This is a genomic window from Pseudomonas sp. BN102 (genome assembly GCF_029871245.1).
In the GTDB taxonomy this organism is placed as follows: domain Bacteria; phylum Pseudomonadota; class Gammaproteobacteria; order Pseudomonadales; family Pseudomonadaceae; genus Metapseudomonas.
The window spans coordinates 89,257-145,122 of record NZ_SSON01000073.1 but is presented as its reverse complement, the minus strand read 5'-3'; the positions used below and the strand labels follow the sequence as shown (position 1 = coordinate 145,122).

The following is a 55,866-nucleotide window of genomic DNA, read 5'->3' as shown; positions in this document are numbered from 1 at the left end:
CGCCTCACCGGCTGCCCCCTGCGCTGTCAGTACTGCGACACCGCCTACGCTTTCAGCGGTGGCGAGGTCATGTCGCTCGACGCCATCCTCGAACGCGTTGCCGGCTACAAGCCGCGCTACATCTGCGTCACCGGCGGTGAGCCGCTGGCCCAGCCTAATTGCATCCCGCTGCTGCAGCGCCTGTGCGATGCCGGCTACGAGGTTTCCATCGAAACCAGCGGTGCGCTGGATGTTTCCGCGGTCGATCCGCGGGTGAGCAAGGTCGTCGACCTGAAGACACCGGGCTCCGCCGAGGTCGGCCGCAACCGCTACGAGAACATCGCCCACCTGACGACCAACGATCAGGTGAAGTTCGTCATTTGCTCCCGCGAGGACTATGACTGGGCGGTGTCCAAGCTGATCGAGTACCGGCTCGAGCGGCGGGCTGGCGAGGTGCTGTTCTCCCCCAGCCACAAGCAGGTGAGCGCCCGCGAGCTGGCGGACTGGATAGTCGCCGACAACCTGCCCGTGCGCTTGCAGTTGCAGCTGCACAAGATTCTCTGGAACGACGAGCCGGGTCACTGATCCGGCCTGATTGCGCACCTTGCCTGACTGCACGCCGGAACGTGGGGCAGGCTGATATCGAGGGATATCCCATGAGCGAGAAGAAAGCGGTCATCCTGTTGTCCGGTGGCCTGGATTCGGCCACCGTGGTCGCACTGGCCCGCGCGGGGGGCTACGCCTGCTACAGCATGAGTTTCGATTACGGCCAGCGCCATCGTGCCGAGCTGAACGCGGCTGAGCGCGTCGCCCGCCAGCTGGGCGTGGTGGAGCACAAGGTGATTGGGCTCAATCTCAACGGCATTGGCGGCTCCGCCCTGACCGACCCCTCCATCGACGTGCCCGAGAACCCTACCGAGGGCATCCCGGTCACCTATGTGCCGGCGCGCAACACCGTGTTCCTGTCCCTCGCCCTCGGCTGGGCCGAGGTACTTGGCGCGCGGGATATCTTCATTGGCGTCAACGCGGTGGACTACTCCGGCTACCCGGACTGCCGCCCCGAGTTCGTCGAGGCGTTCGAGCGCATGGCCAACCTGGCCACCAAGGCTGGCGTGGAAGGGCAGGGCTTCCGTATCCGGGCGCCGCTGCAGAACTTGAGCAAGGCCGAGATAGTTCAGGCCGGCATACGCCATGGCGTCGATTACGGGCTGACGGTGTCCTGCTACCAGGCCGACGACGATGGCCGCGCCTGTGGCAAATGCGACAGCTGCCGCCTGCGTGCTGCGGGCTTCGTTGCGGCTGGTGTGAAGGATCCCACGCGTTATCAGTAATTTTTTTTCGAAGGGGTGTTGAATTCCTGAATAAAATCAGTATCATGCGCCTCGCGTTGGGTCGTTAGCTCAGTCGGTAGAGCAGTTGGCTTTTAACCAATTGGTCGTAGGTTCGAATCCTACACGACCCACCACCTTTCAAAGCCCGCCTTTCCAGGCGGGCTTTTTCATTTCCGCACCATTCTTCTTCTCCCTCAAACTAGCGAAGTCGTTCCGACGCGATGTCATCAATCGCAACGGCGAGCCGTACTCGGCAACCCGCTCGGCTGAAGCGACGACGCCAGGCGCCACACACCCGACTAGCCTGCCCTTCGTTCCGCCGATTCTCTCCCAACCCCTCGCCCGCAAGCGGGAGAGGGGCCGGTCACTTTTCAGTGGAAGAGGAACACCATCTGCGGCGGTTCGTGCATCAGGAAGTCTCGGTGGGAGATGTTCCAGGCGTAAGCGCCGGCGAGGGTGAACACCAGCAGGTCACCGATGGCGAGTTCTGCGACGGGCTGCTGGCGGGCCAGGACGTCCTTCGGCGTGCATAGCTGGCCGACGAGAGTCACGGTCTGCTCTCGCAGGTGTGGCGCCTGGTTGCCGCGCAACACGACGAAGGGGTGGTCGTGACCCTGGGCGGCCGGAGTGCGGAAGTGGTGCGTGCCGCCCCGGGCCACGGCGAAGTACTGGCCATGATTACGCTTGATGTCGAGCACTTGCATCACGTAGTAGCCGCAGGCGGCGCTGATGAAACGACCGATCTCGAAGCGGATGCGGGTATCGGCCATGCCTTCCTCGGCTATTACCTCGGCCAGGCCCCGGCAGAAGCCGGGCCAGTCGAAGGAATGCGCAGGGTCCTGGTAGTTGACGCCCATGCCGCCGCCCACGTTCAACAGGGGCAGGTTCAGGCCCTGCTCGCGGCTGATGCGGCGGAAGGTCCGGCAGTAGGCGCGGATCAGCTGCAGGTGGGCGGGCACGTCGAGCTGATGGGAGAGTAGGTGGAAGTGCAATCCCTTGAGCTCCAGTGCGGGCTCTTGGCGCAGCAGCCCCAGGGCTTCGTCCAGCGCGTCTTCATCGAGGCCGAAGGGGGTGGGCTTGCCCCCCATGACCAGGCGGCTGTCAGGCGCTTCGGCCAGCTTGAGGTTGAGCCGCAGCAACACCGGGGCGCGGTGGCCCCGTACAGAGGCGAGCCGTGCCAGGCGACGCAACTCGTGCACGCTTTCCACGTGAAAGGCATCGATGCGGCAGTCCAGTGCGGCCTCCAGTTCGCTGTCGAGCTTGCCGGGGCCGCCGAAGATCAGCGGCTGATCCGGGCAGTGCTCATGGAGCCAGGCCAGCTCGCCGCCAGAAGCTGCCTCGAAACCATCCACGAGCGGCGCCAGGGTGTGCAGGATGGGCACTTCCGGGTTGGCCTTCGCGGCGTAGAAGAGTTCGCAGCCAGCGGGCAGCGCGGTGCGCATGGCGCGGACGTGGCGCTCCAGTGCCGGCAGGTCGTACAGGTAGGCGCATAGTGGGTCGCGACTTTTGCCGCGCAGGTCGTCGATGGCACGGGTAATGCGCTCGGGGAGGCTCATGGGCGGGCACCGAAGAAGGGGTTGGGCAGGTTGGTGTAGCCGGCGTCACGGTCGGCACGCTGCATCAGGCGGGTCATGAAGTTTTCCTTGCTGGGCAGGGCGGCACCGGCGCACAGGTCGCGCAATTGGTCCGGGTGGCCGAGCTGCTCGCAGTGGTGCTCCAATTTTTGGCCGACACGCGTCCACAGGCGCTTCTCCAGTGCGGCCTGGCCATCGGCGAGGTGGAAAATTGCTTCGCCCAGGTTGTTCACCAGGGCGCAGTAGGCGAACCGCTTCCAGGCCTTGTCCGCGCTGTAGTAGAGGGATGCGCGGGTACGTTCGTCGAGGTGTGCCAGTCGTGCCTGCGGCCAATGCTCGGGGACCAGCTTGGTGCCTTCCAGGTCGCGGACCCAGACGCGACTCGGTAGGCCGTTGTCGTCGAAACCGAGCACCGTGTTCTGCAGGTGCGGCTCCAATACCACGCCATGGCGGAACAGGCAGTGCAGCACGCCACCGAGTAGCAGGTCCGCATAGCGCTCCAGCCAGTGCAGGGCCGCCGCGGCGTGGGACAGGCCGAGGCGCTCGGCGCACTGGCGTACACGCTGGCGGCACACGCTATGGCCGTGCAGGTCCCAGGTGAACAGCGCCATGGCCACCTGCGGCTGGAACGCGGCGCGGCTGACCGCGTCCAGGTTGCGGCGGTAGAGCATGCCGAAGCATTCGGTCACTTCGCGAGCTTCTTCAAGTTCGCCCAGGGCGCTGAGGTCCAGGGTGCTGGCGGCGGGCTCAGGCATCAGCTCGAAGCCCGGCCGAGCCTCGGCCAGTTCGTCCATGATCGGCGTCAGCAGGCGGGTGAGGGCGACCGCGCTGTCCAGCTCGTACCAGGCGTTCTTGCGCACGCAGTTGGTCAGCCGCACGTGCACGGAGAACTTGAGGAAATAGTCCAGGTCCGGGTGGTACAGGGTTCGGACCGACGAGGTGGGGTAAAGTGCCAGCCCCTGGGCGCCGAGGTACTCCATCAGCCCCCGCGCCTGTGCCCGCTGCACCAGCGGGTTGGCGAGGATGCGCTGCACCTCCCAGGGATGGCAGGGGTAAAGGTCGTCGCGGCCGCTGAGCTGCCGCAGGGTGCTGCGCGGGTCGCTGCCCTGGTGGCGCACCAGGGCCGGGTCGACACGGAACCAGTGCAGAGCGAAGCAGGCGCCCACTTCCGGGGAGCAGGCCAGCAAGGCGTCGAGGGAGACGCCCTCGCGGCTCTTGGGCGTCGGGTGCAGCGCATGGCCCCAGACCTGGTGCTGTTCCGAGCGCAGCAGGCTGTCCTCCGGCTGCTGGTTGGCGGGTACGGCGTAGCGCAGGAAGGTGCGGGTGATGTGCAGGCTGTTGCCGATCTGCTGCACCAGCTCGCCATGGCGCTCGGCGCTGGTCAGCGGGGCGAGCAGCAGACGCGCCAGCTCCAGGGCGCCGAGGGGATGCCAGCCCTGGCCGTGGCCCTTGAAGTAGGGCGCGCTGATGAAGCGGCAGCGGCCGAGGAGGCTCGTGCGGTCGGCCAACAGGGCCAGGCGCCCCTTCGGAAGACGGATGCACACGCGCTGGCCGGCGATCTGGCGCAGGCTCATGGGCAGGTCGTGATCCGGGGCATCGAGGCTGGCCTCGCCACGGGGCAGGGCGTACTCGCGCAGGTAGCAGTTGATCAGGCATTCGATGGCGTGGCGCTGGGCGTCGCCCTCGAGTGTACTTTCGTGGAGGGAAGCCAGTTCGTTCGCAAGGTTCATGCAGTTATCTCCCGCGTGGCGGTGAGCAAGGGACGCGCCAGCACCAGCGCCGCGAGGGCGGCCAGGCAGGCGACCAGGAAGGGGGAAGCGATGCCGCAGCTCTGGCTGACCAGGCCTGCGGTGACGCCGGCGGCGGCACCGGCCCATTTGCCGCTGGAGTCGTACCAGCCGAACAGGCGGCCGGCGCTGCCCTGGCGGCTGCGCTGGCTGAGGCAGCGGTGCAGGCCGATGAAGCCGAGCAGCATGCCGGCGCCGCTGAGCAGGCGCAGTGCGAACAGCGGCTCGGGCTGGGTGCTCCAGAATTGCAGGGCATTGGCCAGGGCCAGCAGGCCGAGGCCTGGCAGCAGCAGGTTGGCGGCCTGGCGCTGGGCCCAGGGCAGGGCCAGCAGGTAGACCAGGTGCGGCAGGCTGTAGAGCAGGCCGATGAGGGCGTCGTTGCCCAGCCCCAGGGCTTCGCCGTAGGGGACGAAGTAGGGGAAGGTCACCACCATGGCGAAGCTGAACAGGAACTGCACGGCGAGCAGGCGCGGCAGGTCCTCCGGCAACTGGCCGGGGCTCCCGCCGACGGCGCGGGGGCTGGTCTCGCGCCGGGGCGAATCGGTCGGCAGCGGCAGGATCAGCACGAAGGCCAGCAGCGGCAGCCAGGCCAGCGTCCGGTAGAGCTCCAGCCCCATGCCGCTGGCTGTGAGCAGGCCGAGCAGGATCGGCCCGCTGATCATGGCCAACCGCGCCGAATACTGCGTCCAGTTCAATGCCCGGGAGAGGCTGCCGTCCTTGAGCTGGGTGGCCAGGTAGGCATTGGAGGCCGCCATGGCGCCGCCGAAGGTGCCCTGGATCACCAGGGCCAGCACGAACACCGTGAGGTTGGGGCTGAAGCCGGCCAGCAGGAATCCGGCGCAGAGCCCGGCATGGGCGCGCAGCAACGACAGGCGACAGCCATGACGGTCCGCCAGTTGGCCCCAGAGCGGCGCCGCCAGGGCGGTGCACAGGGTCGGCAGGATGAACAGCACGCCGATGCTCCAGGCCGGCGCACCCGGCGCCAGGTCGGCGAGGATGCGCGGCAGGTACAGTGGAATGCCCAGGGCGGTGAAAGCCGAGAGGTAATGGCCGAGTAACACGCTGGCGATCAGTCGGCGCGGCATGGTTGTGCCTCCAGCAGGAAGTTTGCCGCGCTGTAGCCGTAGAACTTGTTGATGTCCTGCGCCCCGGACTGCGCCTTGCTGAACAGGCTGCCGGCGCTGAGCAGGTACTTCACTGGCAGGGTCGGGCTGTCCAGCAGGAAGCGCCGGGCCTCGAGGCAGTCCAGTCCTTCGCGCTCGAGCTGTTCGATGCAGTCCATCAGGCGTTGGCGCAGGGTGGCGTAGAGCATTTCGCGCGGCGCCAGGCCAGCGTCGGCAATCGCCTCCAGCGGGGCGACCAGGTTCAGTTGCAGGGTGATGGTGCAGAACATTTCCGCCAGGGGCTGACTGTTCGTCACGCGGATGCGCTCGTCGCGCAGCGCGGCAGGTAGGCTGGCGAGGTCGGGGCAGGCTTGGGCGAAGCGCTCGGGCCAGAGGCGCGCGGCGTCGTTGTCTTTCATCAGCAGGCGCATGGGCTGGCCGCTCTGCAGGATCAGCACGGCGTTCTGCTGGTTGGCTTCCAGGGCGATGCCATAGCGCAGCCACAGTCGCAGGTGCACCTGCAGCAGCAGGTCGAGGTAGTCGTCCAGCCAGGCCAGCAGTTCGCCGGCGTGGAAGCGCTTCACCAGTGCTTCGACGAACAGCTGGCCATCGGGCAGCGGACTGGCCAGGGCGGCGACCGGCACCAGGGTGGCCTCGGCCAGTTCGGCCGGATAGCGGCGGGCGATATAGGCCAGGTGCTTGTGGTCGCCGGCGTGCCCGCCGTGCTGCTCATCGACGTGCAGGTAACGCTGGCCCAAGGCCTGGTCGCGCGCGGCAAGGGCTTGCAGGGTGGTCTGAAACCAGTGGCCGTCATAGAGCGTGCTGGGTTTGATCAGCCGCAGATTACGAGCGCCGAGGGTGCTGACCAGCAGTGGCAGCTTGATGTGGCAGTGCGGGTGTTCCACGCACACCAGGGTGCGCACGGAGAGCGTCGGTTCCACCAGCAGGGCGCTGCGCGGGGCCTTGATGCTGCCTGTGGGCAGGCCGTACTGCTCTAGCATCGGCCAGGTCAGCGGATGCACCGGCAGCAGGACGTGACTGGCGACCAGGCCCTCGTCCAGGCCGAGTTCGCCGAAGCTCGGCCAGTGGGCCGGTGACGAGCTGCTGAGGCAGAGCTCGCTTTTCGGAACGGCCAACCAGTTGAGGGCGAAGCGCGGCGCGAACTCCGGCGCGTAGCCCTGCAGCGCCGCCTGGTCGAAGCCGCTCTTGGCGCGGGCGGTGGGGTAGAAGGGGTGGTCGAGGTAGCTGGCGATTCGGTCGATACCGAGCAACCGCTGGCCCCAGGACACTTCATCGAGGATCTTGGCCAGGCGGCCCGCCTGGGACTGGTAGGCCTCGCGGCAGAGACCGCGGTGCAGCGCGGCGCAGTCGGCCTCGTCGCGGTAGCTGGCGAAGAGCGTCAGGCTCTCGGCGTCCAGGCCTTGGCCAAGGTGCTCGAGCCAGCGGTCAAAGCCCTGCTCGACGCGGACCGCGTCCTGGTGGCACCAGAGCCAAGCGTCGGTCCTGGCGCTCCAGGCTTGCAGCGGACCGCCCCGGCGCAATGGCAGCCAGAGCTCGCCGCTGCCCAGGTGTGCGACGCAGAGCCAGTCCTGCGCCGGGGCATCCGGCCATTGGCCGGCCAGCTCCGCCGGCAGGCTGCGCACCTGGCCCTGGCTGACGAGGCCGCGGATGTCTTCGCGCAGGCAGCAGTCGATGATGCGCAGGGCGATCGCCGCCTTATCGGCGCTGCTGGCGGCGCGGCTCATGCCAGCACCCAGCGCAGGTCGGCCAGTGCGGCGGCCAGGCGTGCGTCCAGGCTGGCGGCGTTGGGGGCGATCAGCCGCAGCACGCCGAGGTAATCCTTGTTGGAGTGGCTGAGACGGATCTCGTCGCCGGACTGGTGCAGGGCCCGGTAGTCGCTCCAGTGACCCTCGTGCTCGTGATGGAAGCTGCCGGAGGCTTCGACGAGGTGCCCGGCCCGTTCGGCGACCAGGTAATGCACCAGGGCTTCGGCGGCGCCGCTTTCGGCGTCCGCCATTGGCTCGCCCAGGTGCAGGGCGAGGATGCGGTCGAACCAGCCTTGCGGCAGCAGGCGGTCGAGGAGGAACTCGCGGCCGTCACCGATGCTGCGGTAGTTGATTTCCACCAGCACCGGGCCTTGCGCGGTGAGGATGAATTCGCTGTGGCAAACGCCGAAGTTGATGCCGAAGGCCGCCACCTGGGCCATGGCTGCGGCGCGATGCTCGCGGCAGAGCGGGCCGTTCCAGCGAGCGGCCAGTTCCACGAAATGCGGGGGCGGCGAGAGGGTCACGTCGAAACCGCCGATGGCTTGCAGGCGCTGGCCGTCGCCCAGGGTTTCGAGGGTGAACAGCGGGCCTTCCAGATAGGCCTCCAGCAGCAGGGCGCGGCCGGGGTTGTGCTGCCAGAACTGTGCGCAATAGGCGTTCAGTTCGTCGGCACTGTGGCACAGGCGCACGTCGAGGCTGGCAACGCCCTCTCGGGGCTTGGCTACCAGCGGGAAGGGTGCATCGGCGGGCACCGCGCCGTCTGTCGTGAGAACGTGGAACCACGGCCCGGGGAGGCCGAGCCGCTGCAGGCGCTTGCGCATTTCCGCCTTGTTCTTGGCGGCGTAGCACAGGTGCCAGTCCTTGCCGGGGCAGCCGAAGGTTTCCGCCACCAGGGCGGCAGCAGTCTGCAAGTGATCGCTGTTGGAGAACACGGCCGCTGGGCGCAGGCCGTGGGCGTTGATCAGTTCGACCACCGCCAGCGGGTTGAACACGTCGCACTCCAGAATCTCCAGGCCATCGGCGCAATGGCCCTTTGCGGCGAGTTCACGCCTGTGTGCCTGGGCGTGGTCGCTGACCAGCACCACCGGCAGGCCGCGTTTGCGCGCGGCGGGAAGAAAGCCCTCGGTGATGGCGGGGTGGGCGATGTGGGTGAGAATCACGAGCGGTTGTTGCATGAAAAGCCTCCTGCGGGGCGGCAGTCGTCCCTCCGAACGAGCGGACGACAGGTTTGAAAACCCACCGGCGTCCCGTTGTGCGGGGTCGCAGGCGGACTAGATATGTGCGATGGCGCGGGTCAGAAGCGGTAGTTGACGCCCAGGGAGTGGTCTTCTTCCGCGGCCTGTGCGGTGCTCAGGGCGAGCAGGCTGAGGAGCCGGGCGAGCAGATGGCTGGCTGTTGTCATCGGGGCTACTTCAGTGGGCGCCTTGCAGTTGGGTAAGGCGGGCTTTCAGGGCGTTCTGCAACAGGCCGCGGTCCTCGCCGGCCAGGTAGAGGCGAATGCCCAGTGCCTGCCAGTGCTGCTGTTGCTCGGGGGTTCGCGGGTTGGCGCAGAAGGGAATGCCCGCTGCTTCACAGTCCCGCGCCATCTCCTGCAGGGCAACCCAGACCCTCGGGTGCAGCGGGTCGGGCCCCACATGAAGGTCGAGGGCGAGGTCGAGGGCGCCTTCCAGCACCATGCCAATGCCGGGAAGCTTGAGGATGTCGGGCAGGGCCCTGAGTCCGGCGGCGCTTTCGATCATCGGCACGATGGGGCGGGCCTGGTTGGCCAGATCGATGTACTGCGGCAGCGGCAGGCGGCCGAAGCCGGTGATGCGGCCGCCAGTGATGCCGCGCCGGCCTAGCGGCGGGAACAGCGCCGCTTCCACGGCCCGGGCCACCTCTTCGGCGCTTTCCACCCGCGGCAGGACGATGGCTTCGGCGCCGGCATCCAGCGCCCGCCCGATCAGCTTGGCGTCGACTTCCGGAACTCGCAGCCAGGGCGAGATGCCGGCCGACTCGCAAGCGCGCAGGCAATGCATCAGTTCGTCGCCGGAACGCAGCAGGTGCTCCATGTCGAGGATGACGAAGTGATAGCCGGCCGCGGCGATCATCTCGCAGAGAAGAGGGGAGGGAACCGAGTTGAGCAGGCCGTACGCGCTCTCGCCGTTCCTAATCCGGGTGATGACAGGTGATGTCCGAATCATTCGCTTCAATCCGTATGAAAAGCGTTGGCGAATGATAATGATTGTCAATCGAATGTAAACGGCTTTTTATGGAACGTGAGTCTCGAAAAGGGTCTACGGAGCGGGGTACTCGATGCTGACAACAGGGAAGGGGATGGACTGAGGCGCGGACGAACGGCGGTCGCCAAGGTTGTCCCGGTTCCGCCAAATCTGCGGTATTATCCGCGGCCCCCTTTCCCGCGGCTGCCCTTGGCTGCAGGGGAGCGGGTGTATAATTGACTCCGCGCCACCGCGCACGCAGGTCCAGTCCTATGTCACACCTCTCCGAACGCTTTCTGGTCCAGGCCCACCTTGCCGCCAAGCAGCCCAAGCAGCTGACGGCCGAAGAGGAGGCACACTATCGTGCCGCGATTGCCGCCGAGCTCAAGGCCCGGGACGCCGTGCTGGTGGCGCATTACTACTGCGATCCGGTGATCCAGGCGCTAGCCGAGGAAACCGGCGGCTGCGTCTCCGATTCCCTGGAAATGGCCCGTTTCGGCAACCAGCACGCGGCGCAGACCGTCGTGGTGGCTGGTGTGCGCTTCATGGGCGAGACCGCGAAGATCCTCAATCCGGAAAAGCGCGTGCTGATGCCGACCCTCGAGGCGACCTGTTCCCTTGACCTGGGGTGCCCGGTGGACGAGTTCTCGGCCTTCTGCGACCAGCATCCCGAGCGCACGGTGGTGGTCTACGCCAACACCTCCGCTGCAGTGAAGGCCCGTGCCGACTGGGTGGTGACCTCCAGCTGCGCCCTGGAAATCGTCGAGAGCCTGATGGACAACGGCGAGACGATCATCTGGGCGCCGGACCAGCACCTGGGCCGCTACATCCAGCGTGAAACCGGTGCCGATATGCTGCTCTGGGATGGTGCCTGCATCGTCCACGAGGAGTTCAAGGCCAAGCAGCTGGAAGACATGAAGGCGCTCTATCCGGACGCCGCCGTGCTGGTCCACCCGGAATCCCCCGAGGCGGTGATCGAACTGGCCGACGCGGTGGGCTCCACCAGCCAACTGATCAAGGCGGCGCAGACCCTGCCGAACAAGACCTTCATCGTCGCCACCGACCGCGGCATCTTCTACAAGATGCAGCAGCTGTGCCCGGACAAGCAGTTCATCGAGGCCCCCACCGCCGGCAATGGCGCGGCGTGCCGCAGCTGCGCCCATTGCCCCTGGATGGCCATGAATACCCTGGAGCGCACCCTGCAATGCCTGCGTGAGGGCACCAACGAGATATTCGTCGACCCGGCATTGATCCCGAAGGCGATCAAGCCGCTCAAGCGCATGCTCGACTTCACCCAGGCTGCGCGCCTGAAGCAGGCCGGCAACGCCTGATTCCCATCAGATAGCGAAAAGCCCGGACTAATCCGGGCTTTTCCGTTTCCGTAGGCGTGAATTCATTCGCGATGCCAGGCGGCCTGTTCGGAGCAGGCCCTAGCCCGTCTCGCGGCGGGAGAGGGGCTATCGGCCTCAGCGCATCATCTGCTTGACGATCCTCTCCTGCTCGATCACTTCCTGTTGACGCGCATCGATGCGTGCGGCCAGCGGGAAGTTGCCGCTGGCGCGACGCTTGGCGAAGTCCAGTTGCTCGATTGCCTGGGGGAAGTCGCCCACCAGGGCGAAGTACTCGGCTCGGGCCTGGTGCAGGCCGATGGTATTGCCGGCCAGGCCGCGCACTTCGGCCACCTGGTACCAGATGTCCGGGTCGTCAGACCGGGTCTTGAGCAGGTTGTCGAGGACCTTCTCGGCTTCTTTCGGCTTGTTCTGCTTGAGCAGGAGGTCGCTGCGGGCCTGCTTCAGCGGGTAGCTGTTCGGGTACTGGCCGAGCAATCGGTCGACCCGCTGCTGGGCGTCGGCCAGGCGGTTGGCCGTGATGTCCAGGTCCACCTGGGCCAGGTTGTAGACGATCTCGTTGGGTGCCTTGGCCAGCAGGGGGGCGAGGTTCTCCCGCGCCTGGTTCAGCTGGCCGCCCTTGATCAGGGCAATGGCCAGGCCGTAGCGGGCTGCGTCCAGTTTCGGCTCTTCGTCGAGCATGGCGCGGAAGCGCTTGGTGGCGATGCCCGGGGTTTCCTCGAACATGAGCTGCACGCGGGCGCGCATCAACTGGTAGCGCAGGCTGTTCTCGATGCCGCCAGCGGGCAACTGCTCGGCGCGGTTGCGGGTGTCGGCGATACGGGATTCGGTCACCGGGTGGGTCAGGAGGAATTCCGGTGGCTTGGCATCGTAGCGGTACTGGCGCATCAATCGCTCGAACATACGCGGCATGGCGCGCGGGTCGTAGCCGGCTTTTTCCAGGTTGAGGATGCCGATGCGGTCGGCTTCCTGTTCGTTCTGCCGGGAGAAGCGGCGCTGTTCCTGGATGGCCGCTGCCTGGGTGGACATGATAGCCGCCATGCCGGCATCACCGGCGCCGGCCGCCGCCGCGACTATGCCGGCGAGCATCGCCGCCATCACCGGAATCTGCATGCGTTGCTGGGCCTCGACGCCGCGGGCGAAGTGGCGCTGCGACAAGTGCGCCAGTTCGTGGGCCAGCACCGAGGCGTACTCGGCTTCGTTCGGGGCATAGAGGAAGAGGCCGCCGTTGACGCCGATGATTCCGCCGGGGGCGGCGAAGGCGTTGAGTTGCGGGCTGTTGAGCAGCACGAATTCCAGGCGGCGGTCTTGCAGTTGGCTGGTTTCGGCCAGACGGTAGACACTGGTCTCGACATAGTCTTTCAGCTGCGGGTCACTGAGTTGCGGAACCTGGCCGCGCAACAGGCTCAGCCAGGCGCGTCCGAGCTGGTGTTCCTGTTCCGGTGAAACGACGGAAGAGCTGGAATCCCCCAGCGACGGCAGGTCGTCGGCCATGACGGGTGAAGCGAGAAAACAGGCAAGCGTCAGCAGAGTGGGGCGCAGAAGATTCATGCACTGGGCTCGTTGGCGGCAAAGGCCTAACTGTAGCCTCCTGGGCTGCCGGCTGGCCAGGGTTGCGCTGCCTTGGGTATCCTAACCGCCCGCTCAAGTTTCAACGTCCGCGACCTTCCCGAGCGACCCGCGAGGCGCCTTTCCCGGAGAACCACCATGACTGACACCGCGAGTCGACCCGAGGCCTTCGACGCCGAGCTGGATGCCAGCGGCCTGAACTGCCCCTTGCCGCTGCTCAAGGCCAAGCTCGAGCTCAATCGCCTGCCCAGTGGCGCGGTGCTCAAGGTGATCGCCACCGACGCTGGCTCCCAGCGCGATTTCCGCGCTTTCGCGCAGCTGGCCGGGCACCAGTTGCTGCGGGAAGAGGTCGAAGACGGCGTGTACCGCTACTGGCTGCGCAAGGCTTGACCCCCCGGGCCCGGACGCCCGGGCCATTCAAGGATTTCCAATGCTCAAGGTGCTTCGCGACTGGGTTCAGCGCTATTTCTCCGATGAAGAGGCCGTGGTGCTCGCCGTGGTCCTGGTACTCGGCTTCACCGCCGTCCTCACCCTCGGCAACATGCTCGCGCCGGTGCTTGCCGGGCTGGTACTGGCCTTCCTCATGCAGGGGCTGGTGAATCTGCTGGAGCGCCTGCGGCTGCCCCAGACCCTGGCGGTATGGATAGTCTTCGCGCTGTTCATCGGCGTCCTGGCGCTGATCATGGGTGTGCTGGTGCCGCTGCTCTGGCAGCAGCTCAGCACTCTGTTCCAGGAGCTGCCGGGGATGCTCGGCGAATGGCAATCGCTATTGCTGCTGCTGCCCGAGCGCTATCCGCACCTGGTGACCGATGAGCAGGTGCTCAAGGCCATCGAAGTCACCCGCAGCGAAGTGGGCAAGTTCGGCCAATGGGCGCTGACCTTCTCGCTGTCGAGCCTGCCGCTGCTGGTCAACATCATGATCTACCTGGTGCTGGTGCCCATCCTGGTGTTCTTCTTCCTGAAGGACCGCGAGCTGATCGGGCGCTGGCTCGTCGGCTACCTGCCCAGCGAGCGCGGCCTGATGACCCAGGTCTGGGACGAGATGAACACCCAGATCGCCAACTACATCCGCGGCAAGGTGATCGAGATCGTCATCTGCGGCGGCGTCACCTACGTCGCCTTCGTCTCCCTGGGCCTCAACTACGCGGCCCTGCTGGCCTTGCTAGTGGGGCTCTCGGTGATCGTTCCCTACATCGGCGCGGTGGTGGTGACAGTGCCGGTGGCGCTGATCGCGTTGTTCCAGTGGGGCTGGAGCGACCAGTTCATCTACCTGATGGTGGTCTACACCGTGATCCAGACCCTGGACGGCAATGTGCTGGTGCCGCTGCTGTTCTCCGAGGCGGTGAACCTGCACCCGGTGGCGATTATCTGCGCCGTGCTACTGTTCGGCGGGCTCTGGGGCTTCTGGGGTGTGTTCTTCGCCATCCCGCTGGCCACGCTGTTCAAGGCCGTGCTCGACGCCTGGCCGCGAGCCGGACCAGTTCTGCGGGACGCGTAGGCAGACCATGAAAAAGCCCGGAATATTCCGGGCTTTTTCATTGCGGTGGGCTTCAGCCCTTGTTCAGCGCCTGGGCCGCGGCCAGCACGGTATCCACATGGCCCGGCACCTTCACGCCGCGCCATTCCTGGCGCAGCACGCCGCCCTTGTCGATCAGGAAGGTGCTGCGGTCCACGCCCAGGTATTCCTTGCCGTAGAGCTTTTTCAGCTTGATCACGTCGAACAGCTGGCAGAGCGACTCATCCTTGTCGGAGATCAGCTCGAAGGGGAATTCCTGCTTGCACTTGAAGTTCTCGTGGGACTTCAGGCCGTCGCGGGATGCGCCGAACACCACCGTGTTGGCCGCCAGGAAGGCCGCGTGCTGGTCGCGGAAGCCCTGGCCTTCGGTGGTGCACCCGGGGGTGCTGTCCTTGGGATAGAAGTAGATCACCACTTGCTTGCCTTTGAGCGCCGACAGGCTGACCTCCTGGCAGCTGGTGGCCTGGGCGGTAAAGTCGGGGACGGGGTTGTCCAGGGATACGGCCATGTCTGCTTGCTCCTTAGGGGTGCTGTGGGCGCCAGGGTTCGATCAGCGCGTCCAGGTTCAGGGCATCGGCGAAGTCCAGGAACTGGTCGCGCAGCCAGCTGATCTGGGTGCCGGCCGGCAGGGTCACGGTGATGGTGGCGTTGAGCATGGTGCTGCCGGTCTGCGGTGCCTGGTAGGTGTCGCAGGTGAGATTCTCCAGCTCGATGCGATGATCGATGAAGAACTGGCACAGCTCGTTGAGGATGTCCGGGCGGTACACCGCGCTGACGTAGGCCACGTAGGGCAGGGCCTGGGGGCGGATATCCAGGGCGCTGCTGCGGGTCACGTTGGCGGTGAAGGCATGGCGCTTGGACAGCGCCGTCAGGCCTGCTTCCAGCCGCGCCAGGCCGTCCCAGCTGCCGGAGATCTGCAGCACCAGGGCGCAGAATTCGCCATGGCGGGTCAGCCGGCTGCTGACCACTGCACAGCGGTTTTCCTGGCTGGCTCGGCACAGCACGTTGGTCAGCTCCATCGGGTTACGGCCCAGGGCACTGATCAGAAGGAATTGTTCGCGGGGCGGGGTGGTGGACATGCAGCGTTCCTAAAACGAGGGGAGGGCGGCCGGGCCGCGCTGTTCAAACAGGGAAGGTTAGCGAAAAGCGCAGCCGAGGGAAATGCCGGAGCCGCCTGACGGCCTCGCGTTCACCTTGTGCAAGGCCAGTGCCGACAGTACCATTACGGCTCTCTTTTTCCGGCAGGAGCGGTTGCATGATTGCGGGCAGTATGGTGGCACTGGTTACGCCCATGGATGCACAGGGTCAACTGGACTGGGATAGCCTGGCCAAACTCGTGGACTTCCATCTTCAAGAGGGCACCAACGCCATAGTCGCCGTCGGCACCACGGGTGAGTCCGCCACGCTGGACGTCGGCGAGCACGTCGAAGTGATCCGCCGCGTGGTGGACCAGGTCAATGGCCGCATCCCGGTCATCGCCGGCACCGGTGGCAACTCCACTCGCGAGTCGGTCGAGCTCACCGCCGCCGCCAAGAAAGTCGGCGCCGATGCCTGCCTGCTGGTGACCCCCTACTACAACAAGCCGACCCAGGAAGGCCTGTACCAGCATTTCCGCCACATCGCCGAGAACGTGGCCATCCCGCAGATCCTCTACAACGTACCGGGCCGCACCGTCTGCGACATGCTCCCGGAAACCGTCGAACGCCTGTCCAAGATCAGCAACATCATCGGCATCAAGGAAGCCACTGGCGACCTGCAGCGCGGTCAGGAAGTGCTGGATCGCGTCAGCAAGGACTTCCTCGTGTACTCCGGTGACGACGCCACCGCCGTCGAGCTGATGCTGATGGGCGGCAAGGGCAACATCTCGGTGACCGCCAACGTCGCACCGCGCGCCATGGCCGACCTCTGCGCCGCCGCCATGCGTGGTGAGGCCGAAGCTGCCCGCGCCATCAACGACAAGCTGATGCCGCTGCACAAGGCCCTGTTCATCGAGTCCAACCCGATTCCGGTGAAGTTCGCACTGCACGAAATGGGATTGATCCCCGATGGTATCCGCCTGCCGCTGACCTGGCTCAGCCCGCGCTGCCATGAACCGCTGCGTCAGGCAATGCGCCAGTCCGGCCTGCTCGCTTAACCCAAGGAAGCATTACGCATGAAGCGACTGGCCGGACTTTCCGCTCTCGCCCTGATCATTTCCAGCACCAGCGGTTGCGGCTGGCTCTGGGGTCAAGATGGCTACTTCCGCGACCGTGGCAGCGACTACCTGGAAGCTCGCCAGACCGCGCCCATGCAACTTCCCCCGGCTGTCGACGCCAAGCGCCTCGACCCGCTGCTGCCGGTACCGATGAACGTGGCCGACAGCCGCGCCGAAGGTGAATTCGAAGTGCCCCGTCCGCAGGCCCTCCAGGCCAAGGGCGAGGTCAGCGACTACAGCCTGCAGAAGAGCGGCGACTCCCGTTGGGTGGTCGCCCAGCGCGTGCCCGCCGAAGTCTGGCCGGTGGCTCGCCAGTTCTTCGAGGACGGTGGCTTCCGCATCGCCGACGAGCGCCCGCAGACCGGTGAATTCAGCACCGACTGGCAGCGCCTCGACCAGCTCTCCGGTCCCCTGGCCCGCCGCCTGGGCAGCCGCGTCAGCGGCGTCGAGCCGGACAGCGAGGTTCGTGCCCGGGTGCGTATCGAGCCGGGTGTGCAGCGCAATACCAGCGAAATCTTCGTCCTGACCACCACCCGCCCGGCCGGCAGCACCGCCGACACCGGCTGGCCGAGCCGTTCCGACAGCCCGAGCCTGGAGGCCGCCCTGGTCGACGAAATGCTCGCCAGCCTGGCCCGCAGCGCCGAACAGGGCGGTTCCGTGTCCCTGCTCGCCGCCCGCGACTTCGACGCACCGAACCGCGTAACCCTCTCCGAGGATGGCAACGGCAACCCCATGCTCAGCCTTGGTGCCGACTTCGATCGCTCCTGGTCCAGCGTCGGCCGCGCCCTGGAAGCCGGCGACGTGCGCGTCGACGACATCAACCGCAGCCTGGGCGTCTACTACATCAACCTCGCCGAAGGCGCGGTGAAGAAGGATGAGAAACCCGGCTTCTTCAGCAGCCTGTGGGGCAGCGACCCCAGCGAAGAAGAGATCGAGGCCCGCGCCGAGCGCTACCAGGTTCGCCTGACCCGCGTCGGCGACAGCGTGCAGGTCACCGTGGAGAAGGACATCAACACCGTGGCCCCCGCCGATGTGGCGCGCCGCGTGCTGACCCTGATCCAGGAAAACCTCGGCTAAGCGTGGCTGGCCGCTCCATTCAGCGGCAGGCCGTGGAAACAACAAGGCGAAACCCTCGGGTTTCGCCTGTTTCGTTTGATAAAGGCGGAAAAACGACATGAGCACACCCACCAGCCTCAGCCTGAAGAAAATCTACTCGGGCAAGGTCCGCGACCTTTACGAAATCGATGCCAAGCGCATGCTGATGGTCGCCACCGACCGCCTCTCCGCGTTCGACGTGATCCTCGACCAGCCGATCCCGGAAAAGGGCAAGATCCTCACCGCCATCTCCAATTTCTGGTTCGACAAGCTCTCGGGCCTGGTGCCCAACCACTTCACCGGCGACAAGGTGGAAGACGTGGTGCCGGCGGCCGAACTGCCCCTGGTGGAAGGTCGCGCAGTGGTGGCCAAGCGCCTCAAGCCGGTGGCCGTCGAAGCCATCGTGCGTGGCTACATCGTCGGTTCCGGCTGGAAGGAGTACCAGAAGACCGGCACCGTCTGCGGCATCCAGCTGCCGACCGGCCTGAAGGAAGCGTCCAAGCTGCCGCAACCCATCTTCACCCCCTCGACCAAGGCCGCCGTCGGCGACCACGACGAGAACATCTCCTTCGAACAGTGCGAAGCCATCATCGGCAAGGAACTGGCCGCCAAGGTCCGTGACACCGCTATCGCTCTCTACAGCACCGCCGTCGAATACGCCGCCACCCGCGGCATCATCATCGCCGACACCAAGTTCGAATTCGGCCTCGACGAAGACGGCACCCTGACCCTGATGGACGAAGTGCTGACCCCTGATTCCAGCCGCTTCTGGCCGGTTGAAAGCTATGTCGAAGGCAAGAACCCGCCGAGCTTCGACAAGCAGTTCGTCCGCGACTGGCTGGAATCCACCGGCTGGAACAAGGAACCGCCAGCCCCGGCCGTGCCCGCCGAAGTCGCCCAGAAGACCGCGGACAAGTACCGCGAAGCCCTGACCAAGCTGACTTCCTGATTCGTTTTCCGTCCCTCTCCCTCCGGGAGAGGGACGGGGGTGAAGGGGCATCCCATCGCTGGGACTCCGCCATCCTCGCAACCATCTGAAACCACGCGAAAAAAACTCGCCACGGGCTTCGCCAATGGCCGATGAACTGGTATGATGCGCGCCGTTCGGGAAGATGCCGGAGTGGCCGAACGGGACGGATTCGAAATCCGTTGTGTCAGCAATGGCACCTAGGGTTCAAATCCCTATCTTCCCGCCATATCTAGAAAGCCCCCGCAAATCAGTGGTTTGCGGGGGTTTTTGTTTGTGCGTTGTACGTAACTATTGTACGTAACTATTGTACGTAACTATTGTACGTAACTATTGTACGTAACTACGCCCCGCCTACCGCATCTGTGCCCTGTGGACGTTCCTGTAGGCGCCTTCGGGTCAACCCCATCCTTCCGGCCCTAGCTGCCACAAATAAAAAAGCCACCGCGTTTACGTATGCCCGATGGGGAAAGAGCTGCGATGGCTTGTTGTCCCGTAAGGGGACACTTCCAGAATACGCCCTGTGTACCAGGGCAAGCGCGCGGGTGACAGATGGCAGGAGGAAAAGAGGCCGTCACGGCCTGCGAGCATACGCATGGGGGGAATTGCCGTGACGACCTTAAGATAAACGCCCCCGCGACGGTGGGGGTGATTGTGAATAGTAGATGACAGTGGGAAGGATTCCAGTACGATCGTTCCAAACGTGAACGCCTACCGTCGCCAACAGGCCTTCTGACACACTGCCAGAAGTAAACCAGCATGCAGGACGCCGCAGCATGAAAGCCCCTTCCGATATCAAGATACTGAGTAAAATTTACAAGCTGTATTACGAAGAATATAAAAAACTATTCCACGGAAGTAGAAAACGGAAGAAAAACTAAAATCTTCGTGCCAATTGACTGCCAGATGATTGCGAACGAACTCGACACTGACGGGGACATAATCTTCGGGCGTCTCTACTACCACATGGAACAAAAGTACGGCTACCGCCGAGACGATGGGTCCAGAGTTGCGTTCTTCCTGCTACAGGCGGGGAACGACCACAAATGCGTTAACTTCCCGCTCCTTGCATCCGTACTCGCCGGCATGCAAGAGGAGGACAGCAAGTTTAAAGTCTCCACATGGCTTTCTACCGTAGCAATCGTTGTGGCTGTAGGGACTGCAATAGCTCAGGTTTTACAGTCATAAAACCCTTCTTCCAATTGTAAATTTCCAAATTTCCGCTCAAATTTTCGACCACATTTTTTAGCGTTTGGAATTCCCGCCAAAAAATATCAAGGCTCTCTCTTAGGGGCTTAACAAGCCGCACAGGGGGCCAACGAAACGCGATTATTTACCAAAATATCGACAGCCATTCTCGCCGCCTGAAACGGCCCACAACACGCAGAACGTTTCCCCTGCTCAGAAAAAGGGGGCAGATTTATTTAATTGCTCTAATCCTGATCGCTCAGCCGGTCTTTGAGTAGAGAAAATAAATCTGTCCCCTTATTACTTTTTTGGGAAGGCCCGGAATTGCGAGCTGTTCGCTTAAAAGGCAGATTCACTGCCCTGCATCCAGACGGGGATATTCCTCATTGCATTTAGCACACGCCACACATCAATGTGATCTTCACGCTCAATGTAGAAGACCAGGTAGGGATAGCGCTTCAACGTCCAGGAGCGCAGTCCCGGCAGATCGAGCTCATGGGCGTACCGCGATGAGTCCGATTCGGGATGCCGGCTGATGTGTTTATAGGCCCGCTCCAGGGCAGCGATAAAGCCGAGTGCGGCCTGCTCGGCTTCTTCGCTCAGGTAGTAGCTGATGGCATCGTCGATATTCTGATTGGCCAGTGCCCGGGGAATGATGGGTTTGGCCTTCATGCCTTGGCGTTCCGTACCCGGTTGCGCAGTGCCTCGAAGTAATTGTCATCGGCCGGGGCGGCAGGGGTAGAGGCGGCGCCTTCCAGCAGCAGGTTGCGCAGGTGCTGTCGGTCCTGGTCCTTGCGGATCAGTTCGCGGACATACTCGCTACTGGTGCCATAGCCACGCTGGCTGACTTGCTCATCCACAAAGCTCTTGAGGGTATCGGGCAAGGAGATGTTCATGGTGCTCATGGGAACCACCTTTTGGCAAAATTTGCCAAGCCATGTTAGCACCTGGTTCCGGCGGCAGGTGTCGAAGAAGTGTCGAAATCACAGGCACGCACTGTCGAAAATCGACACGAGCGAACGGCTGGAAGTCCTGAATTGAGCGGGTTTTCGACGCAACGAGCCACCCGTCAGTAGGATTCAAATCCCAAGCTTCCCGCCATATTAAACGCCTAAGCCCCTGAAACTCCTGGAGTTTCTAGGGCTTTTGCTTTCTAGGGGCGGCCAAGTGTCGAAAGTCAGCGGCAGGCCGAACCGCACTGCATTCTGCAATTGTTCGGGCACCAGGAGCGCATAGCGCCTGGTCATGGGCAGCGGGGAATGCCCCGGAATCCGCTGCAAGGTCAGGATCTTGCCGCCGTTCAGCACGAACCGGCTGGCGAAGGTCGCTGATCGGCAGGGGAAATACTCTGCAAAACCTGTTCTGTTGAATGTTCTGCCGGCGCTTTATAAGTTGCGCGGCGTGAAGCCGGGCCCCTCTGGCGACCATTGGTCGTGATGTCGGAGTCACAGTCTGTACAACTTCGACTGTAAGGAGGGGCTTCATGAGCGCCCTAGAACCGTTCCTCTTCGCCGACTTCCTCGGCACGGCCACCTGGTTGTGGCTGGTTTTCATCGCTGTAGTAGCTTCCCTGCTGGCCTTCGATCTCGGTGTGCTGCATCGCGAAAACCGAGAAATCGGCGTACGCGAGAGCCTGCTGCTATCCGCTGGCTACATTAGTGCCGGCCTGTTGTTCGGCTTGTGGGTGTTCTTCCAGAAAGGCGGCGACGCCAGCATGGATTACCTCACCGGCTTTCTCATCGAGAAATCGTTGTCGATGGACAACGTGTTCCTCATGGCGATGATTTTCAGCTTCCTGGCCATCCCGCGTCAGTACCAGCACAAGGTGCTGTTCTGGGGGATCATGGGCGTGATCGTGCTGCGCGCGATCATGATCGGCCTGGGGGCCGCGCTGATCCATGAATTCAGCTGGATCCTCTATGTGTTCGGCGTGTTCCTCGCCATCACCGGGGTGAAGATGCTCTTCTCCAAGGTGGATGAGCATCCGAACCTGGACGACAACCTGCTGGTGAAATTCCTGCGCAAGCACCTTCGGGTTACTGATCGCCTGCATGAACAGCGATTCTTCGTCCGTCAGGCGGATGCTTCGGGCAAGAGCCTGCTGTGGGTGACGCCGCTGTTCCTTGCGCTGATCCTCATCGAGTGTGCCGATCTGGTGTTCGCCATCGACAGCGTGCCGGCGATCTTCGCCATCACCCAGGACCCGTTCATCGTCTACACCTCGAACATCTTCGCCATCCTCGGCCTGCGTGCCCTGTACTTTGCCCTGGCGGCGATGATCCACCGCTTTGCCTACCTGAAGTACGCCCTGGCCCAGGTGCTGGTGTTCATCGGCGCGAAGATCTTCCTGGTCGGCATCATCGGCAAGATTCCTGCGGCGATTTCCCTGAGCGTGACCCTGGGCTTGCTGATAGGCGGCGTGCTGGTGTCGATGTACAAGACCCGCGGCCAGCCGTTGGCGGCGGATGGGAAGGACCTTGCGACCTGACTCGCGAGTCGGTGGGAGGGGCCGAGAGGCGGCCCTTTCCGCGATGCGCGATGACTGAGCCCCTGAACTCGCGGAGTTTCAGGGGCTTTCGCTTTTCCGGGCCGGCCAATCGTCGAACCCGGCAATAGGGCGAGGCTGATCCGCAGGGCCCGAAAGCGCCAGCATGGGCGCATACTGGCAAGAATCGAGGATCTTTCCTGGCGAGGGCCTTCGATGTCTCATCCGCCTCCGGAAACCCGCAGCGTTCCTGGCTTCGATGAGGACGCGGAAAAACTGCTCGGCGTCGTCCAGCGCACCGTGGCCGAGTTGCGTCCACAAGCGGCGCCGGGATTGCGCGTCAGCTTGCACAGCGTGCTGGACCGCGACCTGGGAGTGGACAGTCTGGCCCGGGTCGAACTCTGGTCGCGGATCGAACACGAGTTCGGCGTGCGTCTGCCGCAAGAACTGTTCGCTTCGGCCAGCACGCCCGCCGATGTGCTGCAGGTGCTGCGCGGCCGTTCCGCGGGCCGGTCTGTCCGGCCTGCCTCCGCAGTAGTTCCCGACTCGCCCGACAGCGTCGAGTGGCAGGCCCCGGATACCGCACGCACCCTGGTCGACGTATTGAACTGGCATGCGCAGCATCAGCCAGGGCATACCCATGTGCGGCTGCTGGGTGACGATGACCGACCCGAGGACATCAGCTACGGCGACTTGCAGCACGAAGCCCTGCGTGTGGCAGCGGGGCTGCAACGTGGTGGCTTGCGCGCCGGAGAAACCGTGGCGCTGATGTTGCCGACCGGTCGCGACTTTCTGCGGGGCTTCTTCGGGATCCTGCTGGCCGGCGGCATCCCGGTGCCGATCTACCCGCCGCTGCGCTTGTCGCAGATCGAGGATCACCTGCGGCGCCAGGCCGGAATCCTGCGCAATGCCGAGGCCAGGGTCCTGATCACGGTGACGGAGGCGAAGCTGCTCGCCCAGTTGCTCCGGTCCCAGGTCCCGAGCCTTGCGAGTGTCGCCAGCGTGGCCGAGTTGGGTGGCGAGGAAGAGGAATGCATGACGCCGCCGCGGCAGCCGGAGGATATCGCGTTCCTGCAGTACACCTCAGGCAGCACCGGCCAGCCCAAGGGGGTGATGGTGAGCCACGCCAACCTGCTGGCCAACCTGCGTGCCATGGGGACCTCGCTCCGGGTGGGGCCACGGGATGTGTTCATCAGCTGGTTGCCCATGTACCACGACATGGGGCTGATCGGCGCCTGGCTGGGCAGCCTGTATTACGGCTTCAGCCTGGTATTGATGTCGCCGTTGGCCTTCCTGGCCAGGCCGGCACGCTGGTTGTGGGAGATCCACCGCTTCCACGGCACCCTGTCGGCGGCCCCCAATTTCGCTTACGAGCTGTGCCTGGGCAAGATCACCGACGCCGAGCTGGAAGGGCTTGACCTGAGCAGTTGGCGCCTGGCGCTCAATGGCGCCGAGCCGGTAAACCCGGGCACCCTGCAGCGCTTCGCCGAGCGTTTTGCCCACTACGGCCTGGAGCCCGGTGCGCTGGCACCGGTCTACGGCCTGGCCGAGGGAACCCTGGGCGTAGCCTTCCCGCCATTGGGGCGCGGACCGCAGGTCGATCGGGTGCAGCGCGAGGCCTTCCAGGTCCAGGGCCAGGCTCTTCCCGCCAAGGCCGACGACGGCGCCACCCTGAGCTTCGTCTCCTGCGGCCGGCCGTTGCCGGGCCACCAGCTGCGCGTAGTCGATGGCAATGGCATCGAGCTGCCCGAGCGCCGGGAAGGACGCCTGCAATTCAGCGGGCCGTCCACCAGCGCCGGTTACTACCGCGCCCCGGAGGAGACCCGCCGAGTGCTGCGCGACGGCTGGATGGACTCCCTCGACCTGGCCTACATGGCCGATGGCGAGCTCTACCTTACCGGCCGGTCCAAGGACCTGATCATCCGCGCTGGACGCAATATCTACCCCTACGATGTCGAAGCGGCGGTCGGCAGCCTCGCGGGCCTGCGCAAGGGCTGCATTGCGGTATTCGGAAGCCCGGACCCGGCCACGGGCACCGATCGCCTGGTGGTGATGGCGGAAAGTGCCGAGAAGGACCCGGCTGCATGTCAGAAGCTGCGTCAGACCATCAATCGAGTGGTGGTCGACCTGGCCGGCGTGCCGCCCGACGACATCGTCCTGGCACCGCCCCGTAGCGTGCTCAAGACCTCCAGCGGCAAGATCCGCCGGGCCGCCTGCCGTGAGCTTTACCTGCGAGACGAAGTGGGACGGCCTGGGCTTGCCCCGTGGCGCCAGGTACTGCGCTTGCTGGTGCAGGCCATCTTTGGCTATTTCGCGCACGCTTGGCGATCCGGCCGCCGCCTGCCCTACGCCGTCTATATCTGGCTGCTGTTCTGGGTGGTCGCGCCACTGACCTGGTTGGGCGTGGCGATCCTGCCGAGCCAGCGCTGGTGCCGTGTCTTCACCCGGCTGGCTGCGCGCCTGTTTGTTCGCCTGGCTTGGGTGCCGTTCAGCGTCGAGGGAGTGGAGCATATGCCAAAGGCCGGGCCGAGCGTGCTGGCCGCCAATCATTCCAGCTACCTTGACGGCGTCATCCTTTGCGCGGCGCTACCGCCGCAGTTCGCCTTCGTCGCCAAGCGCGAGCTGGCCAGCCAGTGGATAGCCGGCCTGTTCCTGCGCAAGCTCGGCGCGCGGTTCGTCGAGCGCTTCGACCTGCAACGCAGCGTCGCGGACAGTGAGGCCCTGGCCGAGGCGCTGGGGGCTGGCCAGGCCCTGGTGTTCTTCCCGGAAGGGACCTTCAGTCGCGCGCAGGGCCTGCGCTCCTTCCATATGGGTGCCTTCGTGCTCGCCGCGAACGCCGGTGTTCCCCTGGTGCCGGTCGCCATCCGCGGCACGCGCACGGTACTGCGCGACGGCCAGTGGTTCCCGCTACGGGAAGCGATCCACGTCAGCCTGTGCGCGCCATTGCTGGCTCAAGGACCTGGCTGGTCGGAGGCTATCAGCCTGCGGGATGCGGCGAGGGCGGAATTGCTGGAGCACCTGGATGAGTCGGAACGCGCCCTGAGTTGCTCGTGAGCAGGGCAGGGCGGGACCGTTTCATTTCATGGGGTGGGATCGGCAACCGGCTCGATCAATTGCGGATCGTCGTTCTGCGGGCTGTTGACCCGTAGAGATACGGCGTGGCCGACGAAATCCTGCCGGGCGTTGGTCATGGCTGCCTGCACCTGCTCGCCCGGGGTGCTGGGGGTCAGCCACAGTTCGAACTGCTCGGGGGCCAGGATTACCGGCATGCGGTCGTGGATGGTCTGGATGGCGGGGGCGGCATCCTTCGTGAGCAATGCACAGGAGGTGATCTGCTGCCCGTCGGGGCTCTGCCAGGTTGTCCACAACCCCGCAATCGCCAGCACAGCATTGCTCCGGTCGTGAAGGTAGTAGGGCTGGTGGACCTTGCGGCCGCTGGTGCTGCGGATCTCCTGGTGCTGGTTCCACTCATACCAGCCCAAGGCTGGCATCAGGCAGCGATGGGTTCGCAGGCTCTGCCGCCACATGGGCTTGCTGGCGGCTTCTTCGCTGCGGGCGTTGAAGGACATGGCCGGTGGCTTGGCATCCTGCCACCAGGGCGGAATCAATCCCCAGCGGGCCGGAACCACTTCCAGCTCTCCTGCTTCGTCCAGGCGCAGCAGGGGCACGATGCTGGTCGGGGCCACATTGAAGCTCTGGATCCAGCGGCCGGAGTTCCGGGCGCCTATGTGCCAGTAGTCTTCGATGGCGCGATCCGCGGGGCTGACGTAACGACCGCACATGGCTGGGTCCTCTGGGGGATGCCATTCAGCATAGGTAGTGAATCCATTGGGGCGCGTAGGTTGGTGCTGAGCGGAACGAAGCCCAACAGTTGGAAGCTCGGTGCCCTTGTTCGTTGGGCTTCGCAGGCTCAGCACCAACCTACCTGCCTCCGCTCTGCGCCCCGCCACTGCCTGATGGCCTCTTGCCTCCACGATCACCGGCGAAAATGTTCAAAAAAAGCGACCAAGTGCACATTTCGGCGCGAAAACAAAAAGAACCGAACGACGAACCGACCAGTCTCTTTCCCTAGGCCCGTCCCGAGGATGCCGTACCGGACAATGGCGCAATGCCATAGCAGGCCTGCCTACAACCACTTCACAAGGATTGAAGTCATGACTCACAAGAAAAGTGTCAGACGTGTTGTTGGTTCTCTTGTTCTAGCCGCTTCCACTTCCACACTCGCCGCCCCGACCGCTGAAGGCGACGCCTTCGGCGAGTTCTGGAGTCCGGGCAAACCCAACCCTTCCATCTGTAAGTCGCCGGTCCTGGTCGGCACACCGCTGGGTCTGCCGCGCTGTCTGGAGGCAAGCAATGTGCTGGCCCGCCTGCAGGAGCTGCAGGACATCGCGACCCTCAACGACGGCAATCGCGCCGCCGGCCTACCGGGCTACAACGCCTCCATCGACTACGTGAAACAGACCCTGGAGCGCGCCGGCTACCAGGTGCAGGTGCAGCCGTTCCCCTTCACCGCCTTCTTCCCCAAGGGGCCGGGCACCCTGCAGGCGCTGGCGCCGCAGCCGGTCAGCTATGTCTGGGAGGAGGATTTCAACTACCTGTCGCAGACCGATCCGGGTGATGTCAGCGCCCCGGTGGTGGCGGTGGACCTGGCCCTGGGGGCCGGCAACACCTCTACCAGTGGCTGCGAGGCGGAAGACTTCGCCAGCTTCCCCAGTGGCTCGATCGCCCTTATCCAGCGCGGTAGCTGCACCTTCGAGGTGAAGGCGGAGAACGCCGCGGCCGCCGGTGCGGCTGGCGTGATCATCTTCAACCAGGGCAACACCGAGGACCGCAAGGGGCTGGAGAACGTCACCCTGGGCGAGACCTACGAGGGCGGCATCCCGGTACAGTTCGCCACCTATGACAATGGTGTGGCCTGGTCGCAGACCGCCGGCCTGCAGCTGCGCATGGTGGTGGACGTGATCCGCGAGAAGACCGAGACCTTCAACCTGGTGGCCGAGACCCGTCGCGGCAATCCGAACAACGTGGTCATGGCTGGCGCGCACCTGGACTCGGTGTTCGAGGGGGCCGGCATCAACGACAACGGCTCGGGCAGCGCGGCCCTGCTGGAGATGGCCGTGCTGCTGCGCAAGGCGCACCCGCAGAACAAGGTGCGGTTCGCCTGGTGGGGCGCCGAGGAGTCCGGGCTGGTGGGCTCGACCTTCTACGTCAACAGCCTGAGCGACGAGGAGAAGCAGAAGATCAAGGCCTACCTCAACTTCGACATGATCGGCTCGCCGAACTTCGCCAACTTCATCTATGACGGCGACGGTTCGTCCTTCGGCCTGCAGGGCCCGCCCGGCTCGGCGGCCATCGAGGGTCTGTTCGAGGCCTACTTCAAGCTGCGCGGTGAAGGCTTCGAGGGCACCGAGATCGACTTCCGCTCCGACTACGCGCAGTTCTTCGAAGTCGGCATCGCCTTCGGCGGCCTGTTCACCGGCGCCGAGGACATCAAGAGCGAGGAGCAGGCGCAGAAGTACGGCGGAGCCGCCGGCCAGCCCTTCGATCCCTGCTACCACCAGGCCTGCGACGGTATCGGCAACATCGACCTGAACGCCCTGGAGATCAACGGGGACGCCATGGCCTTTGCCACCAGCTGGCTGTCGCTATCCACCAAGATCATCGACGACGAGATAGCCGCCGCGCAGGAAGCCCAGGGCGCCACCACCCTGCGCAAGCAGGCGGTGCGCCAGGTCGAGCGCTGGGGTAACCACTACGTCAAATGACGGACTGACCGCCTGACCTGCGGGAGCCGGGTGCTCCCGCAGGCCTTCCGTCTTTCCCCGATTGACCGGGAGAGGTCTGTACGATTAACTGTATATAGATACAGTATTTGTAGGATTTCCCCTAATGGCCTCGGTAGCTTTTATTGGCCCCATCGGCAGCCCATTCTTGGGGCTGCCGTTTTTCTCTTCCGCGGACGGGCGCTGATGGGCGCTGTCGTTGCCCTCGATGCCCTGCTCAACGAACGGCGGGTCTGGAAGGGCCAGCCCAGTGCGCAGCCGGCCAGCGACCAGCCCACCGGCCTTGCCGCCCTGGATGCGGCCCTGCCCAGCGGTGGCTGGCCCGAGGCCGCGCTCAGCGAGATCCTCACCCCGGCCACGGGGTTGGGCGAACTGCACCTGCTCTGGCCGACCCTGGCACGGCTGACCGCCAGCGCCGAGCGGGTGGTGCTGGTGGCGCCGCCGCATATCCCTTATCCCCAGGCCTGGCTGGCTGCCGGTGTCGACCTGCGCTGGCTGGCGCTGGTGGAAGCCAGTGGGCGTGACGCCCTCTGGGCGGCCGAGCAGTGTCTGCGTTCGGGCAGTTGTGGCGCGGTGTTGTGCTGGCCGCAGCAGGCCGACGACCGCGCCCTGCGCCGGCTGCAGGTGGCCGCCGAAACCGGGCAGACCCTGGCCTTTGCCTACCGCCCGCTGGAGGCCGCCCTCAACCCCTCGCCGGCGGCCCTGCGCATCGCCGTCGAGGGCCGGCCGGCGCAGATGCGGGTGCTCAAGTGCCGCGGCGGCCTGCCGCCGGCGGCGCCCATCGCCCTGGCCCGGTGAAGCCGCCATGCGCTGGGCCTGCATACTGCTGCCGCAGTTGGCGCTGGATGGCGTGCTGCGCGGTCACCCCGAGCCCGAGGCGCCCCTGGCGTTGGTCACCGGCTCGCCGCAACGCCGTGTGCTGCGCGCACTCAATCCGGCGGCCAAGGCGCTGGGCCTGCGTCCCGGCCAGTCGCTGACCGCCGCCCACGCCCTGACCCGCGATTTCGCCCTGGTCGAGTACGACCCGGCCCGGATCGAGCACTGGCAGCAGTTGCTCGCCGCCTGGGCCTATCGCTTCAGCTCCCAGGTCAGCCTGCGCTATCCGCGCTGCCTGCTGCTGGAGGTGGAATCCAGCTTCGCCCTGTTCGGTCCCTGGCCGCGCTTCGAGGCGCGTCTGCGTCGGGAGCTGGCGGCCCTGGGCTTTCGCCACCGCATCGTGGCCGCACCCAACCCGGCAGCGGCGCGCATGCTCGCCAATGCCTACGACGGCCTGGCGGTGACGAGCCAGGATGAGCTGCGCCAGGCTCTGGGGCGGATGCCGGTAGAGCGCGCCGGCCTTGCTCGCGAGGCCGCCACCGCCTTCGCCCGCATGGGCCTGCGCCACCTGGAGCAGGTGCTGGCGCTGCCACGGGAGACGGTGGCCCGGCGTTTTCCGGCCGAAGTGCTGCAGCACCTCGACTGCCTGCTCGGCGAGCGGCCGCTGGCGCTGGAGTGCTACCGGCCGCCGGACGCGTTCGACGTGCGCATCGAGCTGAACTTCGAGGTGGAATCCCATCAGGCGCTGCTCTTCCCCCTGCGGCGCCTCACCGCCGACCTGGCCGCCTTCCTCGCCGGCCGCGACAGCGGCGTGCAACGCTTCACCCTGTACCTGGAGCACCGTGACCTCAGCGACACCCGGGTGCCGGTGGGCCTGCTCAGCGCCGAGCGCGAGGCGGCCATACTCTTCGAACTGGCACGCGGGCGCCTGGAGCAGTTGCAGGTGCCGGCGCCGGTGCGCGCCTTCCGCTTGCAGGCACTGGACCTGCCGGCCTTCGTACCGGAGCGCCGCGAGCTGTTCGACGAGCGCCCGCAGCAATCCCTGCCCTGGGAGCAGCTGCGCGAGCGATTGCGTGCGCGTCTGGGGGACGAGGCTGTGCATAACCTCGTTGCCCGCGCCGACCACCGTCCCGAATGCGCCTGGCAACTGGACGGCGACGGCCCGCAGGCCGTGCTCGCGTCCGGCCCGCCGCGCCCCGGCTGGCTGCTGCGCGAGCCCGTGCCCCTGCGCGAGGAGGGCCTGCGCATGCTCGCCGGCCCCGAGCGCATCGAGTCCGGCTGGTGGGACGGTGGCGACGTGCGCCGCGATTACTACCTGGTGGAAACCCGCAGCGGCCAGCGCGGCTGGGCCTATCGGGCGGTGGGTGGGGAGGGGCCGTTGCTGCTGCACGGCTGGTTCGCATGAGCGCCTATGCCGAGCTGCACTGCCTGTCCAACTTCAGCTTCCAGCGCGGGGCTTCCAGCGCCAGCGAGCTGTTCCAGCGCGCCGCGCGCCACGGCTACCAGGCCCTGGCGATCACCGACGAATGCACCCTGGCGGGCGTGGTCCGGGCCTGGCAAGCCTCGAAGGACAGCGAGCTGCCTCTGGTGATCGGCAGCGAAGTGCGCGTCGAAGGCGGGCCCAAGCTGGTGCTGCTGGTGGAGGACCTGGCCGGTTACCAGCGCCTCTGCCGCCTCATCACCCAGGCCCGGCGTCGGGCGAAGAAGGGCGAGTACCGCTTGCTGCGTGAGGACCTGGCCGAGCCCAGCGACGGCCTGCTGGCCCTCTGGGTGCCCGACCGAGAGGATGACGACCGCGATGGCCGCTGGTTGCGCGACTGCTTCCCCGAACGCCTGTGGCTGGCGGTGGAACTGCACCAGGGCCCGGATGATGCCGGGCGGCTGACGCGCCTGTTGGCCCTGGCCGAAGGCCTGGGCATCCCGCCGGTGGCGACGGGCGATGTGCACATGCATGCCCGTGGCCGCCGCGCCCTGCAGGATTGCATGACCGCCGTGCGCCACCACTGCACGGTGGCCGAGGCCGGGCAGCGGCTGTTCCCCAATGGCGAGCACCACTTGCGCAGGCGCGAGGTGCTGGCCGGGCTTTACCCGCCGGAGCTGCTCGCCGAGTCGGTGCGCATCGCCCGCCGCTGCAGCTTCGACCTGGGCCAGCTGCGCTACCAGTACCCCCACGAACTGGTGCCCGAAGGCCACAGCCCCAGTAGCTGGCTGCGAGTGGCCACCGAGCGCGGACTGCTCCGACGCTGGCCCAACGGGGCGCCCGAGAAGGCGCGGGTGCTGGTGGAGAAGGAACTCGCGCTGATCGTCGAGCTGGGCTACGAGAGCTACTTCCTTACGGTGCACGACATAGTCGAGTTCGCCCGCAGCCAGCACATCCTTTGCCAGGGGCGCGGTTCGGCGGCCAACTCGGTGGTGTGCTTCGCCTTGGGCATCACCGAGCTGGACCCGTGCGAGGGCGGCACTGAAATGCTGTTCGAGCGTTTCATGTCGAAGGAGCGCAACGAGCCGCCGGACATCGACGTCGACTTCGAGCACGAGCGCCGCGAGGAGGTCATCCAGTACGTGTTTCGCCGCTACGGACGGGACAGGGCCGCGCTCACCGCGGTGGTCAGCACCTACCACGGCGCCGGTGCGGTGCGCGACGTGGCCAAGGCCCTCGGCCTGCCGCCGGACCAGGTCAACGCCCTGGCCGACTGCTGCGGCAGTTGGAGCGACCAGGCGCCGCCTGCCGATCGCCTGCGCGAGGTGGGCTTCGACCCGGAAAGCCCTGTGCTGCGCCGAGTGCTGGCGTTGACCACCGAGCTGATCGGCTTTCCCCGCCACCTGTCCCAGCATCCCGGCGGATTCGTGATTTCCGAGGCGCCGCTGTCCAGCCTGGTGCCGGTGGAAAACGCCAGCATGGCCGAGCGCACGGTGATCCAGTGGGACAAGGACGACCTCGACCTGGTGGGCCTGCTCAAGGTGGATGTGCTGGCCCTGGGCATGCTCAGCGCACTACGCCGCTGCTTCGCCCTGATCGAGCGCTATCGCGGCATCGAATGGACCCTGGCGAAACTGCCCCAGGAAGACAAGGCCACCTACGACATGATCAGCCGCGCCGACACCATGGGCGTGTTCCAGATCGAGTCGCGGGCGCAGATGTCCATGCTGCCGCGTCTGAAACCCAGGACCTTCTACGACCTGGTGATCCAGGTCGCCATCGTCAGGCCGGGGCCGATCCAGGGGAACATGGTCCATCCCTACCTGCGCCGGCGGAAGGGAGAGGAGGAAGTGACCTATCCCAAGGACGAACTCATCCCCGTCTTCGAGCGCACCCTGGGCGTGCCGCTGTTCCAGGAGCAGGTGATGCAGCTGGCGATAGTCGCCGCCGACTATACCCCCGGCGAAGCCGATGAGCTGCGCCGCAACATGGCGGCCTGGAAGCGTCACGGTGGCCTGGAGCACCACCGCCAGCGGCTGACCTCGCGCATGCTCGCCAAGGGTTATGAACAGGACTTCATCGAGCGCATCTTCGAGCAGATCAAGGGCTTCGGCAGCTATGGCTTCCCCGAGTCCCACGCCGCCAGTTTCGCCCTGCTCACCTATGCCAGCTGCTGGCTGAAATGCCACGAGCCGGCGGCCTTTGCCTGCGCCCTGATCAACAGCTGGCCAATGGGCTTCTACAGCCCCGACCAGGTGCTGCAGGACGCCCGCCGCCACCACATCGAGGTGCGCCCGGTGGATGTGCGGCATTCCGACTGGGACTGCTCCCTGGAGCCGGTGGGGCAGGGCGATGAGCTGGCCATCCGCCTGGGGCTGCGCATGGTGCGCGGCTTCCGTGAAGAAGATGCGCGGCGCATCGAGGCGGCGCGGCAAGCGCGGCCCTTCGCCAGCGTTGGCGACCTCTGCGAGCGCGCCCATCTGGATGCCCGCGCCCGTGAGCTGCTGGCCGATTCCAGCGCCCTGCGCGGCTTGGCAGGGCACCGACACATGGCGCGCTGGGCAGTGGCCGGCGTGGAGGTGCAGGCACCGCTCTTCGCCGACCTGCCGGCGCAGGAAGAAGTGCAGGTGGCGCTGCCGCTGCCTTCGGTGGGCGAGGACCTCCATGCCGACTACGCCACGCTGGGGACCACCCTGGGGCCGCATCCCATGGCCCTGCTGCGCGGCGCACTGCGCCAGCGGCGTTGCCGCAGCTCGCGGGAGCTGCCGGCGGTGGAGCACGGCCGGCAGGTCAGCGTCGCTGGCCTGGTGGTGGGCCGGCAGCGCCCGCAGACCGCCAGCGGGGTGATCTTCGTCACCCTGGAAGACGAGCACGGCATGGTCAATGTGGTGGTCTGGAACGACCTGGCCGAACGCCAGCGCCGTGTCCTGGTGAGTTCGCGGCTGCTGCAGGTGGATGGCCGCCTGGAGTCGGTGGACGGCGTGCGCCACCTGATCGCCCGCCGCCTGCAGGACCTCACGCCACTGCTTTCAGGACTCGATGTGAAAAGTCGGGATTTTCATTAGATAGGCGAAGATGGCTGCACGTTGCTCTCGGCTTCCTGCGTGCTCCATGTAGGTTGGGCAGAGCGCAGCGAAGCCCAACGAGGCTCAGGCTCGACCCCGCCAGCTCAGCCGCAACCTAGGTAAATCTGCCGGGGAGATGAGAGAAGCGCGACATAGCCCGTGAGCGAATTCATTCGCGATTGAAATCGCTCCTACGGGAATCTTCAGTGCGGAATAACCGGAGAACCCTTCACCTTGTGCCGCCGGAACGAGCGCGAGGAGTGGGGCGGCGAAGGCCGGTCGTGATGATGGTGGTGATGGTGGGAGATCCTGAGCATGGCCCAGAGCAGCGCCACCGCTGCCAACAGCCAACCCATGACCATCAAGGCTATGAAGATTTCGGGACCCATTGCGAACCGCCTCTGGCGCCAAAGTGTAGGACGCACCCCCAGAGTCTAGTCAGGGCAATATGACGGTCGCTTGAAGCAGGATGCCTTTGGTCGGTTGGCGGCGTGGAATCAGACGGGACGTCGTGGTGGCCGCGCGCGCATCAGCTCGATGAAGTGACGGGCGCCCAGGCCCAGTGGGCGGCTGTTGGACCAGACCACGTCGACCCAGAGGTGAAAGGCGTCGGTGACATTGTCCAGCTCCACCTGCACCTGGCTCCCGGCGGCCAGGTAGGGTTGCACCAGGGAATAGGGCAGCAGGCCACAGCCGAGCCCGCATTGCATCAGGCTCAAGGCGGCGGTGTGATTGTCGGTGCGCCAGTGCCGGTGGGCCTGGAGGAAGCGGGGCGCCTGCTGCTCCGGGTCACGGCTGGCAACCACTATCTGGCGGTGTCCGGCCAGGTCCTCGATGCGCAGCCGGCGGCCTCCCGACAGGGCACGGGTGCCGCTACTTGCACTCCTGCTCCATGTTGCGGCGGGCCTTGTCGGTAGGCGCGTTGCGGTACTGCTCGGTCCAGAACTGGCATTTGGTATCGCTCAGCCGGCGCTGTTCCTCCAGCCTCTGCAGGCGCTCGTTGTCTGCGCGCTGGGTGGCGTTGTAGTTCCCTTCGTACTTCTGCAGGCGCTCTTCGCTGACCTCAGGCGGTGCAGGGGCAGGCGCCGGCTGGGCGGGAGGCGGAGTGAAGACCTGGCTGACGGGGGCCTGGGCGTCGGCCATGTAGACCTTGTAGCCGAGGTAGCCGGTCAGGCCTATGGCGATGAAACCGAGCCACACCCCCAGCGCGACGCTGAGGGTCAGGACCAATGGGTTGAAGCTGATGCGCAGGATGCGGCGACGTTGCTGGACCATGGGGCCTCCGAAGCGTTGGACGGCGCATTCAGTGTACCTCCAGCACCTCGAACGTCTGAGTGCCATTGCCGATGACGACAGCCACCTCGGCGCCTTCGGCCTTGCCCAGCAGGGCCTGGCCCAGGGGCGAGCGGGGGCTGATCACGGTGATCTCCCGGCCTTGGTCCACCACCTTCAGACCGGCGGCCTCGGGGCCGAGGAACAGCCACTGCTCGCCGCCGTCCTCGTTGGCCAGCACCACCAGGGCACTTAGCTGGATGCCCCGGGCGGGATCGAAGGGACGCAGGCTGAGGCTCTCGAACAGGCTCAGCGCTTGTTTGATCTCGGCGGCGCGGCGGGCCTGGCCGGTAGCCAGGTAGGAGGCCTCCAGGCCGAGGGTGTCGTATTTGTTTTCGGCGATGTTCTCCGCGTGGGTCGCCGCCTCGTAGGCGGTCTGCGCGGCGCGCTGCAGCAGCTGCAGGTCGGCGCCGAGCTTGTCGAGGATCAGGCGGTGGATATGGGCTTTGTCCATGGGCGCGGGGTCGGCTGGGCGTGGCTGGGTATTCTAAGGTCCTTCCCGACGAGACGGGGAGGCTGGCTTGTACAAGTGGGTGATGAAGTTGTGCACAGAGTTGGCGCAGAAGGACGTCAGTACCAGCTTGGGAAATGTTTCCGGAGCCCCTTTTCGCGCCATTTGTCGCTGTCTGGAACGCCCGTGCAACACAGGCTGCAGCTGGATTTTCGGGTCGAATGCCCCGTAAAGGGGCGAGCCGGGTATTGACAACCGACAGTTGTGCACAGTCGCGAAGCAGCTTCGCAAAAGACTCCTGGATTACTCGCTAAGCGCTTGATTCTTTGTGATGATTTCGTAACTACATGAAAAATAAGGAATTTTTTGATTGGTGAAAAAATCATCAGTTTGAGTGGAGGCCCCGATCCACAAGCACTTGGTGACGTTTCGAGCATCTTCTTCACAGAGTTATCCACAGCTTCTGTGGATTGTCCCGAGCACTTGCTCTAGATCGCGACCTGCGGCAATTGCAAGACTTTACCTGGCAAAAAAAAGGAGTAGAGTTGCGCGCCTTTCCGGCTGCCTGCCCCCAATTCATGAAGTACCGCGTACCCGCCGATTCCGTTTCCACTGCGCAAACCCTGCCGACGCGCGTCGCCCTATGGCTGCTGGACAGCCCACGCCTGGGCCAGGCGCCGAGCGTGAAGCGTTTCGCCGGCCAGTTGCTCAAGCAGCCGGCGCGGGAAGGGGTGGTGGCGGCGCAGAGCCGCCTGGGCCAGATGCTCTGTCGCGACTGCGGCAACAATCGCGATCGCCGCATCGGCCTGGATATGCTGCGTCAGGCCGCCCGCGCCGGCGACCGCCGCGCGCAGCTGGAGCTGGGCCGCCTGTGCGCCCTTCCGCGCATCAATGAACCTCAGCAGGCCCGCCACTGGCTGGAACAGGCCGCGGCCCAGGGCTCCCACGAAGCCAAGCGCCTGCTCAGCCGCCTCCCGCTGCAATCCTGATAGCACCGCCAGCGGCTGGGTATACTCCCGCCATTCCAGCGCGGAGTCGCTCATGCCCATCGATATCCCCAACCTGCTGATCGGCCTTTTCGCCGCCGCTTTACCTCTGCTCGGCCTGGCTTGGCAGCAACACCGGCGCCTCTCCTCCTTGCAGGCCGAACAGGCCCTGCTGGAAGAGCGTCTGGCCAATGCCCAACTGGCGCAGGACGGGCTGGCCGTGCAACTGGACGACAGCCGCGAGGAAAACCGCGAACTCGGCCATCTCAATGCCGCCCAGCAGGCCGAATTGGCGGCCCTGCGCCGCGAGTCCGAGCTGCTCGGCGTCGAGCGTCAGAGCGCCCGCGAGGCCCTGCAGGCCTGGAACCAGGAGCGCGAGCGCAAGGAAGCCGAACTGCGCCGCCTGGCCGCCGAACGTGCCGGCCTGGAAGCCGAGCTGAGGGAGCAGCGCGACGCCCACGAGCAACGCCTGGGCGACCTGCAGGCCGCCCGTGACGACCTGCGCGCACAGTTCGCCGAGCTCGCCGGGAAGATCTTCGACGAACGCGAGCAGCGCTTCGCCGAAACCAGCCAGCAGCGCCTCGGCCAATTGCTCGACCCGCTCAAGGAACGCATCCAGGCCTTCGAGAAACGGGTGGAGGAAAGCTATCAACAGGAAGCCCGCGAACGCTTCTCCCTGGGCAAGGAGCTGGAGCGCCTGCAGCAGCTCAACCAGCGCCTGGGCGACGAAGCCACCAACCTCACCCGCGCCCTGAAAGGGCAGAAGACCCAGGGCAACTGGGGCGAGCTGGTGCTGGAGCGGGTCCTGGAGCATGCCGGCCTGGAGAAGGGCCGGGAGTACCAGACCCAGGTCAGCCTGAAGAGTGCCGAGGGCGAGCGTTTCCAGCCCGACGTGCTGATCCAGCTGCCGGGGGACAAGCAGGTGGTGGTGGACGCCAAGGTCAGCCTGACCGCCTATCAGGCGTTGATCGCCGCGGAAGACGAAGCCGCCCGTAGCCTGGCCCTGAAGCAGCATGTGCTGTCGCTGCGCAGCCACCTCAAGGGCTTGTCGGTGAAGGACTACCAGCGCCTGGAGGGGCTGCACAGCCTGGACTTCGTATTGCTCTTCGTGCCCATAGAAGCCGCCTTCGCCGCCGCCCTGCAGGCCGACCCCGGCCTGTTCCAGGAGGCCTTCGAGCAGCACATCGTGATCGTCAGCCCGACCACATTGCTGGCCACCCTGCGGGTGATCGACAGCCTCTGGCGCCAGGAGCGGCAGAGCCAGAACGCCCGCGAGATCGCCGAGCGCGCCGGGGCGCTGTACGACAAGTTCGTCGCCTTCGTCCAGGATCTGGACGAGATGGGTAGCCGCCTGCAGCAGCTGGACAAGGCCTACGCCAACGCCCGCAACAAGCTGGTGGAAGGCCGAGGCAACCTGATCAGCCGGGTGGAGAACCTCAAGCTCCTCGGCGCCCGCGCCAGCAAGAGCCTGCCCAATGACCTGCTGGAGCGGGCGGCGGGGCTGCCGTTGCTGGATGAGCAGGTAGAGGGCTGAGGTTCCGTTCGTAGAGTCACCGTAGGTTGTGGCTGAGTGAAACGAAGCCCAACGTTTTCGGGCGGGTTCGGTGTTGGGCTTCGCTGCGCTCTGCCCAACCTACGGCAGCCCTTCGGGCTGCTTCGCGAATGAATTCACCCCCACAGGGTGCAGGCAGCCAATTCAGCCCACCACCTCCACCGCCGCCCTCTGCGCCGCAGGCGAACTGGCCAGGTAGTCCAGCGCCACCTGCAGGTCGCCCTCGGTGCTGGGGTGGAAATCCGGCTTGAAGTAGCGCAATACCGCCCGCCCGATGCTGCCCATCGGTGGCAGCAGGTCGCGCTTGCCCAGCGCGTGCCAGAGCCTGAGGAAGCCAGGCCGGTAGCGGGTCGCCGGGTCCTGGCGCATCAGGGTGCGCATGGAGCGGCTGAACAGGAAGATCAGCGCGCCGCTGGCCACCACCATGTAGAACCAGCGCATCAGCAGGCTGCCTTTCAGGTGCACGTGCAGGTCGTGGGCGACGCAGCGGTGTTCGACTTCTTCGGCGCCGTGCCAGCGCAGCAGGTCGAGCATCACCGGGTCGGCCGCGTCCAGGCTGCGGGTGGTGATGATCCAGTTGCCCAGCACACAGGTGAAATGCTCCACCGCGGCGATCAGCCCGACCCGCTGGCGCAGCCACCAGGGCTGCAGGCGGCGGGTGAGGGCGTTCTCGCCCAGCGGGTAGTCGCAGAGCACTTTCTCGAACAGCCAGTAGATGCCCTTGGTGAAGGGCGAAGGGTCGATGCCGTGGCGCTCCAGGTAGGGCACCAGGGCGCTGTCGTGGGCGCGGGCATGCTGGGCCTCCTGGCGCACGAAGCCGCGTACGTCCTCCTTCAGACGCTCGTCGGTGATCAGCGGCAGGGCCTTGTTGTAGACCCGGCAGAACCAGAATTCCCCTGCCGGCAGGATCAGGTGCAGGGTGTTCATGATGTGCGATGCCTCCGGCTCGCCGGGAACCCAGTGCAGAGGGGTGTCGGCGAAGTCGAAGCGCACCTTGCGTTGTTCCAGGCGGTGATGCTCGTGGTTCATCGGGCGGTCCTCAGGCGGAAAGGTTCAGGCGTGCCAGCAGGCGCGACAGCCAGGGGGCGAAGCGCCACTGGGCGACGCTGAGGTGGGCCTCGCTGCCCACCGCCTGCACCGCTTTGTTGCGCTCCACCGCCTGGGCGATGCGCGTTGCCACGGTTTCGGCGCTCAGGTTGCGGCGCCGGTAGAGGCGCTGCACCTTGGCCTTGCGCTTGGCCTCGGCATCGGCGTCCAGGCCGTGGAAGCGGGTGGCCTGGATGATCCCGGTGTTGACCAGCCCCGGGCAGACGGCGGTCACCCCGATGCCCTTGCCGGCCAGCTCGGCGCGCAGGCATTCGCTGAGCATCAGCACGGCGGCCTTGCTGGTGGCGTAGGCGGCGTAGTTGCGCGAGGGCACGAAGGCGGCAGCCGAGGCGATATTGACTATGTGCCCGCCCTTGCCGGCCTCGATCATTTGTCGGGCGAACAGGCGGCAGCCGTCGATCACGCTCCAGAGGTTGACCCGCAGCAGGCGATCCCAGTCTTCGGGGCGGGTGTCGAGCATGGCGCCGGCCATGCCGATGCCGGCGTTGTTGATCACCAGGTCCGGGCAGCTGAGCTCGCTTTCCACCCAGGTGGCGAAAGCTTCCATCTGCGTGCTGTCGCTGACGTCCAGCTGCCGGGCCCAAGCCTCGGCGCCCAGGGCGCGGGCCAGTTCGGCGCTGCGCTCGGCGGCGTTCAGGTCGATGTCCGCGGCCAGCACGCTGGCGCCACGATCGGCGAATTCCAGCAGGGTGGCGCGGCCGATGCCGCCGCCCGCACCGGTCACCAGTACCAGCTTGCCGGCGAAGCTGCCGCTGCCCGGGCGCACCCTGGCCAGGCGCAGGGCGCGGCTGGCCTCGGCGCCTTCGAGGTGGTCGACGAACTCCCTGATCCAGCCGGCCAGGCGCTGCGGTTCGGCCAGCAGCTGCCAATGCCCGGCGGCCGCTTCGCGGCGCCACAGGCGCGGCACCCAGTGGTCGAGCTGCTGGAACAGCTGCGGGCGCACGAAGCGGTCGCGGGTCGGCACGATCAGCTGCACCGGTACACCGGTCGGCCGCTGGCGTGGGCCGAACAGGCTCTTGATGAAGTTGGCGCGGTAGAGCTTGACCCCGTGTTGGCCATCGGCGGCCTGGGTGAGATTGGGCTGTGCCTGGCGTACCCCTTCCAGCCGACGCAGCAGCGTCGGCCAGGCACGGGCGAGCCCCAAGTGCCAGAGCAGTTCCGGCAGCAGCGGGGTATGGAAGAAAGCGATGTACCAGGAGCTGAGCAACTGGCCTATCACCCGACCCAGGGCGCGCGGGCTCTTCTCGTTAAGGCGTGCGCGCATCCAGTGGCCGACATGGTCGAGGCAGGGACCGGAGACGGTGGTATAGGAGGCCAGCAACGGTTGGATGCGTGGCTCGGTCACCGCCTCCCAGGACTGGATCGAGCCCCAGTCGTGGGCCACCAGATGCACCGGGCGCTCGGGGCTGACGGCCTTGATCACCGCTTCCAGGTCGTTGGCCAGTCTTTCCAGCCGGTAGTCCTGTGTCTTGCGCGGGATATCCGACGCGCCGGCACCGCGTACGTCATAGGCGACTATCTGGTAGTCGGCGGCCAGCTCGCGCACCAGTGGCAGCCAGACCTCATGGCTGTCGGGGTAGCCGTGCACCAGCAGCAGGATTGGGCCGGCGGCGTTGCCCCAGCGGTAGGCGGCCAGCTCCACGCCGTCGCCCTTCACGGCGATACGCTGGGGCTCCAGTCGCAGCGGCGCGTTCATGCCGCCACCTGCTTGCCAGCGGCCTGCTGGCGGGCTTGCCACCGGCGGACATGGGGCAGGTCGTCGTCTAGCCACCAGGCGCCGTCCCCGGTCACCACCAGCAGCTCTTCGAACTTGGCGCCGACGCCGCGGAAGCCCAGGTGCGGCTCCACTGCCCAGAGGCCGGGGGTTGGCGGGTGTTCCGAGCGGCTGTTGCTCGACCAGAGCGGCGACCAGCCCTCGCGGCGGCCTGTGACCAAGGCATTCTTCGTCAGGGTGTAGATATTGCGCAGGCCGAAGCGGGCGATGGACGGGCCCTGCTGGCGTTCGCCGAGCTTCTCCACCCGGTGGGCCAGCACCTCGAAGGGGTAGGCCTTGTGCCGCGGCAGGGTGCCCTGGCGTGCGCAGAGGCTGTCCACTGCCTGGCTGACCCGGGCCAGCGGCAGGCGCTGGCGCACCAGGTCAAGGATGAGCTGGCGGTGGTCCATCAGGTCGTCCAGCAGGCGCTCCACCAGCAGGTTGCTGCCCAGGGCGCCGGAGTAGCCGATATCCGCCGTGTAGGCGCCCAGGGTCGGCGCGCAGTCGAGGATGAAGGGCATGCCTTCCTCCAGCCGCTGCTTGCCCGGATAGAAGGCCAGGTTGAAGCCGCCCAGGTGGCGCAGGCCGTCGAAGCCCTTGAAGGCGGTGCGTGGGCCGAACCAGGCGAAGGGCTGGTGGAACCAGTCGCGCACGCCGTGATCCTGCAGCCAGGTCTTCATCAGCGCGGCGGCTTCCTTCTCGCTGATCCCGGGCTTGAGTTCGCCGGCGATGGCTTCGGCGCAGCGGTAGGCCAGTTGCTGCACGTTGCGGAACTCGGACAGGTCTTGGGCGGTAAGGGCAGGGGCTGGCATGTACGATCTCCGGTTTCGGGACTGTTACATCGGTCGATGTCACGGTCATTCTTGAACAGGGAATCGGCCCTTGGCCAGACGCCGAGGCTGCCCGCCGCGGCCGCTGTTACCGCGTTACCCGAGAGGCGAAAGTCTTGGATTAGAGCGGCTGAGCGGGATTTTCAGCGCCGTCGTGAAAAGTCGCCGGGGGCAAGTCCAGCCATTGGTTGGGCCAAGCGGGACACTGTTGTTGGGGCGAGAGGGGCGGGGCTATGATCCGGCCCATGAAAAATCTCCCTTCCTTCCTCAGCAAGTTCCTCGAGCAGGCCGCCGACGCGCCGGAGACGGATGTCGAATACACGGTGGATGAACTGGCCCGCGAGGCCGGCACCACAGTGCGCAACCTGCGCGCCTACCAGGATCGCGGCTTGCTGCCGCCGCCGGAACGGCGTGGGCGGGTGGGCATCTACAATGGTGGGCATCTCGCGCGGCTGCGGCTGATCGGCCAGCTGCTGGAGCGTGGCTACGGCATCGCCAGCATCCGCGAACTGCTGGAGGCCTGGGAGCAGGGCCGCGACCTGGCCCACGTACTGGGGCTGGAGCAGGCCATAGTCGGCGCCTGGAACCAGGTGGAGCCGACCCGCCTGGGGTTCGACGAAGTGCAGGCGCTGTTCGGCGCCGACCTGACCGACGACAACATGGACCGCGCTCGCGAACTGGGCCTGATCGAGTTCGCCGGCGACCACTTGCGGGTGCTCAATCCCCAGGTATTCGGCGCCGGGGTGCAGCTCTACCGCTCGGGGATTCCGCTGGACGTGCTGCTGGATCAGTTCGCATCCATCCGCCGCCAGGTGGAGCCGGTGTCGGCCGGTATCGTGCGGATGATCGTCCAGCACCTCGTCAATCCGCTGCTTTCCACCAGCCTGCCCCATGTCAGCGAGCTGGACGAGCTGAACCGCCAGTTGCTAGCCCTGCGCCCCCTGGTGGAGCAGGTGGTGAACAGCGAACTGGCGCGTGGCCTGCAGCTCTCGGCTAATCAGGAGCTGGGCGAGCGGGTGGGGGAGTTGCTGAAGGGGTTTCTCAAGCGCTGAGGTACCCAGCGTCTGGCACGTGTTGCCAAGTCCCGCACAATAAACCCCCTCTCCCTCTGGGAGAGGGTCGGGGTGAGGGATGCCTGGTCTGGCTCGGATTCGCATGGCAGGCCTGCGGCCTGCTTGGCGAATGAATTCGCCCCTACAGGAAGAGCAGCCCGGCGTTCTCCCATCAGCACGCGCTCGGGGAGACTCAACGCAGGCTCACATGCCGGCTGATCAGCGCCCGCAGAGCCGCCGGCTTGACCGGCTTGGCCAGGTAGTCGAGGCCGGCGGCATGGACTTCGGCCACCAGTTCGGCGCGGCCGTCGGCGCTGATCACCACGCCGGGGAGAGGCTCGCCCAGGCGGGTGCGTAGCCAGGCCATGAGTTCGGTGCCGGTTTCGCCCTCGTCGAGGTGGTAGTCCACCAACGCCAGTTGCGGGCGCACGTCCTCGGCCAGCAGGTGTTCGCACTCCAGGCGGTTGCGCGCGGTCCAGACCTGGCAACCCCAGCGCGACAGCAGGCTGTGCATGCCGGTGAGGATGCTGTCTTCGTTGTCGATGCAGAGCACCTGGGTGCCGGCCAGGGCCTGGCCATTGATCTCCGCCTGCTTCTGCACCACGGGTGAGGGTTGCTGGACGCGTGCCAGCGGCACGGTGACGCTGAACACGCTGCCCTTGCCCGGCCAGGAACGCACTTCCAGCTTGTGGCCGAGCACCCGGCAGAGGCCGTCGGCGATGGCCAGGCCAAGACCCAGGCCTTTCTCGGCGCGGGTCTGGTGGCTGTCCAGGCGCTTGAACTCCTGGAAGATCACTTTGCGTTTGTCTTCGGGGATGCCCGGACCACGGTCCCAGACCTCCAGGCGCAACTGGTTGCCCTCGCGCCGCGCGCCCAGCAGCACCCGGCCCCTGGCGTAGCGGAAGGCGTTGGTGAGGAAGTTCTGCAGCACCCGACGCAGCAGCTTCATGTCGCTATCGACCCGCAGCTTGCTGCCGCGCAGGCGGAAGTCCATGCCCTGTTCCTGGGCCAGCACCTTGAATTCGGCGCCCAGGGTGTCGAACAGCGAAGCCAGCGGGAAGGCGGTGCGATCGGGGGTGACGCGACCGCTTTCCAGGCGCGAGATGTCCAGCAGGTCGGCGATCAGGTCCTCGGCCGAGCGCAGCGAGCTGTCCAGGTGGTTGACCAGTTCGCGGGCCTCGCCGGGCAGGGCATCCTGCTGGTGGCCGAGGGCGGCGGAGAACAGCCGCGCGGCGTTCAGCGGCTGCATCAGGTCATGGCTGACGGCGGCGAGGAAACGGGTCTTCGACTGGTTGGCCGATTCCGCCGTGCCCTTGGCCTCGATCAGCGCCTGGTTGAGCTTGGACAGCTCGTGGGTGCGCTCGGCGACCCGCTGTTCCAGCCCTTCGTTGGCATCCTTCAGGGCCTGCTCGGCCTGCCGGTAGGCGGTGATGTCGGTGAAGCTCATGACGAAGCCGCCGCCGGGCATGGGGTTGCCGATCAGCTCAATGACCCGGCCGTTGGGGAACAGCCGCTCGGAGGTGTGCGGCCGGCCCTGACGCATCCAGTAGAGGCGCCGGGCCACATGGGATTCCACTTCGCCGGGGCCGCAGAGGCCGCGCTCGGCGTTGTAGCGGATGATGTCGGCGATCGGTCGGCCGACGCTGATGAGGCCTTCGGGATAGTCGAAGAGTTCCAGGTAGCGTCGGTTCCAGGCCACCAGGCGCAGGGACTGGTCGACCACGCTGATGCCCTGGGTGATGTTCTCGATGGCGCCCTGCAGCAGGGCGCGGTTGAACTGCAGCACCTCGGAGGCTTCGTCGGCGATGCGCACCACGTCCTCCACCTGCATCTCGCGGCCTTCGATGGCGGCCTTTACCACGGCCCGCGCGGAGGAGGCTCCGAGCACGCCGGCGAGCAGGCGCTCGGTGTGGGTGATCCAGTCCTGGTTGGCGTTCTGTTCCGGGTTGAAGCTGATCCCCGAACGGTAGGCGAAGCGGATGAAGCTCTGCCGTGCGCGCTCTTCGCCGACGAAGCGCGAGGCGAGCATCAGCAGGTCATTCACCTGGACCGCCAGCAGCGAGCGGGAGCTGGTGCGGGCCGAGACCTGCTGGCCGATGAAGCGGCTGGCCTGCCAGTGCTCGGAGACACGGGTGCGGGAGAACACCGAGACCCAGGCGAAGAGAATCCAGTTGCCGGCCAGCGACAGGACCACGCCCTGGGTCAGGGGCTCGATCGGCAGATCCAGGGGGTTGTTCACCAGCCAGGCCAGGCCGGGGAAGTTCTCCAGCGGCCAGCCCAGGCCGCGGGCCACCACCGGCAACACCAGGGTATAGGCCCAGAGGGCGGCGCCAGCGGCGAGGCCGGCGAACACGCCGCGGCGGTTGGCCTGCTTCCAGAACAGCGCGCCGATCATCGCCGGGCCGAGCTGGGCGATGGAGGCGAAGGCGATCTGGCCGATGGTCGCCAGGCTCGCGGTGGAGCCAAGCAGGCGGTAGCTGACGTAGCCGAGCAGGATGATCACGACGATGCTCACCCGGCGCACCGAGAGCATCCAGTGACGGAACGCCTCGAAGGGCCGCTCGGCGTTCTGCCGGCGCAGCAGCCAGGGCAGCAGCATGTCGTTGGAAACCATGGTGGACAGCGCCACGGCTTCCACGATGACCATGCCAGTGGCGGCCGAGGCGCCGCCGATGAAGGCCAGGAGCGCCAGGGCAGGGTGGGCCTCGGCCAGCGGCAGGCTGATGACGAAGGAGTCCGGGATCACGCCGCTGGGAAGCAGCATCTGCCCGGCCAGGGCGATGGGCACCACGAAGAGCGCGGCCAGGGCCAGGTAGATGGGGAAGACCCAGCGCGCCTGGCGCAGGTCCTTCGGCTCGATGTTCTCCACCACTGTGACGTGGAATTGCCGGGGCAGGCAGATGATGGCGAGCATGGCCAGGCCGGTCTGCACCAGCATCGAGGACCAGTCCAGCGACTGCGACCAGTAGTGCTCCAGCTGCGGGGCGCTGCGGGCGCGAGTGAAGAGGTCGTCGAAACCGTCGAACAGGCCGAAGGTGACGTAGGCGCCCACTGCGAGGAAGGCCAGCAGCTTGACCAGCGACTCGAAGGCGATGGCCAGTACCATGCCGCGGTGGTGCTCGGTGGCGTCGAGGTTGCGGGTACCGAAGAGGATGGTGAACAGGGCCAGGACCAGGGACACGATGAGCGCCGTGTCCTGGGCGCGGGTGCCGGAGGATTCCGCGCCCGAGCCGATCAGCAGGTTCACCCCGAGGACGATACCCTTGAGCTGCAGGGCGATGTAGGGCAGCACGCTGACCAGGCAGATTAGCGCCACCACCACCGCCAGGGACTGCGACTTGCCGTAGCGCGCGGCGATGAAGTCGGCAATGGAGGTGATGTTCTCCTGCTTGCTGATCAGGACCATCTTCTGCACCACCCAGGGCGCGACCAGGAGCAGCAGGATGGGGCCGAGGTAGATGGGCAGGAAGTTCCAGACCTGCCCGGCGGCCTGGCCGACCGCGCCGAAGAAGGTCCAGCTGGTGCAGTAGACCGCCAGTGACAGGCTGTAGACCCAGGCGCGCATGCGTGGCGACAGCGGCGCGCTGCGGCGGTCCCCATAGAAGGCTATGGCGAAGAGGACGGCCATGTAGAGGAAGGCGACCGTGGCGATCAGCCCGCTGGACAACGACATTGCAACTCCCGGGTAACACGCTGGCGGGTCAGAACCGCCGGATTCGACTTCCAGCAGTTTCGCACCAAAGCCGTCAGTTCGTCAGGCGCCTGCGACCAAGGTCGCAGGCGCTCTTGAGCCCCCGCTCCGGGGCTGCTAGCGTGCTGCTTCGCCCGCGCCGTTCCGTTCGTCTCGCGCGGGGTCCTGCACGGCACTTCCGCTTCCCGCGACGTTCTCATCCGGCAGGGTTCTTTCGCCTGAGGAGGGCGCAGATGTTCAAGCCACAACCGGTCACCTTGCAGCGCGGCGCCCTGCGCCTCGATCCGCTGGCGGAGGTCGATATTCCCGGGCTGGTGACCCTGGCCGAGGCCAACCGCGATGCCCTGATTTACATGAGCGGCCCGCTGCGCCCCGACTGGTACCGCCAGGGCTTGGCCGCCCAGCGTGAGGAGCAGGCGGTGGTCTTCGCCATCCGCCTGGGCGACAGCCTGGTGGGTACCACGCGCTTCGCCGACTTCATGCCCAACCTGCCGGCCGCCGAGATCGGCTGGACCTGGCTGGCCAGCGGCGAGCACGGCAGCGGCCTGAACGCCTCGATCAAGTACCTGATGCTGCGCCACGCCTTTGAGGAGTGGCAGTTGGTGCGCGTACAGCTGAAGACCGCCGCCAGCAACCTGCGCTCCCAGCGCGCCATCGAGAAGCTCGGTGCCCAGCGCGAAGGCCTCCTGCGCAACCACCGCCGCCTGGCCGACGGGCGCCTCGACGACAGCGTGCTCTACAGCATCACCGACCGCGACTGGCCGGAGGTGAAACAACGCCTGGAGGCGCTGTTCAGCGCATAGGCCATGGGCGAGCCCCGGGAGAACGCCCATTTCTGGCAGGCAGGTCATCTGGGTGGCCTGGAGCTGCTGTCCGCGCGCTACATCGAGCATCGCTTCGCGCCCCATGTGCATGACGGCTACGCCATCGCCGTGATCGAAGCTGGCGCGGAGCGCTATCGCTATCGCGGCGTCGATCACCTGGCGCCGGCCGGCAGCCTGGCGCTGATCAACCCGGATGAGGTGCACACCGGCTCCAAGGGCCATGACGAGGGCTGGCGCTATCGGGTGTTCTACCCGGAAGCCGCGCAGGTCCGCGCCGTGCTGGACGAGCTGGAACTGTCCGTCGCCGGTCTGCCGGCCTTGCGCGGCAGCGTCCATCGTGACCTCGACCTGGTGCAGGGCTTCCTCAGCCTGCATCGCCTGCTGGAAGGCCAGGCCAGCGCGCTGGAGCAGCAGACGGCCTGGCGCGAAGCCCTGCTGGCGCTGTTCCGCCGCCATGCGCAGCTGCCGGAGCCCGGCATGCCCGGCCGCGAGCCCCTGGCCGTGCTGAGGGCCAAGGATCTGCTGCGCGAGCGCCTGGCCGAGCCGCCGTCCCTGGAGGAGCTGGCCGCTGCGGTCAGCCTCTCGCCCTTCCATTTCGCCCGCACCTTCCGCCGCGCCACCGGCCTGCCGCCCCATGCCTGGCTCAAGCAGCAGCGCCTGGACCAGGCCCGCGCGCTGCTCAAGGCCGGCTGTGCGCCGGGTAATGTGGCGGCGCAGCTGGGTTTCGCCGACCAGAGCCATCTGACCCGGCAGTTCAAACAGGCCTACGGGGTGGCTCCGGGCGAATACCGCAACGCCTGCGCAAGATCGTTCAAGACGCCCTGATGGAGAGCCGCTAGTCTGCCGGGACAAGGAGGCCCCATGTCCCGTTCCGCAGAATTCGTCCACGGCGCCCGCGATATCGTCCCGATGATCGTCGGCGCCATTCCCTTCGGCATCATCTTCGGCACCCTGGCCGGCGGTGCCGGGCTGTCCGCCTGGCAGGCCATGGGCATGTCGCTGCTGGTGTTCGCCGGCTCGTCGCAGTTCATCGCCATCACCCTGCTCAGCGGCGGCGCCGGGGCGGCGGTGGTGCTGCTCACCACCTTGGTGGTCAACCTGCGCCACGCGCTCTACAGCGCCACCCTGCAACCCTTCGTCCGCCACCTGCCGACCCGCTGGCGCATGCCGCTGGCCTTCTGGCTGACGGACGAAGCCTTCGCCGTGGTCCAGCACCGCTATGCGGAGAAGGACGACTCGCCGCACAAGCACTGGTACTTCCTCGGCGCGGCCCTGGCCATGTACCTGAACTGGCAGCTGTGCACCCTGGTGGGGGTGATCTTCGGCCAGGCGGTGCCCAACCTGGCGGCCTGGGGGCTGGACTTCGCCATGCTCGCCACCTTCATCGGCATCGTGGTGCCGATGCTGCGCAATCGGCCCCAGGTGGCCGCGGCGCTGGTGGCCGGCGCCGTGGCGCTGGCCTGCCAGGGCCTGCCGTACAAGCTGGGGCTCATGGCCGCCGCCCTCAGCGGTATTGCCGTGGGCGTGGTGCTGGAGCGGCGTTATCGACTCGATCTGCTGGGGGAGGACATCTCATGCAAACCTGGAGCCTGATCATCGGCATGGCGGCAATCACCTTCGCCATCCGCTACAGCCTGTTCGCCTGGCCCAACCTGAGCTTCCCGCCGGTGGTACGCCAGGGCCTGCACTACGTGCCGACGGCCGTGCTCACCGCCATCGTGGTACCCGGCATGCTCATGCCCGATGGCGAGCATTTCCACCTGGCACTGGACAACGCCTACCTGTTGGCGGGTTTGGGCACCATCCTGATCGCCGCGCTCAGCCGCCACCTGCTGGCGACCATTCTCGGCGGCCTGGTGCTGTTCTTCCTGTTGCGCTGGGCCCTGGGGCAGTTGCCGGTCTAGTTCGACGGCGTGCGGCGGCTCGCCCCGGCGGCGGGTTCGCGCTTATATGATCCAGCTTGGAAAAAAGTTCTATTTGTAAATCATTCGTATATGCGCTTGACAGTTCTTCACGTATAGTTGCGCCCCTTTCTGGCCGGCCTTGGCCATTCCTGGGGGCAAGTCATGCAGTCTGTCATCAAGCTTTCTCGCCTGGCGCTGGGTATAGCGTTGGGCATCACCTCGTACGCCGGCGTCGCCGCCGAAACCATGGAGCTGGGTAACGTCGAAGTCGTCGGCGACTGGCTGGGCGAGGCCAAGAACGAGGATGTGAAGAACCACGCCGGCGCGCGTACCGTGATCCGCGAGCAGACCATCAAGGAAAGCGGTGCCAGCAACGTGCGAGAAGTGCTGCGCCGGGTACCCGGCGTGCAGGTGCAGGACAGCAACGGCACCGGCGGTAGCGATATTTCCCTGAACGTCGGCGTGCGCGGCCTGACTTCGCGCCTGTCGCCGCGCTCCACCATCCTCCAGGACGGCATACCGCTGGCCGTGGCGCCCTATGGCCAACCGCAGCTGTCCCTGGCGCCGACCTCGCTGGGCAACATCGAGTCCATCGACGTCGTGCGCGGCGGCGGCTCCGTACGCTACGGCCCGCAGAACGTCGGCGGCATCATCAACTTCGTCACCCGCGGGATTCCCGAGGAGATGGTTCGCGATCTGAGCTTCCAGACCGAATCCGCGCCGGCCCAGGGCGGCTTCTACAACAAGAGCAGCGCCTTCATCGGCGGCACCGCCGACAACGGCCTGGGCATGGCCCTGCTGTACTCCGGCGTGCGCGGCGACACCTATCGCGACCACAGCGATACCGAGATCGACGATGTGATGCTGAAGGCCAAGTACAAGCTCAGCGACATCGACGAGCTGTACGGTAGCCTGCAGTACTTCGAGGCCGACGCCGACATGCCTGGCGGCCTGACCGCTGCCGAGTTCGAGGCCGACCCCTATCAGTCCAGCCGGCCCTTCGACCGCTTCGACGGTGAGCGCAAGCAGGCGGTGCTGAAGTACACCCGCACTCCGGACTCCGACCGCACGTTCGAGATCACCACCTTCTACAACACCAGTTCCCGTGGCAGCACCCTGACCAACGGCAACCCGCAGAAGATGACCTGGCTGCGCAAGTTCCCCCGCGAGTACGAGGTGTTCGGCATCGAGCCGCGCTATTCGCAGATATTCCTGCTGGGCGAGAGCAGCCACGAAGTGGGCGTCGGCTACCGCTACATGGAAGAGGACTCCCAGGAGAAGCGCTACGACCGCAACTTCGCAGCCGGCGCCAATCCCTGGAGCGTGCAGAAGCGACTGGCCACCTACAACACCGCGGCCACCGAGGCCCATGCCGCCTACATCGACGACCGCATCGACGTCGGCAACTGGACCATCACCCCCGGCGTGCGCTACGAGCAGGTGCGCGTGACCTCCGACAACCACCTGACCGGCGACCGCCGCGAGCAGCGCTTCAGCGAGCCGTTGCCATCGCTGAATACCATGTATCACCTGTCCGAGGCCTGGAAGCTGTTCGCCAACTACAACACCTCGTTCGGCAGTATCCAGCACATCCAGCTGTCTCAGGACGACGACAACCTGACCGCCGAGAAGGCCCATACTTACGAGCTGGGTACGCGCTACGACGACGGTATCTGGACCGCCGAGCTGACGTACTTCCACATCCTCTTCGAGGACCAGCTGGAAATCGTTCCGGGTTCCCAGCCGAGCGCCTGGGCCAACGCCGGGGAAACCCGCCACCGTGGTTTCGAGATGGCCGGCAGCTACGAGTTCGCCGCCCTCGACCCGCGCCTGGCCGGGCTTTCCGCCTACGCCTCGCTGGCGCTGACCAAGGCCACCCGTGAGGAGGGCGAGAACCAGGGCAACGACCTGCCGTTCTATTCCCGCCAGGTCGCCACCCTCGGCCTGCGCTACGCCACCGGCCCCTGGACCTGGAACCTGGATGGCTACGCCCAGTCCCGCCAGTTTGCCGACTCGGCCAACACCCGTCCGGAAAGCGCCAACGGCTCCCTCGGCGAGATTCCCGGCTACGGCTTCTGGAACGGCCGCGGCGAGTACGCCTTCGGTCCGCAACTGGCGAACCTGAAGGTGGCGGTCGGGGTGAAGAACATCTTCGATCGCCAGTACTACACCCGCTCCACCGACAACAACCTCGGTAAGTACCTGGGCCAGCCGCGGACCCTGTACCTGCAGACCAGCGTGGCCTTCTGAGGCCTGTGCTGAATGGAAAAGGGCGCCTTCTGGCGCCCTTTTTCATTCAGGGGCCGGATCTGTCCCTGGTGGGAACGAATTCTTTCGCGAATTGGCTATGGGGATGTGGCTTTCAGCCACCGTCCTGCTGTCCAATCAGCGACGTGCGGTTTGAGTCGCACGGGGCTATTCCACTGCCAACCACCAGGTACCAAGGAAGATGAGCCAACACTCGCAATTCGCCCTGCTGGGCACCCGGCGGTTCCTGCCGTTCTTCGTGACTCAGCTGCTCGGTGCCTTCAACGACAACATCTTCAAGCAGTCACTGATCCTCGCCATTCTCTACAAGCTGAGCATCGCCGGGGACAAGGGCATCTTCACCAACCTCTGCGCCCTCCTGTTCATCCTGCCGTTCTTCCTCTTTTCCGCCCTGGGCGGGCAGTTCGGCGAGAAGTTCGCCAAGGATGCGCTGATCCGCGCCATCAAGCTGGCGGAAGTGGCGATCATGGCCGTGGGCGCGCTGGGCTTCTTTTTCGACAGCCTGCCGCTGCTGTACCTCGCGCTGTTCGCCATGGGCACCCACTCGGCACTGTTCGGCCCGGTGAAGTATTCGATCCTGCCCCAGGTGCTGCGCGAGGACGAGCTGGTGGGCGGCAACGCGCTGGTGGAAATGGGCACCTTCCTGGCCATTCTCGCCGGCACCATCAGCGCCGGCCTGATGATGTCCGCCGAGCGCTACGAGCCGTTGGTGGCCTGCGCCATCGTCCTCACCGCCAGCCTGGGCTACCTGGCCAGCCGCGGCATTCCCCGCGCGGCGGCGGCGCTGCCGGAGCTTGCGCTGGACTGGAACATCTTCCGCCAGTCCTGGCGGATCATGCGCCTGGGGCTGGGCCAGCGGCCGTCGGTGTCGCGATCGCTGGTGGGCAACTCCTGGTTCTGGTTCCTCGGCGCGGTCTACCTGACGCAGATCCCGGCCTATTCCAAGGAGTTGCTGTACGGCGACGAGAGCGTGGTGACCCTGATCCTCACGGTGTTCTCGGTGGGCATCGCCCTGGGTTCGATGCTCTGCGAGCGGCTGTCGGGAGGCAAGGTGGAGATCGGCCTGGTGCCTTTCGGTTCCATCGGCCTGACCCTCTTCGGCCTGCTGCTCTGGTGGCACTCCGGCGACTTCCCGCAGGGCGCCGCGCCCCATGACTGGCTGGCGCTACTGGGCCATGGCCAGGCCTGGCTGATCCTTGGCGACATCCTCGGCATCGGCCTGTTCGGCGGCTTCTACATCGTGCCGCTCTATGCCCTGATCCAGGCGCGCACAGCGGAGAACGAGCGCGCCCGGGTGATCGCCGCGAACAACATCCTCAACGCGCTGTTCATGGTGGTCTCGGCGATCGCCTCGATCCTCTTCCTCAGCGTTGCCGGGCTGTCGATCCCGGAACTGTTCCTGGTGGTGTCGCTGATGAACGTCGCGGTGAACAGCTACATCTTCAAGATCGTCCCCGAATTCACCATGCGCTTCCTGGTCTGGCTCCTTGGCCATTCCCTGTACCGGGTCGAGCACAGGGGGCTGGAGGCGATTCCCGAGGAAGGGCCGGCGGTGCTGGTGTGCAACCATGTGTCCTTCGTCGACGCCCTGCTGATCGGCGGCGCGGTGCGGAGGCCGGTGCGCTTTGTCATGTACTACAAGATCTACCAGCTGCCGGTGCTGAATTTCATCTTCCGCACCGCCGGCACCGTGCCCATCGCCGCGCGGCACGAGGACCTGTTGGTCTACGACGCCGCGTTCAAGAAGATCGCCGAGTACCTGCGCAACGGTGAGGTGGTGTGCATCTTCCCCGAGGGCAAGCTGACCGGCGACGGCGAACTGAACGAGTTCAAGGGCGGCATCGAGCGCATCCTCGAGGAGAACCCGGTGCCGGTGATCCCCATGGCCCTGCAGGGGCTCTGGGGCAGCTTCTTCAGCCGCGATCCGGCCAAGGGCTTCTTCAAGCGCTTCTGGTCGCGCATCCGCCTGGTGGCCGGTACGCCGCTGCTGCCGGAGCGCGCTGACCGCCAGACCTTGCAGTTGCAGGTGGCCGAGTTGCGTGGCGACGCGCGCTAGGTTCGACACCCATGAAAAAGCCCGCCGATCGGCGGGCTTTTTCATGGCGGGATTCTCAGTGGCTGAGCTTCAGACCGATCAGGCCGCCGATGATCAGCGCCACGCTGAGCAGGCGCACCAGCGCCATGGATTCGCCGAACAGGATGACGCCGGCGATCACGGTGCCCACGGCGCCGACGCCGGTCCAGATGGCGTAGGCGGTGCCCAGCGGCAGCTCCTTCATCGCCAGGCCAAGCAGGCCCAGGCTGACGGCCATGGCGGCGACGGTGAGGGTGGTAGGCAGCGGGCGGCTGAAGCCCTCGGTGTACTTCAGGCCAACGGCCCAACCCACCTCGAACAGGCCGGCAAAAAAGAGAATGATCCAGGACATGATGGCCTCCAAACGAACTACAGGTTTTGGGGCCGTCCCCGGATGATCACTGCGCGAGTGGCAAGGTCGTCCTTGCGCTGCGCAGTATTTTGCACATCCTGACTGTCTGGGCAAGTCCTGCGGATGGGCGGACTCGGGGTTCAGTCCTCCATGCGCCGGTAGACCGCCGCCAGCAGGGAGCCGGAGAGGTTGTGCCAGACGCTGAACAGTGCACTGGGCACCGCGGCCAGGGGCGAGAAGTGGGCGCTAGCCAGGGCGGCGCCGAGCCCCGAGTTCTGCATGCCGACTTCGATGGACAGTGTCTTGCGCTGGGCCAGGGGCAAGCCGCAGAGGCGCCCGGCCAGGTAGCCCAGGGCCAGGCCGAGGCCGTTGTGCAGGATGACCACGGCCATGATCAGCAGACCGGACTCGGCGATCTTCGCCTGGCTGGCGGCCACGATCGATGCCACGAGCGCGACGATGCAGATCACCGATGCCAGCGGCAACACGTCGACCGCCACGCGCACCCTGTCTCCCAGCAGGCGCTGGGCCACCAGGCCGAGGGCGATGGGCAGCACCACCACCTGCAGGATGGACGTGAACAACGCGCCGAACTGCACCGGCAGCCAGGCCGTGGCCAACAGCCAGATGAGGGCCGGCGTTACCAGCGGGGCGAGGAGTGTGGTTGCCCCGGTGATGGCCACCGACAGGGCGACATCGCCGCGGGCGAACCAGGTGATTACGTTGGATGCGGTGCCGCCTGGGCAGCAGCCGACCAGGATGACGCCAACGGCGATTTCCGGCGGCAGTTGCAGCAATTTGCAGAGCAGCCAGGCCAGTCCCGGCATGATGATGAACTGGGCGAGGACGCCGATCAGTACCCGCAGCGGGCGTCGGATCACCTCGCGGAAGTCTTCGGTCCTGAGGGTCAGGCCCATGCCGAACATGATCAGGCCGAGCAACGGAACCAGCCAGTGGATCACAGGCAGGAACCAGGCGGGCTGGTAGAAGGCCAGCACCGCGAACAGCAGAATCCACAGGGCGAAGGTGTTGCCGACGAAGCGGCTGAAGGTGACGAGGGCGTGCATGGCGCCTCCTTCTCTTCATTGTGAAAGCGCCGGCTCGGGGCCGGCGCTCGGGAGGGTCAGACGCCCTGCGGGATCTCTTCGCCGCCGAGGGCTTCGAAGAGCTGGGGGATGAACTCCACCAGGGTCAGCATCATCAGGGTAAAGCTGGCGTCGAGCTGGCTGAGGGAGTCGTCGCCGCCATCCTGCTCGGCCTTCTCCTGCAGCAGGTCCTCGAAGCGCAGGCGCTTGATTACCAGCTTGTCGTCGAGGATGAAGGACAGCTTGTCCTGCCAGGCCAGGGATAGCTGGGTGACCAGCTTGCCGGAGGTCAGGTGCAGCTGGATCTCGTCGCTGGTCAGGTCTTGGCGCTTGCAGCGCACAACGCCGCCGTCTTCATCGGTGTCCCGCAGTTCGCACTCGTCGAGCACGTAGAAGTCGCTGGCGGCTTCCTGGGTCTGGACCCACTGGGTGAGGGTGGCAGTGGGGGCGATCTTCACCGAGGCGGGGCGCACCGGCAGCGAGCCGATGGCTTCACGCAGGGTGCTCAGCAGGTCTTCGGCGCGCTTCGGGCTGGAGGCGTCGACCAGGATCAGGCCCTGGGCCGGGGCGATGGCGGCGAAGGTGGCGGACTTGCGGATGAAGGCGCGCGGCAGGAAGCTCTGGACGATCTCGTCCTTCAGCTGGTCGCGCTCCTTCTTGTAGACCTTGCGCATCTGCTCGGCTTCGATCTCGTCGACCTTCTCCTTCAGCGCATCGCGAACGACGCTACCGGGGAGAATGCGTTCTTCCTTGCGTGCGGCGACCAGGAAGAAGCCTTCGCTGACATGCACCAGCGGCGCATCCGGGCCCTTGCCGAAGGGCGCCACGAAACCGTAGGTGGTCAGCTCCTGGCTGGCGCAAGGGCGGGCCGGCTTGGTGGCCAGCGCGGCTTCCAGCGCCTCGGCATCGACGTTCATATCCTGGGTGAGGCGATAGACAAGCAGGTTGCGGAACCACATAGGGGTAAAACCTCCGGACACAAAGCGCGCATTATTCTCGTCGGGAGGCTCCAGGCCAACCCTGAGCTAACCCTTTGGAAGGCATGAGAATTTTTTTTTGAATTGGGGCTTGCCAGGGTCCGGATACCGCTCTAGAATGCGCCCCACTTCGAGAGTGAAGGGTGATTAGCTCAGCCGGGAGAGCATCTGCCTTACAAGCAGAGGGTCGGCGGTTCGATCCCGTCATCACCCACCAATCTCGCAGTTACGCGCAGCGGTAGTTCAGTCGGTTAGAATACCGGCCTGTCACGCCGGGGGTCGCGGGTTCGAGTCCCGTCCGCTGCGCCATATTCGAAAGCCCTCAGGTAATGCCTGGGGGTTTTTCATTTAGTGTGCGGTCCCGCGTTGGACGCATCAGGGTGATTAGCTCAGCCGGGAGAGCATCTGCCTTACAAGCAGAGGGTCGGCGGTTCGATCCC

46 protein-coding genes, 4 tRNA genes and 1 pseudogene (1 of these 51 only partly in view) are annotated in these 55,866 nt (G+C 66.0%); 28 read left to right on the top strand and 23 right to left on the bottom strand.

The genetic code is table 11. The features are described from left to right. From queE to E8F12_RS19995, 3 genes are all read left to right on the top strand, one after another. On the top strand, positions 1-564 hold the 3' portion of the coding sequence (gene queE, locus E8F12_RS20005; RefSeq protein ID WP_280326932.1) for a 7-carboxy-7-deazaguanine synthase QueE. It extends 84 nt beyond the left edge of the window; only the last 564 of its 648 coding nucleotides appear in the window; its start codon lies off the left edge, out of view; it ends in the stop codon at positions 562-564. Positions 565-635: 71 nt separating this feature from the next. Continuing rightward, on the top strand, positions 636-1,310 hold the full coding sequence (gene queC, locus E8F12_RS20000; protein ID WP_280326931.1) for a 7-cyano-7-deazaguanine synthase QueC: 675 nt from the start codon (positions 636-638) through the stop codon (positions 1,308-1,310). Between the two features lie 58 nt (positions 1,311-1,368). Continuing rightward, positions 1,369-1,444 (top strand) — tRNA-Lys (locus E8F12_RS19995). A gap of 237 nt (positions 1,445-1,681) precedes the next feature. On the opposite strand, the gene E8F12_RS19990 is transcribed toward E8F12_RS19995, so the two are convergent. The 6 genes from E8F12_RS19990 to E8F12_RS19965 all read right to left on the bottom strand — a co-directional run bounded on the left by E8F12_RS19990 (position 1,682) and on the right by E8F12_RS19965 (position 9,723). Beyond that, on the bottom strand, positions 1,682-2,866 hold the full coding sequence (locus tag E8F12_RS19990) for a type III PLP-dependent enzyme (RefSeq protein WP_280326930.1): 1,185 nt from the start codon (positions 2,864-2,866) through the stop codon (positions 1,682-1,684). After that, on the bottom strand, positions 2,863-4,614 hold the full coding sequence (locus tag E8F12_RS19985; protein WP_280326929.1) for an IucA/IucC family protein: 1,752 nt from the start codon (positions 4,612-4,614) through the stop codon (positions 2,863-2,865). Before E8F12_RS19985 ends, E8F12_RS19990 begins: the two co-directional genes overlap by 4 nt. Further along, entirely contained in the window at positions 4,611-5,756 is a 1,146-nt protein-coding gene (locus E8F12_RS19980) for an MFS transporter (RefSeq protein WP_280326928.1), read from the bottom strand. The genes E8F12_RS19985 and E8F12_RS19980 overlap by 4 nt, the downstream gene beginning before the upstream one ends. Then, on the bottom strand, positions 5,741-7,519 hold the full coding sequence (locus E8F12_RS19975; RefSeq protein WP_280326927.1) for an IucA/IucC family protein: 1,779 nt from the start codon (positions 7,517-7,519) through the stop codon (positions 5,741-5,743). The genes E8F12_RS19980 and E8F12_RS19975 overlap by 16 nt, the downstream gene beginning before the upstream one ends. Then, on the bottom strand, positions 7,516-8,715 hold the full coding sequence (locus E8F12_RS19970; protein WP_280326926.1) for an ATP-grasp domain-containing protein: 1,200 nt from the start codon (positions 8,713-8,715) through the stop codon (positions 7,516-7,518). The genes E8F12_RS19975 and E8F12_RS19970 overlap by 4 nt, the downstream gene beginning before the upstream one ends. A 237-nt stretch (positions 8,716-8,952) precedes the next feature. Further along, positions 8,953-9,723, bottom strand: coding sequence for an aldolase/citrate lyase family protein (locus E8F12_RS19965; RefSeq protein ID WP_280326925.1), 771 nt, complete (start codon positions 9,721-9,723; stop codon positions 8,953-8,955). A 290-nt stretch (positions 9,724-10,013) separates the two neighbouring features. On the opposite strand from E8F12_RS19965, the gene nadA reads away from it, so the two are divergent. Then, positions 10,014-11,072, top strand: coding sequence for a quinolinate synthase NadA (gene nadA, locus E8F12_RS19960; protein WP_280326924.1), 1,059 nt, complete (start codon positions 10,014-10,016; stop codon positions 11,070-11,072). Between the two features lie 135 nt (positions 11,073-11,207). Here the strand turns inward: nadA and E8F12_RS19955 are convergent, their stop codons facing one another. Next, positions 11,208-12,641 carry a M48 family metalloprotease gene (locus E8F12_RS19955; RefSeq protein WP_280326923.1) on the bottom strand — a complete coding sequence of 478 codons (1,434 nt, stop codon included), beginning with the start codon at positions 12,639-12,641 and terminating at the stop codon, positions 11,208-11,210. Positions 12,642-12,797: 156 nt separating this feature from the next. Between E8F12_RS19955 and E8F12_RS19950 the strand changes: the two genes are divergently transcribed. Together E8F12_RS19950 and E8F12_RS19945 are read left to right on the top strand one after the other, a co-directional pair. Continuing rightward, positions 12,798-13,049 carry a sulfurtransferase TusA family protein gene (locus E8F12_RS19950; RefSeq protein ID WP_280326922.1) on the top strand — a complete coding sequence of 84 codons (252 nt, stop codon included), beginning with the start codon at positions 12,798-12,800 and terminating at the stop codon, positions 13,047-13,049. Between the two features lie 40 nt (positions 13,050-13,089). Beyond that, a complete protein-coding gene (locus tag E8F12_RS19945) occupies positions 13,090-14,157 on the top strand; it encodes an AI-2E family transporter (protein WP_280326921.1) in 1,068 nt (355 codons plus the stop codon). Positions 14,158-14,209: 52 nt separating this feature from the next. Here E8F12_RS19945 and E8F12_RS19940 read toward each other — a convergent pair whose 3' ends face one another. Together E8F12_RS19940 and E8F12_RS19935 are read right to left on the bottom strand one after the other, a co-directional pair. Beyond that, positions 14,210-14,683, bottom strand: a complete 474-nt coding sequence (locus E8F12_RS19940) for a peroxiredoxin (protein ID WP_280326920.1) — start codon at positions 14,681-14,683, stop codon at positions 14,210-14,212. A 13-nt stretch (positions 14,684-14,696) separates the two neighbouring features. Beyond that, positions 14,697-15,254, bottom strand: coding sequence for a glycine cleavage system protein R (locus E8F12_RS19935; protein WP_280326919.1), 558 nt, complete (start codon positions 15,252-15,254; stop codon positions 14,697-14,699). A 176-nt stretch (positions 15,255-15,430) separates the two neighbouring features. Between E8F12_RS19935 and dapA the strand changes: the two genes are divergently transcribed. From dapA to E8F12_RS19910, 5 genes are all read left to right on the top strand, one after another. Further along, complete coding sequence (gene dapA, locus E8F12_RS19930; protein WP_280326918.1) at positions 15,431-16,309, top strand: 4-hydroxy-tetrahydrodipicolinate synthase; 879 nt, start codon at positions 15,431-15,433, stop codon at positions 16,307-16,309. An 18-nt stretch (positions 16,310-16,327) separates the two neighbouring features. Continuing rightward, positions 16,328-17,446, top strand: coding sequence for an outer membrane protein assembly factor BamC (gene bamC / locus E8F12_RS19925; protein ID WP_280287157.1), 1,119 nt, complete (start codon positions 16,328-16,330; stop codon positions 17,444-17,446). 97 nt (positions 17,447-17,543) lie between these two features. Continuing rightward, positions 17,544-18,413, top strand: coding sequence for a phosphoribosylaminoimidazolesuccinocarboxamide synthase (locus E8F12_RS19920; protein WP_280326917.1), 870 nt, complete (start codon positions 17,544-17,546; stop codon positions 18,411-18,413). A 157-nt stretch (positions 18,414-18,570) separates the two neighbouring features. Further along, a tRNA-Ser gene (locus E8F12_RS19915) sits at positions 18,571-18,660 on the top strand. 677 nt (positions 18,661-19,337) lie between these two features. Beyond that, complete coding sequence (locus E8F12_RS19910; RefSeq protein WP_280326916.1) at positions 19,338-19,619, top strand: hypothetical protein; 282 nt, start codon at positions 19,338-19,340, stop codon at positions 19,617-19,619. A 339-nt stretch (positions 19,620-19,958) separates the two neighbouring features. On the opposite strand, the gene E8F12_RS19905 is transcribed toward E8F12_RS19910, so the two are convergent. The 3 genes and pseudogenes from E8F12_RS19905 to E8F12_RS19895 all read right to left on the bottom strand — a co-directional run. Beyond that, positions 19,959-20,291 (bottom strand): type II toxin-antitoxin system RelE/ParE family toxin, encoded by a 333-nt coding sequence (locus E8F12_RS19905; protein WP_280326915.1) that lies wholly within the window; start codon positions 20,289-20,291, stop codon positions 19,959-19,961. Next, complete coding sequence (locus tag E8F12_RS19900; protein WP_280326914.1) at positions 20,288-20,524, bottom strand: type II toxin-antitoxin system ParD family antitoxin; 237 nt, start codon at positions 20,522-20,524, stop codon at positions 20,288-20,290. Before E8F12_RS19900 ends, E8F12_RS19905 begins: the two co-directional genes overlap by 4 nt. A 198-nt stretch (positions 20,525-20,722) precedes the next feature. Beyond that, positions 20,723-20,944, bottom strand: a pseudogene (locus E8F12_RS19895) (hypothetical protein); the annotation flags it as partial. 158 nt (positions 20,945-21,102) lie between these two features. Here E8F12_RS19895 and E8F12_RS19890 point away from each other — a divergent pair. Together E8F12_RS19890 and E8F12_RS19885 are read left to right on the top strand one after the other, a co-directional pair. Next, on the top strand, positions 21,103-22,107 hold the full coding sequence (locus E8F12_RS19890) for a TerC family protein (RefSeq protein ID WP_280326913.1): 1,005 nt from the start codon (positions 21,103-21,105) through the stop codon (positions 22,105-22,107). A gap of 213 nt (positions 22,108-22,320) precedes the next feature. Further along, positions 22,321-25,158 carry an AMP-binding protein gene (locus E8F12_RS19885; protein WP_280326912.1) on the top strand — a complete coding sequence of 946 codons (2,838 nt, stop codon included), beginning with the start codon at positions 22,321-22,323 and terminating at the stop codon, positions 25,156-25,158. 26 nt (positions 25,159-25,184) lie between these two features. On the opposite strand, the gene E8F12_RS19880 is transcribed toward E8F12_RS19885, so the two are convergent. Further along, complete coding sequence (locus tag E8F12_RS19880) at positions 25,185-25,886, bottom strand: SOS response-associated peptidase (protein WP_280326911.1); 702 nt, start codon at positions 25,884-25,886, stop codon at positions 25,185-25,187. Positions 25,887-26,258: 372 nt separating this feature from the next. Here E8F12_RS19880 and E8F12_RS19875 point away from each other — a divergent pair, with 372 nt between their 5' ends. The 4 genes from E8F12_RS19875 (at position 26,259) to E8F12_RS19860 (ending at position 33,188) form a co-directional block, all read left to right on the top strand. Continuing rightward, positions 26,259-27,869, top strand: coding sequence for a M28 family metallopeptidase (locus E8F12_RS19875; protein ID WP_280326910.1), 1,611 nt, complete (start codon positions 26,259-26,261; stop codon positions 27,867-27,869). A 204-nt stretch (positions 27,870-28,073) separates the two neighbouring features. Beyond that, positions 28,074-28,685: a translesion DNA synthesis-associated protein ImuA gene (gene imuA, locus E8F12_RS19870; protein WP_280326909.1), complete on the top strand. Its 612-nt coding sequence runs from the start codon at positions 28,074-28,076 to the stop codon at positions 28,683-28,685. 7 nt (positions 28,686-28,692) lie between these two features. Then, the gene (locus E8F12_RS19865) at positions 28,693-30,108 is read left to right on the top strand and encodes a DNA polymerase Y family protein (RefSeq protein ID WP_280326908.1); all 1,416 of its coding nucleotides are present in this window, start codon (positions 28,693-28,695) and stop codon (positions 30,106-30,108) included. Beyond that, positions 30,105-33,188 carry an error-prone DNA polymerase gene (locus tag E8F12_RS19860; RefSeq protein WP_280326907.1) on the top strand — a complete coding sequence of 1,028 codons (3,084 nt, stop codon included), beginning with the start codon at positions 30,105-30,107 and terminating at the stop codon, positions 33,186-33,188. Before E8F12_RS19865 ends, E8F12_RS19860 begins: the two co-directional genes overlap by 4 nt. A gap of 497 nt (positions 33,189-33,685) precedes the next feature. Here E8F12_RS19860 and E8F12_RS19855 read toward each other — a convergent pair whose 3' ends face one another. The 3 genes from E8F12_RS19855 to E8F12_RS19845 are packed head-to-tail and all read right to left on the bottom strand — an operon-like array spanning position 33,686 to position 34,974. Then, a complete protein-coding gene (locus tag E8F12_RS19855) occupies positions 33,686-34,048 on the bottom strand; it encodes a LysR substrate-binding domain-containing protein (protein ID WP_280327107.1) in 363 nt (120 codons plus the stop codon). A 13-nt stretch (positions 34,049-34,061) separates the two neighbouring features. After that, positions 34,062-34,463, bottom strand: a complete 402-nt coding sequence (locus E8F12_RS19850; RefSeq protein ID WP_280326906.1) for a hypothetical protein — start codon at positions 34,461-34,463, stop codon at positions 34,062-34,064. 28 nt (positions 34,464-34,491) lie between these two features. Then, complete coding sequence (locus E8F12_RS19845) at positions 34,492-34,974, bottom strand: GreA/GreB family elongation factor (RefSeq protein WP_280326905.1); 483 nt, start codon at positions 34,972-34,974, stop codon at positions 34,492-34,494. Between the two features lie 575 nt (positions 34,975-35,549). On the opposite strand from E8F12_RS19845, the gene E8F12_RS19840 reads away from it, so the two are divergent. Both E8F12_RS19840 and rmuC read left to right on the top strand, forming a co-directional pair. Continuing rightward, positions 35,550-35,960 carry a sel1 repeat family protein gene (locus E8F12_RS19840; protein WP_280327106.1) on the top strand — a complete coding sequence of 137 codons (411 nt, stop codon included), beginning with the start codon at positions 35,550-35,552 and terminating at the stop codon, positions 35,958-35,960. Between the two features lie 166 nt (positions 35,961-36,126). Further along, complete coding sequence (gene rmuC / locus E8F12_RS19835; protein ID WP_280327105.1) at positions 36,127-37,491, top strand: DNA recombination protein RmuC; 1,365 nt, start codon at positions 36,127-36,129, stop codon at positions 37,489-37,491. Positions 37,492-37,653: 162 nt separating this feature from the next. Here the strand turns inward: rmuC and E8F12_RS19830 are convergent, their stop codons facing one another. The 3 genes from E8F12_RS19830 to E8F12_RS19820 are packed head-to-tail and all read right to left on the bottom strand — an operon-like array spanning position 37,654 to position 41,181. Beyond that, positions 37,654-38,538 (bottom strand): metal-dependent hydrolase, encoded by an 885-nt coding sequence (locus E8F12_RS19830; protein ID WP_280326904.1) that lies wholly within the window; start codon positions 38,536-38,538, stop codon positions 37,654-37,656. 10 nt (positions 38,539-38,548) lie between these two features. Beyond that, complete coding sequence (locus tag E8F12_RS19825) at positions 38,549-40,312, bottom strand: SDR family oxidoreductase (protein WP_280326903.1); 1,764 nt, start codon at positions 40,310-40,312, stop codon at positions 38,549-38,551. Further along, positions 40,309-41,181 (bottom strand): M24 family metallopeptidase, encoded by an 873-nt coding sequence (locus E8F12_RS19820; RefSeq protein WP_280326902.1) that lies wholly within the window; start codon positions 41,179-41,181, stop codon positions 40,309-40,311. Before E8F12_RS19820 ends, E8F12_RS19825 begins: the two co-directional genes overlap by 4 nt. A gap of 263 nt (positions 41,182-41,444) precedes the next feature. Here E8F12_RS19820 and E8F12_RS19815 point away from each other — a divergent pair, with 263 nt between their 5' ends. Then, positions 41,445-42,251, top strand: a complete 807-nt coding sequence (locus tag E8F12_RS19815) for a MerR family transcriptional regulator (protein WP_280326901.1) — start codon at positions 41,445-41,447, stop codon at positions 42,249-42,251. A 193-nt stretch (positions 42,252-42,444) separates the two neighbouring features. Here E8F12_RS19815 and E8F12_RS19810 read toward each other — a convergent pair whose 3' ends face one another. After that, a complete protein-coding gene (locus E8F12_RS19810; RefSeq protein ID WP_280326900.1) occupies positions 42,445-45,924 on the bottom strand; it encodes a NahK/ErcS family hybrid sensor histidine kinase/response regulator in 3,480 nt (1,159 codons plus the stop codon). Between the two features lie 251 nt (positions 45,925-46,175). Between E8F12_RS19810 and E8F12_RS19805 the strand changes: the two genes are divergently transcribed. The 6 genes from E8F12_RS19805 to E8F12_RS19780 all read left to right on the top strand — a co-directional run bounded on the left by E8F12_RS19805 (position 46,176) and on the right by E8F12_RS19780 (position 52,994). Further along, a complete protein-coding gene (locus tag E8F12_RS19805; RefSeq protein ID WP_280326899.1) occupies positions 46,176-46,745 on the top strand; it encodes a GNAT family protein in 570 nt (189 codons plus the stop codon). Between the two features lie 3 nt (positions 46,746-46,748). Then, complete coding sequence (locus tag E8F12_RS19800) at positions 46,749-47,591, top strand: AraC family transcriptional regulator (RefSeq protein WP_280326898.1); 843 nt, start codon at positions 46,749-46,751, stop codon at positions 47,589-47,591. Between the two features lie 36 nt (positions 47,592-47,627). Then, complete coding sequence (locus E8F12_RS19795; protein ID WP_280326897.1) at positions 47,628-48,359, top strand: AzlC family ABC transporter permease; 732 nt, start codon at positions 47,628-47,630, stop codon at positions 48,357-48,359. Next, positions 48,341-48,670, top strand: a complete 330-nt coding sequence (locus tag E8F12_RS19790) for an AzlD domain-containing protein (protein WP_280326896.1) — start codon at positions 48,341-48,343, stop codon at positions 48,668-48,670. The genes E8F12_RS19795 and E8F12_RS19790 overlap by 19 nt, the downstream gene beginning before the upstream one ends. Positions 48,671-48,832: 162 nt before the next feature. Continuing rightward, a complete protein-coding gene (locus E8F12_RS19785) occupies positions 48,833-50,920 on the top strand; it encodes a TonB-dependent siderophore receptor (protein WP_280326895.1) in 2,088 nt (695 codons plus the stop codon). Positions 50,921-51,119: 199 nt separating this feature from the next. Beyond that, the gene (locus E8F12_RS19780) at positions 51,120-52,994 is read left to right on the top strand and encodes an MFS transporter (protein ID WP_280326894.1); all 1,875 of its coding nucleotides are present in this window, start codon (positions 51,120-51,122) and stop codon (positions 52,992-52,994) included. A gap of 55 nt (positions 52,995-53,049) precedes the next feature. Here the strand turns inward: E8F12_RS19780 and sugE are convergent, their stop codons facing one another. The 3 genes from sugE to rdgC form a co-directional block, all read right to left on the bottom strand. Further along, positions 53,050-53,364: a quaternary ammonium compound efflux SMR transporter SugE gene (gene sugE, locus E8F12_RS19775; RefSeq protein ID WP_280289861.1), complete on the bottom strand. Its 315-nt coding sequence runs from the start codon at positions 53,362-53,364 to the stop codon at positions 53,050-53,052. Between the two features lie 140 nt (positions 53,365-53,504). Then, positions 53,505-54,431, bottom strand: coding sequence for a bile acid:sodium symporter family protein (locus tag E8F12_RS19770; RefSeq protein WP_280326893.1), 927 nt, complete (start codon positions 54,429-54,431; stop codon positions 53,505-53,507). Between the two features lie 56 nt (positions 54,432-54,487). Next, on the bottom strand, positions 54,488-55,408 hold the full coding sequence (rdgC, locus tag E8F12_RS19765) for a recombination-associated protein RdgC (RefSeq protein ID WP_280326892.1): 921 nt from the start codon (positions 55,406-55,408) through the stop codon (positions 54,488-54,490). A gap of 159 nt (positions 55,409-55,567) precedes the next feature. On the opposite strand from rdgC, the gene E8F12_RS19760 reads away from it, so the two are divergent. Then, a tRNA-Val gene (locus E8F12_RS19760) sits at positions 55,568-55,643 on the top strand. A gap of 15 nt (positions 55,644-55,658) precedes the next feature. Beyond that, positions 55,659-55,735: transfer RNA gene (locus tag E8F12_RS19755), tRNA-Asp, on the top strand. Positions 55,736-55,866 lie beyond the last annotated feature (131 nt).

What these genes read in the sequence shown, in the direction of transcription:
- E8F12_RS19810 (WP_280326900.1), bottom strand. Translation starts at nt 45,924, where the DNA reads ATGTCGTTGTCCAGCGGGCTGATCGCCACGGTCGCCTTCCTCTACATG.
- E8F12_RS19780 (WP_280326894.1), top strand. Translation starts at nt 51,120, where the DNA reads ATGAGCCAACACTCGCAATTCGCCCTGCTGGGCACCCGGCGGTTCCTG.
- E8F12_RS19770 (WP_280326893.1), bottom strand. Translation starts at nt 54,431, where the DNA reads ATGCACGCCCTCGTCACCTTCAGCCGCTTCGTCGGCAACACCTTCGCC.
- E8F12_RS19990 (WP_280326930.1), bottom strand. Translation starts at nt 2,866, where the DNA reads ATGAGCCTCCCCGAGCGCATTACCCGTGCCATCGACGACCTGCGCGGC.
- E8F12_RS19945 (WP_280326921.1), top strand. Translation starts at nt 13,090, where the DNA reads ATGCTCAAGGTGCTTCGCGACTGGGTTCAGCGCTATTTCTCCGATGAA.
- E8F12_RS19820 (WP_280326902.1), bottom strand. Translation starts at nt 41,181, where the DNA reads ATGCCAGCCCCTGCCCTTACCGCCCAAGACCTGTCCGAGTTCCGCAAC.
- E8F12_RS19880 (WP_280326911.1), bottom strand. Translation starts at nt 25,886, where the DNA reads ATGTGCGGTCGTTACGTCAGCCCCGCGGATCGCGCCATCGAAGACTAC.
- nadA (WP_280326924.1), top strand. Translation starts at nt 10,014, where the DNA reads ATGTCACACCTCTCCGAACGCTTTCTGGTCCAGGCCCACCTTGCCGCC.
- E8F12_RS19970 (WP_280326926.1), bottom strand. Translation starts at nt 8,715, where the DNA reads ATGCAACAACCGCTCGTGATTCTCACCCACATCGCCCACCCCGCCATC.
- E8F12_RS19985 (WP_280326929.1), bottom strand. Translation starts at nt 4,614, where the DNA reads ATGAACCTTGCGAACGAACTGGCTTCCCTCCACGAAAGTACACTCGAG.
- E8F12_RS19965 (WP_280326925.1), bottom strand. Translation starts at nt 9,723, where the DNA reads ATGATTCGGACATCACCTGTCATCACCCGGATTAGGAACGGCGAGAGC.
- imuA (WP_280326909.1), top strand. Translation starts at nt 28,074, where the DNA reads ATGGGCGCTGTCGTTGCCCTCGATGCCCTGCTCAACGAACGGCGGGTC.
- E8F12_RS19830 (WP_280326904.1), bottom strand. Translation starts at nt 38,538, where the DNA reads ATGAACCACGAGCATCACCGCCTGGAACAACGCAAGGTGCGCTTCGAC.
- E8F12_RS19940 (WP_280326920.1), bottom strand. Translation starts at nt 14,683, where the DNA reads ATGGCCGTATCCCTGGACAACCCCGTCCCCGACTTTACCGCCCAGGCC.
- E8F12_RS19900 (WP_280326914.1), bottom strand. Translation starts at nt 20,524, where the DNA reads ATGAGCACCATGAACATCTCCTTGCCCGATACCCTCAAGAGCTTTGTG.
- E8F12_RS19890 (WP_280326913.1), top strand. Translation starts at nt 21,103, where the DNA reads ATGAGCGCCCTAGAACCGTTCCTCTTCGCCGACTTCCTCGGCACGGCC.
- E8F12_RS19790 (WP_280326896.1), top strand. Translation starts at nt 48,341, where the DNA reads ATGCAAACCTGGAGCCTGATCATCGGCATGGCGGCAATCACCTTCGCC.
- E8F12_RS19975 (WP_280326927.1), bottom strand. Translation starts at nt 7,519, where the DNA reads ATGAGCCGCGCCGCCAGCAGCGCCGATAAGGCGGCGATCGCCCTGCGC.
- E8F12_RS19920 (WP_280326917.1), top strand. Translation starts at nt 17,544, where the DNA reads ATGAGCACACCCACCAGCCTCAGCCTGAAGAAAATCTACTCGGGCAAG.
- E8F12_RS19910 (WP_280326916.1), top strand. Translation starts at nt 19,338, where the DNA reads ATGATTGCGAACGAACTCGACACTGACGGGGACATAATCTTCGGGCGT.
- E8F12_RS19875 (WP_280326910.1), top strand. Translation starts at nt 26,259, where the DNA reads ATGACTCACAAGAAAAGTGTCAGACGTGTTGTTGGTTCTCTTGTTCTA.
- E8F12_RS19865 (WP_280326908.1), top strand. Translation starts at nt 28,693, where the DNA reads ATGCGCTGGGCCTGCATACTGCTGCCGCAGTTGGCGCTGGATGGCGTG.
- E8F12_RS19800 (WP_280326898.1), top strand. Translation starts at nt 46,749, where the DNA reads ATGGGCGAGCCCCGGGAGAACGCCCATTTCTGGCAGGCAGGTCATCTG.
- E8F12_RS19840 (WP_280327106.1), top strand. Translation starts at nt 35,550, where the DNA reads ATGAAGTACCGCGTACCCGCCGATTCCGTTTCCACTGCGCAAACCCTG.
- E8F12_RS19935 (WP_280326919.1), bottom strand. Translation starts at nt 15,254, where the DNA reads ATGTCCACCACCCCGCCCCGCGAACAATTCCTTCTGATCAGTGCCCTG.
- E8F12_RS19795 (WP_280326897.1), top strand. Translation starts at nt 47,628, where the DNA reads ATGTCCCGTTCCGCAGAATTCGTCCACGGCGCCCGCGATATCGTCCCG.
- E8F12_RS19815 (WP_280326901.1), top strand. Translation starts at nt 41,445, where the DNA reads ATGAAAAATCTCCCTTCCTTCCTCAGCAAGTTCCTCGAGCAGGCCGCC.
- E8F12_RS19825 (WP_280326903.1), bottom strand. Translation starts at nt 40,312, where the DNA reads ATGAACGCGCCGCTGCGACTGGAGCCCCAGCGTATCGCCGTGAAGGGC.
- E8F12_RS19805 (WP_280326899.1), top strand. Translation starts at nt 46,176, where the DNA reads ATGTTCAAGCCACAACCGGTCACCTTGCAGCGCGGCGCCCTGCGCCTC.
- bamC (WP_280287157.1), top strand. Translation starts at nt 16,328, where the DNA reads ATGAAGCGACTGGCCGGACTTTCCGCTCTCGCCCTGATCATTTCCAGC.
- E8F12_RS19980 (WP_280326928.1), bottom strand. Translation starts at nt 5,756, where the DNA reads ATGCCGCGCCGACTGATCGCCAGCGTGTTACTCGGCCATTACCTCTCG.
- E8F12_RS19905 (WP_280326915.1), bottom strand. Translation starts at nt 20,291, where the DNA reads ATGAAGGCCAAACCCATCATTCCCCGGGCACTGGCCAATCAGAATATC.
- E8F12_RS19950 (WP_280326922.1), top strand. Translation starts at nt 12,798, where the DNA reads ATGACTGACACCGCGAGTCGACCCGAGGCCTTCGACGCCGAGCTGGAT.
- E8F12_RS19785 (WP_280326895.1), top strand. Translation starts at nt 48,833, where the DNA reads ATGCAGTCTGTCATCAAGCTTTCTCGCCTGGCGCTGGGTATAGCGTTG.
- sugE (WP_280289861.1), bottom strand. Translation starts at nt 53,364, where the DNA reads ATGTCCTGGATCATTCTCTTTTTTGCCGGCCTGTTCGAGGTGGGTTGG.
- E8F12_RS19955 (WP_280326923.1), bottom strand. Translation starts at nt 12,641, where the DNA reads ATGAATCTTCTGCGCCCCACTCTGCTGACGCTTGCCTGTTTTCTCGCT.
- queC (WP_280326931.1), top strand. Translation starts at nt 636, where the DNA reads ATGAGCGAGAAGAAAGCGGTCATCCTGTTGTCCGGTGGCCTGGATTCG.
- E8F12_RS19845 (WP_280326905.1), bottom strand. Translation starts at nt 34,974, where the DNA reads ATGGACAAAGCCCATATCCACCGCCTGATCCTCGACAAGCTCGGCGCC.
- E8F12_RS19850 (WP_280326906.1), bottom strand. Translation starts at nt 34,463, where the DNA reads ATGGTCCAGCAACGTCGCCGCATCCTGCGCATCAGCTTCAACCCATTG.
- rdgC (WP_280326892.1), bottom strand. Translation starts at nt 55,408, where the DNA reads ATGTGGTTCCGCAACCTGCTTGTCTATCGCCTCACCCAGGATATGAAC.
- E8F12_RS19860 (WP_280326907.1), top strand. Translation starts at nt 30,105, where the DNA reads ATGAGCGCCTATGCCGAGCTGCACTGCCTGTCCAACTTCAGCTTCCAG.
- dapA (WP_280326918.1), top strand. Translation starts at nt 15,431, where the DNA reads ATGATTGCGGGCAGTATGGTGGCACTGGTTACGCCCATGGATGCACAG.
- E8F12_RS19885 (WP_280326912.1), top strand. Translation starts at nt 22,321, where the DNA reads ATGTCTCATCCGCCTCCGGAAACCCGCAGCGTTCCTGGCTTCGATGAG.